The following is a 57,347-nucleotide window of genomic DNA, read 5'->3' on the forward strand; positions in this document are numbered from 1 at the left end:
TGCTTGTTCGTCATGGCACCTCCTATTGGGCCTCAGATTTGAGGCTCAGAGGTGTCTAGGAAACCCGGGGCGATTCAACAGGATTGAGATGATTAACGGCGTGGACAATCTGGCAGCTACCCACGCGGGCTTAGTCATCTAGGCGTCTGTGCGAGAGCAATCGCTAACTGTGTCCACAGTCCACCATGGTCCATCTTGCAACGTTAGATCGGGAGTGGTAAGATATTCTTACCAGCCGTATTGGCTCCAACGGAGGATCAAATGGATACCGTCTTGATTCAGGAAACACTAGTAGAGGTTCTACAGCTCATTCAGACGACAAGTGAGCTCAAGTGTCCGCCCCTCAACGGGGAGACTAAGCCTATTGAGGTGTTGCCAGAATTCGACAGCAAGATCTGGCCTGTCGCTGTGAGCATGCTGGGTGCGAAGTTGGGGATCACTATTGCCAATGATGTAAACATCTTTCGTCAAGAGAATTCGTGCATCGCCCTGAGTGTTGACGAAATTGTTGCCAAAGTTCTTGCGCTCACCGAAGCGCAAGGCCAAGCAGAATCTATGAAGGTAAATGCTAGATGACAGACGGCGTAGATACCAAGCGTATGGCAATCGCTTACCGCTTACGCGAATCCAGGAAGGCCGCAGGCCTCTCTCAAGGACAGGTAGCAAAGTTATTGCAGATGCACCGCCCGACAATTTCAGAAATTGAAGCTAGCCATCGTCGTGTTACTGCTGAAGAGCTCGTGAAGTTTGCGGAAACTTACGATGTGACCGTGTCCTGGCTCCTGGGTGAAACTTCCGAGCAATTAGAAATGAACGACCCACGATTGCAGCTAGCTGCGCGCGAATTGAGCAAACTGAAATCAGACGACCTCGATCGCTTACTGCGTTTATTAGCGTCGATGCGTAGTTCAGATGCAGGAGACAGAGGGGCAGAGAAATGAACGCGCTAATTTCAAGAATAACGTCTTTAGAACGAAAAGCCCTGGTAATGCAAGGTATGCAGGCCTCAATTACTGCTCGCGTAAGGACGGGGTTGGACCTTAAAAGCCCCGCCTGCGTGTATAGGATATGTGAACTGCATGACGTTGCTGTGCGCTTTAATGACATAAATATGGAGGGTATGTATGATCGGACTCCGAAGCCTCGCATCCATCTGTCAGCCCTCCGACCATTGGGCAGACGAGCTTTCACATGCGCTCATGAGTTGGGTCATCACATCTTTGGACACGGTTCGACAATTGAGGAATTGCGAGAGGACCAAGCTAACAATGCAGACCGCCCTCCAAACGAAATTTTGGCCGATTCGTTTGCATCTTTTCTTTTGATGCCAACGTTGGGGCTACGGCAGGCATTCGCTAAAAGAAATCTGAATCCGAATAGCGCAACAGCACTGGATATGTATGCAATTGCTTGCAATTTTGGTGTGGGTCAAGCGACTTTAGTAAATCATCTAGCTTACAGCCTCAATATGATAAGTTTGGTTCAGCGTGATCGGCTGGGACGAATCACACCCAAAATGATCCGAACTGAACTGCTGGGAGAGGTCGTTTCTACGCCAGTTACCATCGCAGATCAATACTGGACCTCGTCAACGCTGGATATGGAACAGGATGCACTCTTAGCTCTCCCTCCAGGGGTGGTCGTGGATGCTTCAATGCTTGTGCCAGAGCGCGATCTGGCCACGGGTCGACTTTTCCGCGCTGCAAAATGCGGCATAACTCGAGTGGTTATACCGGGGACGCAATGGGCAACTTATGTCCGTGTCGCCAGACGTCAATATGTTGGACTGGCCCGATTCCGTCACCTTGAGGAGACCTCTGATGAGTAAGCTTTCCCATTCAATTGGCCCACTTCTGATCGACGAGGCGGATGTTTCGCGTGCATGGGCCAGAGCAGTTATTCACGTGATGGATCATTCAGGCCTGGAAGTATCGCCCCTAATCTTGAGTGTTACAGGATTTGGTGATCAGTCCGTGATTCCAGAAACGCGCTCTATTCGCATTGCGCTCGATAAGCTTCTCTCCGCAAAGAAAATGCGTAGTGTCGAAGATGTAGCATTCACCATATTCCCTCAGCGCCTTTGGAAAATTGCTCAAGGTGATAGATCTTTGTTATTTCATTATTACAAGGATGTATTTCCACGCTACCAGGCGATGAACCCTCGCGGCAATCGTCGTGGCTTGTATTTTGAGCGGTTGATCAAATATGGTCGAGGTCCTTGCGAAGGGAATCAGTTAGAGTGGATTCTTTCTCAGTTTGAAGGGCGCGAAGGAGTTCGGCGATCGATGTTTCAGGCTAGTGTATTTGATCCGGAGCGTGATCACATTGCTGACGCACAACTTCAATTTCCATGTCTTCAACATGTTAGCTTTGAGCCTACTGTTCAAGGCTTGGTGATCAATGCCTTCTATGCGACGCAGCAGCTGTTTGTAAAGGCATATGGAAATTATCTTGGCATAGCCCAGCTAGGTGCTTTTATGGCCCACGAAATGCAAACAAAACTGTTAAGAATGAATGTTGTGGTCGGTGTCGCAAAGTTCGAGCGTATATCTAAGTCAGATCATGATCTGCAGCCATTGATTGCCTTGTGTCGCGAAGCTTTTTCTCCGCAGACCGATGTCTCTGAAGGTATTAGTGTTCCTGCAATGAATTCAGAGATTTCAGCGTGACAGTCCAGTCTATGAGCAATAGCGTTTTTTTAGAAAGTGATTTGGTGGCTGAAATATCTACAGAAGTGGATGCTGCACACCTCTTGCCGGTAAAGGTTACACCAGTCTTTGACACATACTGGCGATTCGCCGCGGAGCGTCAGAAAGTATTTTTTCAAAGACTAAATGGTAGGCCAGGGCCATGGACAAAGGATCCACTGATATCGATCCATAAATTTACAAATGCATATCGTGCCTCTGATAGAGTGAGTCAGTATCTGATACGACATGTGATTTATCGTGATGATTTGCCTCAATCGCCTGAAGAAGTTTTTTTTCGCACGCTGCTTTTTAAGCTCTTTAATAAAATTGAGACCTGGCAGTTGCTCGAGCATAGCTTTGGGGCGATAACCTTCAGAGATTACAAATTTGACAATTATGATAGGGTGCTGTCTCAGGCGATGGCAGCTGGTGGGCGAATATACTCTGCAGCCTACATCATGCCCCCGGGCGGCTCCGCTTTTGGGCATAAGGCTAAACATCAGAATCATTTGCGACTACTGGAGCGAATGATGGCTGATAGGTTAGCAGGGCAACTTGGGGCGCTTAAGCGAATGCAAGCAGCGTTCGAGTTGTTCAGAAGCTATCCAACTATTGGAGACTTTCTAGCATACCAGTTCGTAACGGATATAAACTATAGCGAAGTCACAGACTTCACAGAGATGGATTTCGTCGTACCTGGGCCGGGTGCTAAGGATGGATTGAAGAAGTGTTTTTCCTACACTGCTGGACTTAATGAGGCGGAACTAATTCGGCTTATGGTTGATAACCAAGAGCAGGAGTTCAACAGGCTTGGTATAAAGTTTGATAATCTGTGGGGGCGGCGCTTGCAGTTGATCGATTGCCAGAATCTTTTTTGTGAGGTAGATAAGTATTCTCGCGTTGCGCATCCGAATATAGTTGGAATATCTGGACGGACACGAATAAAGCAAAAATTTTCGCCTACCGGTCCCCTCGAGGTTCCTTGGTTTCCGCCCAAGTGGGGGTTAAATACAAAGATTGAAGCGGAATTTTCGGAAAAATTGTCTACCTTTAATTCCCGAGATGCGGTTTCTATTCAGGTTAATTTAGATCTAAATATAAGATAAATTTTTATATAAATGCTTAAACGCATTATGGGTAAATTTTGTCGTGGAGATGCTGCGGTGATTGATAAGCCTAATTTTTCTTATTTTCAAAATGTGGTTGTGCACGGGGTGGACCTTGTCGAAATGAGCAGCTTTTCGCGGTTAATCACAAAGCAGGCAAACAGTTGCCTAGATCGTTACTTTACTCTGGGAGAGTTAGCTGCGGTCGGCGAGGGGGTGGATAGAATTGACAAGCTGGCATCTCGTTTTGCCATAAAGGAGTCAATATTAAAGGCGCTAGGCACAGGGTGGGGCGATGGCGTTTCGTATACCGATGTCGAGGTAGTTTCCCAGCAACGCGGGGCACCATCAGTCATATTGCATCGCCAATTACTCATCATCGCGGAAGAGCAAGGTATTGGGCGATGGCTGGTGAGCGCAAGCCATGCAGGCTCGATCACGATCGCTAGCGTAATCGGTCTTAAGTTGTGAATTGTTATATCTAGAGGTGTTTAAATCCTCATAGGTTCATATTATGTTAAGTTACACTGATCAGATTAACGGGCGCGTGGAGGCTGTTTCAAATGATGAATAGCAGCGGTAAGTTGTATGTTTTTGAAGGGCCGGACTCAGTTGGTAAATCTACTTTATCAAGACTCTTTGCCAACCATCTCGGTGAAATAGGTGAGGACTGCGTCCTTTTGGCGTTTCCTGGCAATGATGACGGAACTATAGGGAGTTTGATCTATAAAATCCATCATTCTGCCCGGGATCTAGGAATTGCCGAGCCATCTAACGCGGCGCTGCAAATGCTTCACGTTGCTGCGCATATAGATTCTATTCAGAAGAAAATTATTCCTGCTCTTACTTCAGGAAAATCTGTTGTGCTTGACAGATTTTGGTGGTCTACCTCAGTTTATGGAAAGACTGCCGGTCTAGATGATACCTTGTTGAGCTTGATAATTGGTCCAGAAGAGTATACTTGGGCAGGGAATTTTCCGGCTGTGGTCTTTCTTTTGGAGCGAAGTAATCCATTTGAATTTCCAGTTTCAGATACGTGGCTGAGATGCGCTTCTCTGTATAGAAAATTGGCTGCGGTTCAGAAAAGTATACATAGGGTCATCCAGATAAGTAACGAAGGTTCAATAGAGGATGCTTTGGAATTCGCAGTGCGCAATCGCACCTCATGATATTTACTCCTGACAACGTTCGAGCCATGCTGACCATGCCTGTATTAGCGCCGGATTGGAACACTTCTCTGCAATAGCGCTAGCTTCATCCTTCCAAGATCTCCGACGAGCAGCGTCTGCTCCCGCGATATACATGTAGTTGGCCCATCCGCTGGGCAACTCAAGTGTCTCAATAAATCGTAGCAGCTGCTTAGGCTTCAGTTCAGCAAGCTGCATGCGATTCATACAATCCTCAAGGATCGGTAAAATTTTTACAAAATCTGTTCGGGAGAGGGCAAGTGAATCATTGTTTTTTGCCTCTGTAATAACATCAGTAAAAGTGCATTGATCGAAGTTTTTCTCGTAGAGATGAAGGCTATCGGACACTAAAACAAAGGAGCCCATTTGAATTCCCAGCCAACCTGAGATTACTTCTTGCAGAGAGGTAAACTGCACAAAGTTGTGAGGGGTGCCCAAGAAAATATCATTGCTTCTCATAACTTGGAGCCATTCAAGTTTTTGAGAGCGAATCTTTAACATGCTCATGACGTTGCACGGTATGTCAGCGTCTCTACTGATGCCGTTTGCTAGCGGTAAATCCGATTGACTGTCCCAAATTTGAAGTACTACTTGTCTCGACTCTGGATTTGACTCAAGAATACTGTATGCACGCTCGATCTGATCGAAACCAAAATGCGATCTCAGTCTATGCCCGTATGCACCATGATAGGTTTGTCCTGATCCAGCGTATTTTGGCAGCAAGGGATTCCAGAAGTTTAAGAAGCCTGAGTCATTCTTGCCAAGAAGTATCCAGACAACTTCTGCAATTGCAAATGCTGGATTTATTGCCGGGCGCCGAGAAAGTACCCAACGTTGCTTTGGATCTTGTAGATGCAAACTGCAATGAAGTAGCTCTCTCATTGGACCGAGCCGGCTACACTCAAGCTCCAATTTCTCGGAATTTAACTCGATAAACGCTTTGCGCCAAAGCTCGTCAGCGGTGTTTGCATCAAAAATATTAAACATATATTTCCAAGTGCCGAGAGTTCAAGAGCTTTATATTTTTATAAGTCAATCTTCGACTGAGCTTTTCGATGCTCGACTTTTTAAAGGTAAACATATTAGGTGGAGGTTTCTCCAGAGACTTCTAGCAGGTTACACTGCTTAATCGCCTTTTCTAATAATTTTGACATAACGTCTGACCATTTTTTTCCTATATTTGGTTTAGGAATTTCCTCCCCTTTGTCTGCAATCGCTTCAAGTGTTTCTGCGAGTTCAATGCATTGGGGCAAACGGTCGCCGCTTCCAGCCTTCAGATATATGGATAGACGCCTTGGTCCTTCGATTGCAACGACAGGTCCGCCATCGCCCGTGCTTTTCAGCGTTTCTAGCAAGTCATGAAGAGCGGTCATCCATTCATTGAAAACGTCGCGCTCGTTCAAACTGAATGCCTTGTTCTTTAAGAACGCAGACGCAAGAACGAAGTACTTCTCGGGAGTTTGATCAAGCCAGCGATCTATTGCCGGCATTGCGACATGAGTTGGCGATCGTGCTAATGCACGCGCACAGGCCGTAATGGTAGTTATGCGACCTGGCTGCCCATTAAAAGAGCTTCCAACCCGTTTTTGAAGTTCTAGTAGTTCTGCTACATTAATTGGCCACCATTTGACCATTTCTTGGGCTCGATAATACCCGATACAGTCAATATAAACCTTTCCTAGAGTTTCGCGTCTGGCAAATTGGACCAGGCAAAATGATGCAAAATCATTTCTGCTATCGCTTGTTTCTTTAAAATCAAGCGTGGGATCAATTAATATTGCGATTGCACGGGTAGTAGAGCCTTTTTTGAGAAGACTGCGAACGCGTTCGATTTGGTCCAAATTGCTTGAGTATTTGTGAAGGCGTGTGCCATGAATATATGGAACGCGTTCTTGGAGAAGTGATTGAGGAAGTTGCCACCAGTCTACCAGCTGTTTTAACCACTCCTTTCGTTTCTCTTCTGACATTTGGGTTAGGAGAGGGTAATCGTCAGGAAGCTTTTCTACAGATGAGAAATCCTCAAGATCAAGCTGAACTATTAGTGTCTTGTCATTGGCCTCTTTTTCTGCAGCAATTTTGACGCGTGCATAAACTTCATTGAAGTCTTTACCTTGAATGACTAATGGGGCTTCTTTTGGGGCATCGATCGTAGGCCATAACCTATATGTGTCAGGTACTGATACGGCTCCATTTATACCTCCACGAGGAACTGCCACCGGGACTACTTTTAATGCCGGAGACCAAGGGAGGCCGTCGAGCTCAAGAATTCGCATGGCATCTGAATGATGTAAGCCATCAAATGATGCACCTGAAATGATGAGGGATCGGTGCGGTGCGCTGTTGATGTCAAGTTCAATTATATCGCTGTAAGCTTTTCCGACATGCTTGTGCCCATGCAAGACTACATTAATACATTGTTCGGCTATGAATGTTCGAACTTGCTGTAGGTTGCTCAAGTCCGAAAATGGTTTTACCTCTTCGACCAGAGACGGTGCAAGCAAATGATGATGCAAGGTCATAATTCGAATTTGCTTGCCGTTAGTCGGCGCTGGAATATCTCCTAACATTCTACGCAATGCAGCTAACTGGTCTGGGGAGACTCTCGCCATGTCATAGCGTTCAATTCTTGAAAGCTCCTTTTGAAGTTCTTTTTGAAGTTCATTGTCATCTGGGGCTAGCAATGCGGGAATAGAGGGCCACAGAGCTTTCAATTCCTCGGAAATGGCATCTACGTGCGACCAATTGCATGAGTTCATAGCTATTACTGCCCATGATTTATCTGGTGCCAATAGGATATGCTTGGAATAGTTAAACTCTTCGTCGATTCCGTCTAACCAAGGAGTAATGCATCCTCTATCGCGCCATACTTCGATGAAGTTTGAGTATCGTTCATTGGAACTTGGCGCAACACTTCGTTGTATATCATGATTTCCAGGAATTGCTACTATATTGGATGGCCTAATTCCGAATGGTCTAAGTTGTTCACATATAAGGTCTAGCAAGATTTTGTCGCCGCCTTTTATTCCAGCACTCATTGCGTCACCAGAGAAAATTACGCCATCGAGATTTTGGCTTTTCTTTTTTAAATTCTCAGCTAATCTTTCTAGTGTCTTTGATATCGCCAATTCGCGTGTCTGGCGCTCTAGAGGAATGGAGGATTTTCTATCGTCTAGCTTGAATTCTGAGCCATCAGGTTTTAAATGAGCATCAGTAATGTGTAGAAAGCGTGGTATATTATTCATAATGTCCCTCTCTTGTCTTAAGGATTTTATATTTTCCCGGTGCTTAAAAATGCGCGTATAGGTCGGATGTGGTTTGTTGACTAGGTTTTATCAGCTTTTATCATTGAATTATCCAACAGCAACCATTGCCCCTGTGCTTGGAGGGTGTAGCCAGATATCCAAAACGAACTGAGTCCGTGAGTGCTGGCGGTGACCCATGGTTTGGGCGGACCACCTATGGCATACGCTCACTACAAAGTCGAATGATGGCTATAGTGCGTCCACCTTAGTAAGTCCAAGGTGAATCGCCCCGCCTTTCATGGAGGCTGGTTGGTTTAAGTCATGCCGCCATCGTGGCGGTCTGACTGGCGAGTTGCCGGTAATAGTTTGCCTCAGCTTCTGCAGGCGGGATGTACCCGATGGGTTCGAGCAGGCGATGGTGGTTGAACCAGGACACCCATTCGAGTGTCGCGAACTCCACCGCTTCCTTGGTCTTCCACGGTGCCCGGCGATGGATCAGCTCGGCCTTGTAGAGGCCGTTGATCGTCTCGGCCAAAGCGTTGTCATAGGAATCGCCTTTGCTGCCGACTGATGGCTCAATGCCGGCCTCACCCAGTCGTTCCGTGTACCGGATGCTGACGTATTGCGAGCCGCGATCGGAGTGACAAATCAAGCTGCCGTCGCGCTTGGGCTGACGGTTGTACAGCGCTTGCTCCAAAGCATCGAGCACGAAGTCCGTGCGCATCGAGCTGCTGACTCGCCAGCCCACGATGCGCCGGGCGAACACATCGATCACGAAGGCGACGTACAGCCAGCCTTGCCATGTCGACACGTAAGTGAAGTCCGATACCCACAGTTGGATCGGTCGCTGCGCGCGGAACTGCCGGTTGACACGATCCAGCGGGCACGGTGCTTTGGAATCGCTGATTGTGGTCTTCACCACCTTACCGCGCATCACGCCCCGAAGTCCCAAGCGCCGCATCAGCCGCTCGACTGTACAGCGCGCCACAGCAGTGCCCTCGCGCTTCAGTTGCCTCCAGACCTTGTCGGCCCCATAGACTTGCATGTTGGCCTGCCAGACGCGCTGAATCGCAGGCATGAGGGCATCGTCGCGTTGCGCCCTGGCGCAGCGCCTGTGCGGCTCGCGCAGCAGTGCCACGTGCCGCCGATAGCCCGACGGGGCGACCTGCAAGACCTTGCAGATCGGCTCGACCCCGAAGGTGTCACGATGCTTGTCGATGAAATCCCTCAAGACTTCAGTCGGCGGCCCGGCTCCGCCTGGGCGAAAAACGCGCTCGCCAGCTTCAAAATCTCGTTAGCTCGACGCAATTCCTTGACCTCGCGTTCTAGTTCCTTCATCCGCTGGGCCTCGCCGGTCGTCACGCCTTCTCTAACGCCGTTGTCGACCTCGTCGCGCTTGACCCATTCGTTCAGCGTCTGCGGCACACAGCCAATCTTCGGTGCAATTGATTCGATCGCTGCCCACAGCGACGGGTACTCCCCACGGTGCTCCTGCACCATCCTCACCGCGCGCTCACGCACCTCAGGTGAAAACTTGTTCGACTTCTTCATGGCTCAATCTTCTCAGAGTGTTGAGCCTCCACAAAATCCGGGGCGATTCAGTGTTGGCTCACACCGATCGGAGCGGATACATCGGCCACCTTATGGCCTCGCTCCGTGATCTGCTTGACCGCCTCCATCTTGAATTCTTCAGAGTCTGGCTGCTTTTTTGTCATGGCACCTCCTATTAAGCTTCAGTTTTGAGGCGCGAAGATTTCTAGTATCGCCGGGGGGCGTTTCAAGCCAAGGCCCGCGCAGCGTGGAAAGTTTATCTATGCTGCGAAGGTCGCGACTGTGCTCAACGGGATCGCTGAAATATGAGTGCTGAACTCTTGTTCTCGGTGGCTACGCGATATGGGCGGGCCGTTAAGGGGCGCTGTCCGCCAGATGGTTAAGTCTCAAGGGGGGCGGGAGCTGGCAGACAAATTCAAAGCTCGTTGTCCGGGCTGGCACATGCAGCTTCCCGGCGTCCGCCGCCTTTCAACGCATCGAGAATGAGCAGCGCCGTGGGTTGGTCATCGCCTGCGGTGTCCATCACCTGCTCAATGTGCAATGCCAGGAGTTCAGCGCTCGACCAATCCATTACCCAGCTGTTTGCCGTTTGCTGGCTTCGCAGTGAAGGCGGACCAAAGCCGGTGAATATCCCGGGATAACCCATACCGGGGAGAAACACTTCATAGGTGCCGGTGTCTGCGACAAACACGAGCAGATACGAGCGGTCGCCTTGCAGTTTCGCTCTGCTAATCCTCAACACTCTCGAAATCTGCATGCACCACCCTTCATCCCGAAAGAAGCGGTTGTACAGGTTTGCTGAGACTCTGGCAAGGTGCGACACGGCCCACTTTGAAGGGCATCAGCCGCTACCCCCTCACCCCAAAGCCGTATCCAACACCATCATCAACACAAACCCCACCATCAACCCCGTAGTCGCAAAAAACTCATGCCCCTTGCGGTGCGATTCCGGGATGATTTCGTGGCTGATGACGAAGAGCATGGCGCCGGCGGCGAAGCCCAGGCCCCAGGGGAGGAGCAGTGCGGAGCTGCCGATGATGGCGGCGCCGGCGACGGCGCCCAGGGGTTCGACCAGGCCGGAGGCGATGCCCAGCAGGACGGAGAAGCCTCGGCTGTAGCCGACGGCCAGCAGTGCGGCGGCGACGACAAAGCCTTCGGGGACATCCTGGATGGAGATGCCGATGGCGAGCGCGTTGGCGCGCATGCCTTCATTGCCGGCGTAGCCCACGCCAATGGCCAGGCCTTCTGGCAGGTTGTGCAGGATGATCGCAAATACAAACAGCCAGGTGCGGCGCAGCTGCTGGGCGCTGGCGCCTTCACGGCCTTTGATGAAGTGTTCATGGGGCAGCAGGCGGTCCATCACCAAGAGGGCCATGCCGCCCAGCAGGATGGAGGTGCCGACGACGCCCCCTGCAGCCCAGGCGCTGCCGCCAAAGATGTTCGAGGCGCGTGCGGCATCCAGTGCGGGGATGACCAGCGAGAACGCGCAGGCGGCCAGCATCACGCCGGCGCCAAAGCCAAACAAGGTGTCACGTGTGCGCTCCGACGGGCGCTGGGCCAGCAGCACGGGCAGGGTGCCCAAGGCGGTGGCCAGGGCGGCCATGCAGCCGCCCAGCAGCGCATTGCGCACGGAGGGCTCGTTTTTGAGGCCATCCCAGATGAGCGCGCCGAGCGCAAATACCCCCAGACCACAGATCAGCAGACCGATGCGGGTTCGCAGCTTGAGCGCCGGTTTGGGCGCAGGGCTGGCGGTGCTGCGCGATGCGTCATCGCGCGGGTCGGGCTGGTTGTCCATTTCCATCGGTTGGTTGCCTGGGGTCATGTGCGTGCTCGCGTGCTCGAAAAAGGGAGTGACTTACTTGCCCAGCGCTGCGGCGTACTTGCGGGCAACAACGCCCCAGTCCACCACATTGTAGAAAGCGGCAATGTATTCAGGGCGGCGGTTTTGGTACTTCAGGTAGTAAGCGTGCTCCCACACATCCAGGCCCAGGATGGGGGTGTTGCCCGAGCCAATGCCTTGCATCAGTGGCGAGTCCTGGTTGGCGCTGCTTTCCACCGCCAGCTTGCCTTCAGGGGTCACGGTCAGCCAGGCCCAGCCGCTGCCAAAACGGCTCAGTGCCGCCTTGGTGAAGGCATCCTTGAACGCGTCAAAACCACCCAGGTCGGCATCGATGGCCTTGGCCACATCGCCTTGGGGCAGGCCGCCGCCGCTGGGCGACATCACTTCCCAGAACAGGCTGTGGTTGGCATGGCCGCCGCCGTTGTTGCGCACGGGCAGGCGCAGCTTCTCGGGCAGCGATTCCACCTGGGCCACCAGCGCTTCGATGGACAGGTTGGCAAACTCCGTGCCTTCAACCGCAGCGTTGAGGTTGTTCACATACGTCTGGTGGTGCTTGCTGTAGTGGATCTCCATCGTCTGGGCGTCAATGTTGGGCTCCAGGGCATCGTAGGCATAGGCCAGCTTGGGCAGGGTATAGGACATATCGTGTGTCAGTTGTTGAGTGGAGAACAGTGGGTCAATGCCGGTGCGGCGGCTGTCAGTGCAGCAGCGTGCCCGGCGGCGGGTTGCCCGAAGGCATGGGAACGCTGTGGGCCTGCCGCTCCATCGCATCCTCGCGCTCGCGGGCGGCGCAGCGGTTGTGGTGCTCGGTCAGTGCGGCAAAGGTGTGGTGCAGGTGCTTGCAGGCGGCCGATCGCAGATCGGCGCTGGCATGGTCATCGCGCGTCAAGGCCAGCAGCTGGTGGTGGGCGCAGTTGATGCACTCGCCGGCCGATATCGGCTGGCTCAGGGTGGTGAAGCAGTCGGCCAGGTTCAGGTGCGCCACCACAAAGGCGGCCAGGCGGTCATCGGCGCAAACGCCTGCCGGTGCATCGTGGAACAACTGGTGCGCCACGCGCAGCGCATGCTCATGCCAGGCCAGCGCCTGCTCGGGGCGGTTGTCGCGGCTGGCTTCCACGCCGGTCTGGGTCAGGCGCTCCCATTCGCGCAGCAGCAGCGGACCCGATACGGAGGACGGAAAACGCGAGCTCATGGCAGCTCCTTGGCGGGCACGCTGGCCGCCGTCACTACCCAGGCGTGCGAGGCCTTGGCGGTTTCTGTGGGGACAAAAGCCTGGGGGTCTTCCAGCAGGCAGGTGCTGCCCAGGCGCTTGCACTGGTCGTGCTCGCGCCAGTAGCCGCCGTGGCTGATGCAGCCGGTCTGGCAGATCACCAGGTTGGTGGCATGCTGGCCCAGCTCTTGCAGATAGGCATCGGGTGGCGGCGGGGGCACGGCGGCCACTTCCATCGTCGCGGCCGGGTCCACACAGCGGCGCACGGCCGTGACGGCCGCGCGGTTGGCGATGGCCGACAGGTGCACCAGGCGGTCCTCGCGCTCCCAGATGAGGGCGCTGTCGCGCATGATGACCTGGGCCCGCAGCTGGGTGACCTGGGCGCGCAGCGCCTCGACTTCCGCGCGCAGTGCATCGACCTGGGCCGTGCAGCGCGCTTGCAGTGCAGCATAGTGGCGCAGCATCACACCGTGCTCCTGCACCAACGGATGGATGTCACTGTCTGGGTTTGGCACGGTTGGCTCGCCTCCACGGGATAAACGGAAAACACTTTGCTCGGCATCAAGGCAGCGTCAAATAAAAACATAATAAATGAGAATCGTTTCTATTCGCAAACTCATTTGTATATGGCCTGCCTGCAAGCAGTGGAATAGTGCTATCGGCTGCGCGAGCCTGACGGCCAGAAGGGGACATGGCGGCAAAGTTAAAATAGCTGTATAAAAATACAGATAAGCTATCACTCACCCACACCGTATCCGACCCCCCATGCTGGCCCCCCACCGCTACTACTACCTGCACAACTTCGAGCGCGCGCTGCAGTGGCTGGGGCAGCGCTATGGCGATGTGCTGGACGCGCAGGAGCAGCAGTTTCTGGCGGACTTTGCCCAGGCCCCCATGCCGTCGCAGGCGCTGATGGTGCGCATGCTGATGCGGCGCGGGCCCTGGTTCCGGGCGGACAAGCTGGTCTACGACGAAATCCCCGATGTGCATGCCGCCGCACAGCCCCTGCTGGCGCTGGGCTGGATCGATGCCGATGCCGACATGGCGCTGGCCGAGCTGTTTGCGCTGCACACCAAGCCCGAGCTTCTGCAGATCTTTGCCAACGCCGGCTTGGCGCGCTCGCTGCGCAAGGCGGAGATGCTGGCCCAACTAGTTCAGCAGTCTGATCCAGGTACCGAGCAAGAAGCCCAAGAGCAGCTGCAGCCCTACCGCAGCTGGCACCCCCAGGCCGAGCATGCCGCCTGGCGCGTGACGGTCGGCGAGCTGGCCGAGGGGCTGCGCCTGATGTTCTTTGGCAATCTGCACCAGGACTGGTCAGAGTTTGTGCTGGCCGACCTGGGCATCTTCAAATACGAGACGGTGGCCTTTGATGCGCAGTCGCGCGCCTTCCAGACCCGTGCCGATGTGCAGGGCTACCGCCAGCTGCAGCAGTGGCGCCAGGCGGTGGATGAGGACGAGGACGAGGACCGCCAGGCCTTGATGGACGCGCTGGCCGCCTGGCGCAGCGCCAACCCCTGGCTGCAGCAGCGCCATGCCAAGGTGCTGCTGCGCCTGGGCCAGGCCTGCGAGCGCAGCCAAAGCTGGGCGCTGGCCGAGCAGGCCTATGCCGCCAGCCGCTATCCGGGCGCACGCCACCGCCGCATGCGCGTGCTGGAGCGCATGGAGCGCTTTGACGAGGCCCTGGCCCTCGCCAGCGCCGCCGCGCAGCAGCCCGAGAGCGATGAAGAAAGCCAGCGCCTGGCCCGCATGCTGCCGCGCCTGCGCCGCCACCTGGGCCAGCGCAGCGCCAGCCGCCGCGCGCTCAAACCTGAGGTGTCGCAGCTGCGCGAGGATGTGGCGCTGGAGCGTGTGCTGCGCATGCCACGCATGGCACCCGATCTGGTGGCGATGGATGCGCTGAGCGATGCGGCCGCGTTGGAAGCGGCCCTGCGCGCTGGTGAAGCGATGAACACCGCCGAGGCCACCGAAGGCCTGCGCCTGATGCCGGTGGAATACGCCTTGCGCGACCACTGGCACCGCGAGGACGCGCCGGTGTTTTATGTCGAAAACGCGCTGGTCAACTCGCTGTTTGGCCTGCTGTGCTGGCCAGCGATTTTTGCGCCTTTGCCGGGGGCGTTTTTTCATCCGTTCCAGGCGGGGCCGGCTGATGTCTATGCGCCCGATTTTGTTGCGCGGCGTGCGGCGCTGTTTGAGGCTTGTCTGGCGACCTTGGACGACGGCAGCTACGCCGAGGTGATCCGCCAGCGCTTTGCCGACAAGGCGGGCCTGCAGTCGCCCTTTGTGTTTTGGGGCACGTTGACGGAGGCGCTGCTGGACCATGCGCTGGCCTGCATACCGGCGGCCCACCTCCAACTTCTGTTCCAGCGCCTGCTTGGCAACCTGCAGGCCAACCGCACGGGCTTTCCGGACCTGGTGCGCTTTTGGCCGCAGGAGCGGCGCTACCAGCTGGTGGAGGTCAAAGGCCCGGGCGACAAGCTGCAGGACAACCAGATCCGCTGGCTGGAATACTGCGCCGCCCATGGCATACCCGTGGGCGTCTGCCATGTGCAGTGGCGCGAGGCGGGCGCATGAGCTACACCGTGGCGGTGCGCGCCTTGTGCGAGTTCACCGCCCGCGCGGGCGATCTGGATTTGCGCTTTACGCCTGCGCCATCGGCGCTGGAGGGCATCGAAGGCCATGACCTAGTGCGCGCCCGCCGGGGCGCTGGCTATGAGGCGGAACTGCGCCTGGCAGGCAGCTTTGAAGACCTGCAGGTACGCGGCCGCGCCGATGGCTTTGACCCGGCCCTGGGGCAGCTGGAAGAAATCAAGACCTACCGGGGTCAGATCGACAGTGTGCGCGACAACCACCGCGCCTTGCACTGGGCGCAGGCCAAGGTCTACGGCCATTTGTTGTGCCTGGAGCGGGGCCTGCCCAGCTTGAAGGTAGCGCTGGTGTACTTCAACGTCGGCACGCAGCAAGAGACGGTGCTGGCCGAGCAATACAGCGCAGCCGAGCTGCAGGCTTTTTTTGAGCAGCAATGCCGCTTGTTTTTAGACTGGGCGCGCAGCGAGGCCGCGCACCGCAGTGCGCGCGATGCGGCGCTCACCGCGCTGCGCTTTCCGTTTGCGCAGTTCCGCACCGGGCAGCGGGCGCTGTCGGTGGCGGTGTACCGCACGGCCCAGGCGGGCTTGCAGGCGGGTGGCGGCAGCTGTTTGTTGGCGCAGGCGCCCACCGGCATTGGCAAGACCGTGGCCACGATCTTCCCCATGCTCAAGGCCAGTGCGCAAGAGGGGCTGGACAAGCTGTTTTTTCTGACCGCCAAGACCACCGGCCACCGCCTGGCCTTGCATGCGCTGGGCCTGTTGCAGACGGCGCTGCAGGGCCAGACGGGCGCGGTGCCGCTGCGCGTGGTGGATCTGCAGGCGCGCGACAAAAGCTGCGAGCACCCGGACAAGGCCTGCCATGGCGAATCCTGCCCGCTGGCCCAGGGCTTTTACGACCGCCTGCCTGCCGCGCGCGCGCAGGCCCTGGCGCAGGAGCCGATGCTGACGCCCGACAAGGTGCGCAGCCTGGCGCTGCAGCACCAGGTCTGCCCCTATTACCTGACCCAGGAGCTGGCGCGCTGGAGCGATGTGGTTGTGGGCGACTACCACTACTTTTACGACAGCGCCGCGATGCTGTATGCGCTGACCCAGGCGCACCAGTGGAAGGTGGGCGTGCTGGTGGACGAGGCCCACAACCTGCTCGAACGCGCGCGCCGCATGTACACGGCCGAGTTGCCGCAGCACACCTTGGCTGCGGCGCGCAAGGCGGCAACCGGCCCGGTCAAGAAATCGCTGGATGCCTTGAATCGCCAATGGAACGCGCTGAACAAGACCCAGCACGAGGGCGGGCAGGACTACCAGGTCTACGCCGAGCTGCCGCCCGGCCTGCTGGGCGCCGTGCAGCGCGCCGTGGCCGCCATTGCCCAGGCCCAGGGCGACAGCCCCATGCTGCCGGGCGACGCGGTGCTGGGCTTTTACCTGGAGGCACTGTCCTGGCTGAACCTGGCCGAGCAGCTGGGGCCACATGCGCTGTTTGATATCAGCCTATGGGGCAACGGGTTGGGCAGCGCAGCCTCCGGCCGCCGGGGGCCGATGTCCACGCTCTGTATCCGCAATGTCGTGCCCGCGCCGCACCTGGCCGCGCGCCATACCGCCGCCTGCGCCACGGTGCTGTTCTCCGGCACGCTGGGGCCGCAGGCCTTCTACCAGGATCTTCTGGGCCTGCCACCCGCCACCCGCTGGGTAGAGGTGCCGTCACCCTTCCAGGCCGCGCAGCTGCAGGTGCAGATTGCGGGGCATATCTCCACCCGCTACCAGGACCGGGCGCAGTCGCTGGTGCCGATTGCCGAAGTGGTGGCGGCGCAGTTTGCGCGCCAGCCGGGCAACTACCTCTGCTTTTTCAGCAGTTTTGATTATTTGCAGCGTGCTGCCGAATGCATGCAGCGCCTGCACCCGCAGCTGCCGCTTTTCTGCCAGACCTCGGCCATGGACGACGCCGGGCGCGCCGCCTTTTTGGCGCGCTTTGACGAGGCCGGGCAGGGCATTGGTCTGGCGGTGCTGGGCGGGGCGTTTTCAGAAGGGGTGGATTTGCCGGGCAACCGGCTGATTGGCGCCTTTATTGCCACCTTGGGCCTGCCCCAGGTCAACCCCATCAACACGCATATGCAGCAGGCCATGGCCCAGCGCTTTGGCACTGCCAAGGCCTATGACTACACCTACCTCTACCCGGGGCTGCGCAAGGTGGTGCAGGCGGCCGGGCGGGTGATTCGCAGTGAGGACGACCGGGGCGTGGTGGTGCTGATCGACGACCGCTTTCACCGCGCCCAGGTGCGCGCGCTGCTGCCTAGCTGGTGGGAGCCGCAACGGTGGTAGATTGGGGTTTCTCAGAGGAGAGCAGGGGTTTATGTACCAAATTTCCCATAGCTTGAGACGCTGTAAGAGAATAGCGGCCTCTATGCCGATCCAAGCCTTTTCTCTCTCGCCCCTGCGCCCTGTGGCCGGGGCTGCTGCGCTGCTGTGCGCCTTGTCCGCTGCTGCGCAGACCGCACCAGCAACCCCCTCCACCGCTGAAACCCCCGCTGCCGAAGCCACCTTGCCGACCGTGTCGGTGCGCTCGGCTGTCGGCACCGCTGACTTGCTGCAATTGCCGGCATCGGCCAATGTGGTGGAAGGGCGCGAACTGCAGGATCGGCAGATGCAGGTCAACCTGTCCGAAGCGCTGGGCAGCGTGCCGGGCCTGACCCTGAACAACCGCAACAACTACGCCCAGGACTTGCAGCTGAGCGTGCGCGGCTATGGCGCGCGCTCCACCTTTGGCGTGCGCGGCGTGCGCCTGTATGTCGATGGCATCCCCGCGACCATGCCCGATGGCCAGGGCCAGACCTCGAATGTCGACATCTCCAGCCTGGAGCGGGTGGAGGTGCTGCGTGGCCCGTATTCGGCGCTGTACGGCAATGCCTCGGGCGGTGTGCTGAGCTTTTACACCGAAGACCCGCAAGGCCCGTTGAAGCTGGACACTGGCGTGAGCGTGGGCAGCGACGGCCAGCAGCGCTACAGCCTGAAGGCCAGCGGCCAGACGGAGGGCGGCATGGGCTATGTGCTGAGCACCAGCCGCTTCATGACCGATGGCTACCGCGAGCACAGCGCGGCCGACCGCAACCTGCTCAATGCCAAGCTGGTGATTCCGCTGGCGCATGACGACAAGCTGACCCTGGTGGCCAACCACACGCGGGGCGATGCGCAGGACCCGCAGGGCCTGACCATGGCGCAGTGGCAGGCCGATCCGCGCCAGGCCAGCAGCGTGGCCGAGCAGTACAACACGCGCAAATCGCTGGAGCAGCAGCAGCTGGGCGCCACCTATGACCTGCGCATCAACGCCCAGCAGAGCCTGAGCCTGTCGGCCTACTACGGCCACCGCAGCATGCTGCAGTACCAGTCCATTCCCAAGGCGCCACAGCTGGCGCCCGGCCACGCCGGCGGCGTGATCGACATGGCGCGCGACTATGCCGGTGCCCGCCTGGTCTGGGTGGGTGAGTTCGACACTATCGTGCCGCTGCAACTGAGCGCAGGGCTGGATCTGCAGCAGATGACCGAAAACCGCCAGGGCTACGAGAACTTTGTCGGCGACACCTATGGGGTGCGCGGCCAGCTGCGCCGGGATGAGAAAAACAAGGTCAGCAGCACCGACCCCTTTGTGCAGGCGCGCTGGCAGCTGGCCCCGCGCTGGAGCCTGGACACCGGCCTGCGCTACAGCCGCGTGCGCTTCAGCTCGGACGACTACTACATCCGCCCCGGCAATGGCGACGACAGCGGCAGCAGCCGCCACAGGAAGCTGCTGCCTCTTGCCTCGCTCTCCTACCAGCTCAGCCCGCAGCAGACGGTTTACGCCAGCGTGGGGCGCGGCTTTGAGACGCCGAGCATCACCGAGATGTCCTACCGCAACAGCGGCTCGGGCCTGAACACCGATCTGCGGCCCACCAGCAGCACGCAGTGGGAGCTGGGCTACCGCCAGCAGCTGCGTGGCGATGCGCTGCGCGGGCTCTGGAGCGCGGCACTGTTCCAGTCGCACAGCAGTGACGAGATCGTGACCGACCAGAGCGCTGGCGGCCGCACCACCTACCGCAATGCCGGCAAGACCCGGCGCCAGGGCCTGGAGCTGTCGGCCCAGCTGGACCTCATGCGTGACTGGCAGCTGCGCGCCGCCTACACCTGGCTGGATGCACGCTTTCGCGAGGATTCGGGCAGCGGCATCGCCGGCCAGCGTCTGCCCGGCCTGGCACGCCACAACGCCTACCTGGGCGCTGACTGGCGCATTGCCCCTGCCTGGACCGTCGGCATGGGTGTGCAGGCCAGCTCCAATGTGCAGGCCAACGATGCCAACACCCAGGCCGCCCCGGGTTACGCCACCACGGCCCTCAGCCTGGGCTACCGCGCGCAGATCGCCCCGCGCTGGACCTTGGCCGCCTTTGCACGGGTCAACAATGTGTTCGACAAGAACTACATCGGCTCGGTGATCGTCAATGACGGCAACCAGCGCTATTTTGAAAGCGCGATGGGACGTAACTGGGCCAGTGGCGTTAACGTCACTTACCAGTTCTGAGTACTCACCCCGCCCCGCCGGCGCTCCCGGCTTGCTGGTGCATAGCGCGGGGGCATAGGGCCAGCCGGTAAAATCCCCGGTTTTGCGGGCTGGCCGCCAGCTATAGCGGCTGTCCCCAGCACCTGCCGCAAACCCCCATTTTTTAAAACCACCCGCCTGCGCTCTGCAGCTGCCCCGGCCCTGGCCCCGCAGCCCCCGCGCCTTGGCGGCTGTCTGTTGGTGCCTCCATGAACAACACCCCCCCTTCCTTTTTGAGCCGTATCGCGATCGCGATCGGCAGCTTCTTTGCGATCCTCGGCAATGGCCGCCTGGCGGCTGATGTGCAGCGCGTGCGCGGCGGTGAGCGCCTGGCGGCCGATGTGCCGCCCCAGGAAGTGCGTGTCGAAGTCCCGGTCGAGAAGATCGTTGAAGTGCGCATCGAAGTGCCTGTCGAGAAAATCGTCGAGAAGACGGTAGAAAAGCGGGTCGAAGTACCGGTGGAAAAGCTGGTCGAGAAGCTCGTGGAAAAGACCGTCCAGCTGCCCAGCGAGACCGCTGCTTTGCAGCTGCTGGGCCTGCTCCAGCGCGAGGCCCGCTTTGTCGACTTTATCCAGGAAGACGTGGCGCCCTACACCGATGCCGAGATTGGCGCGGCCGCCCGCGTGGTGCATGAAGGCTGCCGCAAGGTGCTGCGCGAGCATTTTGCGCTGGCCCCTGTGCGTGCCGAGGCCGAAGGCAGCCGCATCACCCTGCAGGCCGGCTTTGATGCCGCAGCCGTGCGCCTGACCGGCAATGTGGTGGGCCAGGCCCCGTTTACCGGCACCCTGGGCCATCGGGGCTGGCAGGTGACCGAGGTCAAGCTGCCCCAGCTCACCGACACGGCAGCAGCCAAGGTGCTGGCCCAGGCCGAGGTGGAGCTCTAAACCATGCAAGCACCTGCCCAATTCAGCATCGGTATCGACCTGGGGACCACGCACTGCGCGCTGTCCTATGTGGACAAAAGCGCCAGCGATGGCGAGCACCTGGTCCAGCATATGCTGGCCATTCCCCAGCTCACGGCGCCCGCCAGCATCGAGGCGCGGCCTTTGCTGCCCTCGTTTTTGTACCTGCCCCATGAGAGCGAGCTGAGCGCCGCCGACATGGCGCTGCCCTGGGGCGCGCAGCAGGATTTTGTCGTCGGCGAGTTTGCCCGTTCGCGCGGTGCGGCCACGCCGATCCGCCTGGTCTCCAGCGCCAAGAGCTGGCTCTGCCACCCCGGTGTGGACCGCCGCAGCCCGCTGCTGCCGGCCGACGCACCGGCCGAGGTGCACCGCGTCTCGCCGCTGACGGCCTCCATCCGCTACCTGTCGCACCTGCGCTGGGCCTGGGAGCAGGCCCACCCCGAGGCGCCGTTTGATGCGCAGGACATCACCGTCACCATCCCCGCATCCTTTGACCCGGCCGCACGCGAGCTGACGGCCGAGGCCTGCAAGGCAGCCGGCTTCCAAAAGCTGAGCCTGCTGGAAGAGCCGCAAGCGGCGCTCTACAGCTGGATCCAGGCCAGCGGTGGCGACTGGCGCAAGCAAGTGCAAAGCGGCGATGTGATCCTCGTCGTCGACGTGGGCGGTGGCACCACCGACCTGTCGCTGATTGCGGTGCTCGAGCGCGATGGCAACCTGGCCTTGCAGCGCGTGGCTGTGGGCGAGCACATCCTGCTGGGCGGCGACAATATGGACCTGGCCCTGGCCTATGCCGTGGCGCGCAAGCTGGCGCAAGAGGGCAAGCAGCTCGACGCCTGGCAAACCCGCGCACTGGCCCATGGCTGCCGCGCCGCCAAGGAGCAACTGCTGTCCGATGAGGCACTGCAATCCGTGCCCGTGGTGGTGCCCAGCCGGGGCAGCAAGCTGATCGGCGGCAGCATCCGCACCGAGGTGACCCGCAGCGAAGTGCTGGCCACCCTGGTCGAAGGCTTCTTCCCCCAAGTGGCCGTCAGCGACAAGCCCATCAGCCGCGCGCGTGGCGCGCTGACCCAGCTGGGCCTGCCCTATGCGCAGGATGCTGCCGTCACCCGCCACCTGGCCGCCTTCCTGTCGCGCCAGGCCGGCGTGACCGAGCAGATCGACGGCCTGCAGGGCACCCAGCCCGAAGGCGCGAGCTTTCTGCACCCCACCGCCATCCTGTTCAACGGCGGCGTGCTCAAGGCACCGCAGATCGAGCAGCGCATCACCCAGGTGCTGAACAGCTGGCTGGCCGCTGAAGGCGCCGCCCCCGCACGCCTGCTGGACGGTGCCAACCTGGACCTGGCGGTGGCCCGTGGCGCTGCCTACTACGGCCATGTGCGCGAAGGCCGGGGTGTGCGCATCCGGGGCGGCACCGCGCAGTCCTACTACGTCGGCGTCGAATCCAACATGCCTGCGATCCCCGGCATGGAGCCACCGATGTCTGCGCTGTGCCTGGCACCGTTTGGCATGGAAGAGGGCAGCGAGGCAGCCCTCGATACGCAGGAGTTTGGCCTCGTCGTGGGCGAGCCGGTGCGCATGCGCTTCTTTGGCTCCAGCGTGCGCCGCAGCGACACCGTTGGCACCATGCTCGATTTCTGGGGCCCCGAGGAGCTGCTGGAACTGCAGGAGATCGAGCTGAACCTGCCCGCCGAAGGCCGCGCCAAGGGCGAGGTCGTCCCCGTCACCCTGCTTGCCCGCGTGACCGATATCGGCACCCTGGAGCTCAATGCCGTGCCGGTGGGTGGCAATGAGCGCTGGAAGGTGGAGTTGGATGTGCGGGCGCCGGTGGCGGCTGAGCAGTAAGCAGCGCGCTTCTGTCCAACACAGCACCCAGAAAAAATGCCACCGCGAGGTGGCATTTTTACGTGAGGGCAGTGGCGTGCGGCGTGGTCACACCGTGCGACGGCGCATGCGGCGCATACCCATCAGCGCCATGCCCAGTGACAGTGCGCTGATGGCCCAGGTGCCCAGGCTTGGCACTTGCTTGAGCGTCCCCGTATCGGTGGGGGTGGCGGTTGAGACCAAGGTGTTGGTGATGGTTGCGCTGTTGGCACCGGCGGCAATGGCCGCAGGCTGGGTATAGCTGGGTTCGGCCCAACGGTAGCCCGCAGGGGCAGTGGGCAGCGCGCCTTCGGCCACCGTGCAGGCGCTGCCTTGCTGGATGGTGATGGGGGCAGCGCTGCCCTGGTTGGCCGCCACCACCAGGCTGCCGCTGAAGGACGTTGCCGGGCCGGTGCAGCTCACGGTAAACGGAATCTCACCGGCAAAGGGCGCCGCGCCTGCGGGTCCGGTGACTACCTTGTTCACGGTCAGCTGCGCAGCGGCGACAGAGCGCAGGTACCAGTTGCCATCGTCTGCGTCACGCACCAGTTCGTAGCGGATGCCGCCAGCGTCCAGGAAACCGTCTGGCAGCGCAAAGACACTGGCCGCCGAGGTGGCTGCGCCACCGGTCACGCGCACCACCAAAATGCCTTTGCCGGTGGTGAAGGCCGGCGCGCTGGCCGCATCGGGCAGCACCGAGAGCAGGGTGGGGCTGCCACCTGCCGCTGTCGCATTCACCTGCAGCACATCGCTGACCGAGGTGGATGCATCGTTGAGCACGGTGTTGAGCACCAGGCTGCCACCATTGGCGGTATAGACACCCGCCAAGGCCAGGGTGTTGTTGGGACTGGCATCGCTGCGTGCCAGCGACACGATGCCGCCAGCATTGTTCAGATTGCCCGTGGCTGCCAGGCTGGGCAGCAAGGAGGCATCGAGCAGCGCATCGCTTTGCAGGTTCAGCACCGTAAAGGACGAGGCGGCGGTGGCCTCCCACAAGGCGGCGCGGTTCAGGTTCAAGGTCAGCTGACCGCCGCTCGCCAACTGGCTGCTGCCCTTGTAGTGGCCTTCGTTGCCGGTGTAGGTGGCCGTGCTGGTGGCATCGGCGTTCCAGACCACCGGGGCCGTCGTGGCGGTGACTGCATCCAGGCTGGTACTTCCGCTGGCCGAGAGGTAGTTGAAAGAGCTGCCCTGCGCGTTGACGACAAGGCCCGAGCCTGCGCTAAAGCTGCCATTGCTGCGCAGTTGCAGGCCAATGCCTGCGGCACCCGATGCGGTGATGGTGTTGCCCGCCAGCGGCCACCCAGCAACGCCGCCGATGCGGATATCCACGGCTGCAGCACCCGCGCCTGCCACCGTCACGCTGGTGGCACCATTCAGGGTGACTTGGGAATTCGTCACCACGACGCCTGGCGTGAGGCCCGAGGCGGCTGCCGTGTTGACCGTGGTGGTACCTGTTACGGTGGTGGTGCCGCCCTGGCTCCACAGCGGTGCGTAGCTGTAGAGCGCGTAATAGTTGGATTGGAAATCCAGCGTGAGATCACCGCCCACCGTGACCGTGCCCGCGCCTACATACAGGCCCGAGCGGGTGCCGCCTTGGCTGGTGATGCTGAGGTTTTGTTGGTAGTTGGCCGTGCCTGCGTTGTTGCGCACTCCATCGCGGGTGTTGATTCTGGCCGAGGGCGTTCCGGTGTTGGAACTGACCGTGACATTGCCCTGGAAGATCGCCGCCCCGGTGGTGTTCGCTTCTATACCCGCCGCATTGTTGGCCCCGCTGGGTTTGTTGATCGTGACGTCCTTCAGAAAAGTGCCATTCCCAGCACCAGACAACAGGATGCCCCGGCTGTTGTCGCCGTTGGTGTCGGTGACGGTCAGCACGCCATTGACGGTGGTGTTGCCAGTGATTTGCACCAAACCGGTGGCCAGCCATCCATTGACGGTAACGGCCATGGGGTCTGCGGTGTAGACGCAGGTCAGACCATTGTCCGAAGCCTGCGTGGTGTAAGTCGATGCGCTGAGGTTGGCCGGGCAGGCCAGCGCTAGCTGAGGTGCTGCAAACAACCCTGCGAGCAAGCTGCCATGGAGGGCAGCCTTGCCCAAAGGCGTAACGGAGCGGGACAAGTTCAGATGCGAAGTCGCGGATTCGGAAGCGAGGTGCATGGCGTATTTGTAATAAATATACTGAATAAGTAATTTCTACAAGATAACCGCAACAATTTAATTACGCTAGAGCGTTGCTCCCCAAACGACTCTAAAAAATGTGAACTTTAATAAAGTCATTCAGTTTGTTGATGGAGTGTTTGATTTGTGCGTCGGCTGGGGCATGCCTGCGGTCTTGCTCGCCGGTGGCCGCCCTCAAAACACCCGCCCTTCCTCCAAATGCGTCCGCGTGCCATTGAGCACATAGTCCCCCACCACCCGGGTTTTGTGCAGCAGCGGGTTGTGGCTAAAGATCGTGCGCAGGTTGCGCCAATGCCGGTCCAGGTTCAGCTGGCGCGAGGTGGCGGAGGCGCCGCCTACTTCAAACAGGCGCTCGCCGGCATTCAGCGCCAGGCGGCTGACGACCAGCTGGGTCTGGGCGGTGGCCAGCGCGCCTTGCAGGACGACATCGTCCGCGCTTTGCGGCGCATGCACGATGGCATAGGCGCCCTGGTCCAGCTGGCGGGCGTTGGCGGTGATCAAGGCATCGATCGCATAGCTGGCGGCGGCCAGCTCGCCGACGACGGCCTGCACAAAGTGGTCGTCGCGTGAGCGCTCTGCCGGGCTGTGCATCGCAGGCCGGCCCAGCTGCAGCACATAGTGGCGCGCATCGGCCAGGATGTTGCGCACAATGCCGGCGGCAGTGGCTACCAGGATCAGCTGGCGCAGCGCAGAGGCATGGCGGCCGGCCAGGTGGTTGCGCGCGCCGGGGCTGATTTCGTCGTCATAGACCAGCACATTATCCAACTCTAGGCTGCCGCTGGCGGTCAGCCGCTGGCCCATGCCGTCCCAGTCGTCGAGTACCCGCACGCCATCGCGCTGCACGGGGATCACGGCATTGACGCCCTGGCCCTCGTCATTGGTGGCAAAGACGTTGAAGTAATCCGCATAGGCCGTGCCGGTGGCGTAGTACTTCTTGCCATTCAAGCGGTAGTGCAGCCCCTCGCGCAGCAGGGTGGAGGTGCTGATGCCGGCGCGTGCCGTGCCCAGCTCGGTAAAGGCGCCACCAAACAGCTTGCCCTGCAAGGCCCAGGCGCTTTGGCGCTGGGCCAGGGGCGAGGGCTTGGTCTCCAGCCGCAGCAGCTCGGTGGTGTTGAAGTGGGTGCGCAGCGCATGGGCCACGTTGGAATCCGCTGCGGCTAAGGTGCTGACCACCTCGACCACATCGGCGACCGATCCGCCCGGCCCGCCCTGTTCGCGGCCAATACGCAGCCCCCCCAGGCCCGATGCGCGCAGCAGGTCAAAGGCCGCCCAGGGCGGCTCGCGCAGCAGCTCGCGCTGCGCGGCGCCTCGGCCGATATCGGCAGCCAGCTGGGGCAGGCGGGCCAGCAGGTCATCGCGGCTGGGGTGGCGGGAGCGCAGGGGAGGAACCGAGGCATTCATGGCGGTGCACCTGTTGGGTTTAAGCGGCCGCTGACGCGGGGGCCTGCGTAGCTGCCACATAAGGCACACGGCCTTCGACCGGGTGGCCGGGGTCGGTAAAGCCCAGGGTCGAGGGGTGGCCGGCGGCGACCAGGCGGTTGACCAGGGCCTCGTCATCGGCGGTGAATTGGTAGTCCAGCGCGCGGATATAGCCATCCCATTGCTCCGGCGTGCGCGGGCCGGCGATGGCGGCGGTCACCAGGCGGTTGTTCAGCACCCAGGCCAGCGCAAAGTCCACCGGGCTGATGCCACGTTCGTCGGTGTGCTTTTTGATCTCGGCGGCAATGTCGATGGACTCGGGGCGCCACTCGGTCTCGAGCATGCGCTTGTCCAGCCGCGCGGCGCGCGAGCCGGGCTCGGCCGCTTCCACATTCGGGTACTTGGCGGTCAGCACGCCCCGGGCCAGCGGGCTGTACGAGACCACGCCCAGGCCGTAGGCGGCGGCAGCGGGCAGTTGCTCGGCCTCGGCCGTGCGGTTGACGATGTTGTAGAGCGGCTGGCTGGCGATGGGGCGGTCAATGCCTTCGGCGTCTGCCAGGTGCGCCACCTCGGCAATGCGCCAACCGCGAAAGTTGGACAGCCCAAAGTAGCGCAGCTTGCCCGCGCGCACCAGGTCGCCAATGGCGCGCACCGCCTCGCCCAGCGGCGCATCAAAATCGGCGCGGTGAAAGTAGAGCAGGTCGATGTAGTCGGTGCCCAGGCGGCGCAGGCTGTTGTCGACCGACTCGATGATCCATTTGCGTGAGGTGCCGCGCCGGTTCGGGCCCTCGCCCAGCGGGTTGCCGAACTTGGTGGCTAGCACCCAGTCATGGCGGTCATGGGCGAGCGCGCGGCCGACCACCTGCTCGGTCAGGCTTTTTTGGTAGACGTCGGCCGTGTCGATAAAGTTGATGCCCTGGGACTTGGCCTTGGCGATGATCGCGTGCGCGCTCTGCTCATCGGTGGGGCCGCCAAACATCATGGTGCCCAGGGCCAGGCGGGAGACTTTGAGGCCGCTGCGGCCGAGATAACGGTAGGTCATGGCAAAAGAGAAAACGAAGGGTTAGTGAAAGGAAATCACGGAGGTCTGCAGCTCAGAGGCCGGTGGCAGCTGCGGATGGTGGCAGGCCACCAGGTGGCCATTGCCGCTGTCGCTGAGCAGCGGTTCCTGCGCAGTGCACAGTGCCGTCGCGCGCGGGCAGCGCGGGTGAAAGCGGCAGCCGCTGGGCAGGTTCTGCGGGCTGGGCAGGTCGCCGCCCAAGGGGGCTGCCTGGCGGTGGCGGGTGGGGTCAGGCACGGCATCGAGCAGCGCCTGGGTATAGGGGTGGCGCGGGCTGCTCCACAAGCTGCGGCGGTCGGCACTCTCGACAATGCGGCCCAGGTACATCACCAGCACCCGGTCGGCAAAGTACTGCACGACCGACAGGTCATGCGAGATGAACAAATAGGACAGGCCGAACTCGCGTTTCATCTCAACGAGCAGGTTCAGGATCTGCGCCTGGATCGACAGATCCAGCGCCGAGACCGGCTCGTCGCAGACCACCAGATCGGGCTGCAGCATCAGCGCGCGGGCAATGCCCAGGCGCTGGCGCTGGCCGCCGGAGAACTCATGCGGGTAGCGGCCCAGCGCGCTGCGCGGCAGGCCCACACGGTCCAGCAGGCGTTCGACCTGGCGGCGGCGCTGGGCGCGGTCGCCCAGGCCATGCACCTGCAAAGGGGTCTCCAAGATCGTGCCGATGCTGTGGCGCGGGTTGAGCGAGGCAAACGGGTCCTGGAAGATCATCTGCATGCGCTTGCGCAGGCTGCGCAGCCGCGCGCCTTGCAAGGGCAGAATGTCTTCGCCGTCCAGCGCCACCTGGCCGGCGGTGGGCGTCTCCAGCCGCAGCAGGCTGCGGCCCAGCGTCGATTTTCCGCAGCCCGATTCGCCCACCAGGCCGACGGTCTCGCCCTTGGCAATGCTGAACGACACGCCATCGACGGCGCGCAGCACGCCCTTGGGCAGTTTGAAATGGGTCTGAAGATCGCTGACAGTCAGCAGGCTCATGGCAGTCCTAGGCAAGGTGGGCGCTGCGTGCAGACGCAGGCAGGGTGATGGGGCAGGCGCTCAGGCGCTGGGGGCCGGCTACTTGCAAGGGCGGCACAACGCTGTGGCAATAGGCCTGGGCGCGCGGGCAGCGCGGCGCAAAGGCGCAGCCGGCCTGGCCAATGGCCGAGGTGATGCTGCCGCGAATCTCGGTCAGCGGCCCATCGAGGTAGTGCGCGCCGGGCTGCAGCCGGGGCGATGCCGCCAGCAGGCCCTGGGTGTAGGGGTGCAGGGGCTCGTCAAACAGCGGGCCCGGGCGGGCCTGCTCCACCTCGCGGCCGGCATACATCACCACCACGCGGTCAGCCCATTGCGACACCACACCCAGGTCGTGCGTGATCAAGATGAGGCCCATCGACAGCTCCTTGCGCAGCCGGTCAAGCAGATCCAGCACCTGGGCCTGGATGGTCACATCCAGTGCGGTGGTCGGCTCGTCGGCGATCAGCAGGCGCGGGCGGCAGGCAATGGCCATCGCAATCATCACGCGCTGGCGCATGCCGCCCGAGAGCTGGTGCGGGAAATCATCGACCCGGCGCTGCGGATCGGGGATGCGCACGGTATCGAGCAGCTCGATGGCGCGCAGCCGCGCGGCCTTGGCGCTCAGGCCCTCGTGCTGGCGCAGCACCTCGGCAATCTGCCAGCCAATGGTGTAGACCGGGTTGAGCGAGGTCATCGGCTCCTGGAAGATCATGCCGATCTCGCGCCCGCGCAGCTGGCGCATCGCCGGCTCGCTCAGGTCCAGCAGGTTCTGGCCGTTGAACCAGACCTCGCCCTGCGCAATGCGGGCCGCGCGCGGCAGCAGGCGCATCAGCGCGAGGGCGGTGAGCGATTTGCCCGAGCCCGATTCGCCAACAATCGCCAAGGTCTCGCCCGCCTGCACGCTGAAGCTCAGCCCACGCACCGGATCGAGCTGCGGAAAACGGATGCTCAGCCCGCGCACATCCAACAAAGAGGTTTCGGACATTCAGCGCTCCTGCGACAGACGGGGGTTGAGGGCGTCGTTCAAGCCATCCCCAATCAGGTTGAAGGCCAGCACGGCAAACACAATGGCCAGGCCGGGAGCCGCAGTCAGGTACCAGGCGGTGCGCAGCAGGTCACGGCCCATGCCGATCATGCTGCCCCAGCTGACGACGTTCGGGTCGCCCATGCCCATGAAGGACAGCGCCGATTCGAGCAAGATGGCCGAGGCCACCATCACCGACGAGGTGACGATGATGGGCGGCAGCGCATTGGGCAGCATCTCGCGCAGGATGATGCGGCTGTGCGAGTAGCCCAGCGCGCGGGCGGCCAGCACAAACTCCTTGTGGCGCAGCGCGCGGAACTCGGCCCGCACCAGGCGTGCCACCGTCGGCCAGGTCACCAGGCCAATCGCCACGACGATGGTGCTGATCGCAGGCTGGGCAATCGCCACCAGCACCACCAGCAAGATAAAGCTGGGTATCGTCTGGAACAGCACCACCACGCGCTGCAGCAAGTCATCGACCCAGCCGCCAAAGTAGCCGCTGACGGCGCCAATGCCAATGCCCAGGCTCAGACCGATCAAGGTGGCCGACACGCCGACCAGCAGCGACACGCGCGCGCCATGGGCAATGCCGGCGGCCACATCGCGGCCCATCGAGTCGGTGCCGAGCAAATAGGCCCCATCCTGGCCGGGCCAGAGAAAGGGCTGGGCCACCATGTCCAGCGGATCGCCGGGAAAGAGCCAGGGCGCCGTGATCGCCAGCAGCAGCACGGCCAGCAAAAAGCCGCAGCCCAGCATGGCCGTGGGGTTGCGCAGAAACACGCGCAGCGCGCGGTAGCCCTGGCTGCCGCTGCCGGCGTTGGCGGCACTGGTGCTGGTGCGCACCGCATCGGGCGCATGCAGATTGGGCCAGGGCGCGGCATCGGGCTCGGCATTGCTGGTGGTACTGTGCGCCGCTTGCGCGGCCGCCAGCGGGTGGGCGGCGGCCGGGGGGATCTGCAGCGCCTGGGACGAAGAAGACAAAGACATCAGCGCACCTCGATTCGGGGATCCAGCCAGGCATGCAGCAGATCGACCAGCACATTGGCGGCGATCACGAGCAGGGAAGAGAGAAACAGCACACCCATCAGCACGCTGAAATCGCGGCTCAGCACGGCCTCAAAGGCCAGGCGCCCCAGGCCGGGCCAGCTGTAGACGGTCTCGACGACGACCGCGCCGCCGAGCATGCCGCCCAGGTGCATGCCGGCCATCGTGGTGACGGGCAGCAGCGCATTGCGCAGCACATGGCGTACGGTGATGCGCCAGGGCGAAAGGCCTTTGGCCGCCGCGGTGCGCACAAAGTCCTGCGACTGCACCTCCAGCATCGCCGCGCGGGTGAGGCGGGCATAGATCGCCACATAGAAGAGTGCGAGCGACGTGGCCGGCAGCACCATGTAGCGCAGCTGGTCGAGCACGGCGGCCAGGCCGCTCAGCTGCGAGCCAATGCTGGCCGAGCCGCCACTGGGCAGCCAGCCAAGCTTGACCGAGAACAGCACGATCAGCATCAGCCCGGTCCAAAAGCCCGGCACCGAATAGAACAGCAGCGACAGAACCGACAGCAGGCGGTCGGGCAGGCGGCCGGCAAAGTAGGCCATCGCCGTGCCCAGCGCAATGCCCAGGCTCAGTGCAATCGCCAGCGCCAGGCCCATCAGCAGCAAGGTGCTGGGCAGGCGCTGGCCGATCAGCTCCATCACCGGCATGTTGTAGCGGGGCGAGAAGCCCAGGCTGAAATGCGCCAGGTTGCCCAGGTAGGCCTGCAGCTGCTCCAGCACGCTCAGATCCAGCCCAAAGCGCGTGCGCAGCGCCGCCAGGGTTTCGGCCGTGGCCGCCCCCGATTCGCCGGCCATCACATCGGCTGCATCACCGGGCGTGAGCTGCAGCAGCAAAAAGTTCAAAATCGCGACGCCCAGTACCGTCGGCACTGCATATTTGGCATTGAACCAGAGCGATCGCAATAAACGTGGGGTGGTATTCATGCGCATTATTCATCGGGAGGTGACCTGTGCATGATAGGAGCGTTCCTGTGTTATCGCCGGTATTTGCAGCATGCCATTTCATATATCAAAAGGCGCAAATTAAATAACAAATATCGGTATCTGATTTTTATCGGTTGGTGGCTGCTCGCCAAAGTTTTTCGTGGTGATTTGAACCGGAGACAGCATATTTTGTTTGGCTTGCTGCATATGGCCGCAAGCTATAAGCGCGGGTGGACGCTGCGCAGGTCGCTGGCACCGCGCTTGCGGCTCTGTTTGCATATCGGCGCTGATGGCTGATTTTTAAATATGCAAATGCAAAATCGGCGCAAGAGCGGGATCGCGATTCATGGGATTATTCAAGCCAATGCGGATGCTGAATGGCTGGTTTATCTATCAGCCGGTTCGCCATCCTTTGTATTGACAACCTTGGCCGCTCCATGAACTCTGCAATACCGCTGGAAAAACTCGCTGATCGAGAGACATTCGCCTCACCGCTGGCATTTCCGGACAGCCCCCTGTCGCAGGCTTTTGCGCAGCCGATTCTGCTGGGCCTGTTTTTGCCGATCCAGGCGGGAGGCTGGAGTGCCTCGACCTTGCCGCGCAGCACCGACTGGCGCTTTGACTACAACAAGGACCTGGTGCTGAAGGCCGAGAGCCTTGGGTTCGATCTGGTGTTTGCGCTGTCGCAGTGGCTGCCCAAGGGCGGCTATGGCGGCGTGTTCAATGGCGACGCGCTGGACTCCTTCGCCACCACGGCGGCGCTGACCTCGGTCACGAGCCGCATCATGCTGATCTCGACCATCCATGTGCTCTACGGCCCGCTGCACCCGCTGCACCTGGCCAAGTGGGGCTCCACCCTGGACCATATCTCGGGCGGGCGCTGGGGCATCAATATCGTCACCGGCCACCGCGAGGTGGAGCACCAGATGTTTGGCTGGGACCAGATCGAGCATGACCGTCGCTATGACCTGGCCTCCGAGTTCATCGAGGTGGTGCAGCGCCTGTGGTCTTACGACGATAACTACTCGTTTGAAGGCATCTCGCCCTGGAAGCTGGGGGGCGGTTTTGTCAGCCCCAAGCCGCGCTTTGGCCGGCCCGCGCTGGTCAATGCCACCGGCTCGGACGCCGGCATTGCCTTCGCAGCCAGGCATTCGGACCTGGTCTTTATCACGAGCCCCGGCGCATCCGACTTTGCCCGCGCCATCGAGGTGCTGCCCGCCCATGCCGCCCGCGTCAAGCAAGAGGCGCGCAATGCCGGCCGCACGGTGCGCACCTTGCTCAACCCGATGGTCATCAGCCGCGACACCGAGGCCGAGACCTGGGCCTACCACGATGCCATCGTCTCCCACCAGGACCAGCGCACGCCCGAGGGCTTTAGCAGCTTGAAGAGCGACGCCCATGCCTGGCGCGGCCGCACGGCCCTCGATGCCCCCAAGCGCCGCGCCATTGGCGGCAATATCGAAGTGATCGGCACGCCCGAGCAGGTGGTGGAGCAGTTTGTGCAGCTCAAGCGTGCGGGCATCGATGGGCTGCAGCTGAGCTTTTTTGACTTCAAGCCCGACCTGGAATTTTTTGGCGACCGCATCTTGCCGCTGATGAAGCAGGCGGGGCTGCGCTTCTAGCCGCAGCACCTGCGCTGCGCTGTGCGCCGCACTTATCCACAGACTTTCTCCGTCCCTCCCGTTTTTCCTTTGCGCTTTTTTGCGTGCTACCCGCGCCTTGTCTGCGCCTTTTCTCCTGGACCATTGCCCATGCGAACTCTCTACAAAAACCTGGCCTGGGGCCTGCTGGCTGCCAGCAGCTTTGGGGCTGCCTACGCCCAGGCACCAGCCACGCCCGTCAAGGGCGGCACGGTCACGTCTGTCGTCGCGCAAGAGCCGACCTCGCTGGTGTCCTTTCTCGACACCAAGACCGACAACCGCGATGTCAGCGCCAAGATCACCGAAGGCCTGCTGCGCTATGACGCCAAGTTCCAGCCCCAGCCGCTGCTGGCAACGTCCTGGACGGTCAGCCCCGATGGCCTGCAGTACCGCTTCAAGCTGCGCGAGGGGGTGAAGTTCCATGATGGGCGCGACTTCAGCTCGGCCGATGTGCGCTACTCGTTCCTGACCCAGAAGAAGCAGGGCCCGCGCGGCCGCATCACCTTGCAGAACCTGGAGCGGGTTGATACGCCTGACGCGCATACCGCAGTGCTGGTGCTGTCCAAGCCCGCGCCGTTTTTGCTCAAGTCGCTGTCATCGGCCGAGCTGCCCATCGTGCCGGCGCACCGCTATGGCGATGGCGATCCGCTGGGCAGCCCGAACTCCAATGCGCCGGTGGGCACGGGCCCCTTCATCTTTGAGCAGTGGGTGCGCGGCAGCCATGTGATCCTCAAGCGCAACCCCCACTACTGGCGCCCCGGTGTGCCCCATGTGGACCGGGTGGTGATCCGCTTTGTGCGCGATCCGGCTGCGATCTCGGCCGCCATCGAAACGGGCGAGGCCGATGTGGCGCAGAACCTGGCCCTGGCCGACCTGGGCCGCTTGCTGCAAAAGCCCACGCTCAAGCTTGACGCCAGCTATGACGCGTTCCTGAACAATGCCTCCTTCCTGGAGTTCAACGTCGAGAACCCGGTGCTGTCCAAGCCCGAGGTGCGCCATGCAATTGCCCATGCGGTGGACCGCAATTTCATCGTCAACAACGTCTACTACAAGCAGGCCGAGCTGGTGAACTCGCCCATCCCCAAGGTGCTGGGCGCCTACTACGACGACAGCCAGTTCAAATACGGCTTTGATGTGGCCCGCGCCAACCAGCTGCTCGACAGCGCCGGCTACCCGCGCCAGGCCAATGGCCAGCGCTTTGCGCTCAAGCTCACCTACATCCCCGGCGCGCAGTTCAAGCAGACGGCCGAGTACCTGCGCTCGGCGCTCAACCGCGTGGGCATCAAGGTGGACATTCTGGATGGTGACCTGCCCACCTTCCTCAAGCGCGCCTACACCGCTCGCGAGTTTGACCTGAACCTCAACGGTCTGGGCCGCTTGTTTGATCCCTCGGTGGGCGTGCAGCGCATCTACTGGTCCGACGGCATCAAGAACCCGCTGATCTGGATCAATGCCTCGCACTACAACAACCCGCAGGTCGACAACCTGTTCCGCCAGGCTGCTGTCGAGGTCGACGAGGCCAAGCGTGCCGCGCAGTTCCGCGAGATCCAGCAGATCGTCGGCCGTGATCTGCCGGTCTACCCGATCGCCACCGTGCCCTCTGCGCTGCGGGTACACAGCACGCGGGTGCATGGGCTCAACAACAGCATTGACCTGACGTCTGGAGACTTTTCTGACCTGTGGCTGGAGGCTAGCAAATGACGACGACCATCGACTTTCCCAACGAAACCACGCTGAGCGAGAGCGCAGTAGCGGCGCCCGGCGTTGCTGCCAGCCTGGCCTTTGCCAGTGCCCGCGAGCAGTTGCAAGCGCTGGCCGATGGCCGCGTCAGCGCGGTGGAGCTGCTGGAGCAGGCGCTGGCCCGCATCGAACGCCATGATGGTGAGCTGAACGCGATCCCGGTGCGGGCGATAGAGCAAGCCCGGCGCGATGCCCAGGCGGCAGATGCCGCCTTGCAGCGGGGCGAGCGCAAGCCACTCTTGGGCCTACCGATCACCGTGAAGGAGAACTTTGATGTGGCCGGCCTGCCCACCACCGTGGGCAACCCGGACTACCGCAGCAATATCGCCCGGCAGGATGCGCCGGCGGTGGCGGCCTTGCGCGCGGCGGGCGCGGTGCTCATCGGCAAAAGCAATGTGCCGCTGGCGCTGAGCGATCTGCAAAGCTACAACGCGGTGTACGGCAGCAGCAGCAACCCCTGGGATCTGCAGCGTACGCCCGGTGGCTCATCGGGCGGCAGCGCAGCGGCCGTGGCGGCGGGCTTTGTGGCGCTGGAGCTGGGCACCGACATTGGTGGCTCGGTACGCATCCCCGCGCACTTCAACGGCGTGTTTGGCCACAAGACCAGCTATGGGCTGATCTCGATGCGCGGCACCGGCGCGCCGCAAGGGCGCTTTAGCGCGCGGGATCTGTCGGTGGCCGGGCCGCTGGCGCGCACTGCGCTGGATCTGGAGCTGGCGCTGGAGCAGCTGCTCAACCTCGATCCGCTGCAGGCCAAGGGCTGGCGGGTGAGCCTGCCTGCAGCCCGCCACCAGCGGCTTCAGGATTTTCGGGTGCTGGTGCTGGATGCCTGGCCGGGCCAGGAGGCGAGCCTGTCCGAGCAACTGGTGATTGCGCGGGTCGTCAGCGCCTTGCAGGCCCAGGGGGTGCAGACCACGCAGTGGCGCGATTTGCCGCCTGCGCAGCGCCCTGATTTGAGCGAGCAGCACCGCACCTACCGCAGCCTGCTGGGCTCATCCGTCGCCAATGCGGCGCCGCTGTCCGAAGCGCAGCAGCAGCGCCTGGCCGAGCTGGAGCCGGACGACCGCAGCGCCGAGGCCGCCTTGCTGCGTGCGCCCAGCCTGCCCCATGCCACCTGGCTGCAGGACAACGAGCACCGCCATGCGCTGAGCCACCAGTGGGAGCAGCTGTTCAAGGACTATGACGTGGTGCTGACCCCCGTGGCGCCCACCCCTGCCTTTGCGCACCAGCAGCAGGGCCACAAGGAGGCGCGCCGCTTTCCCGTGGCCTATGCCGATGGGGTGCGCGAGATCGGATTTCGCGAGCTGTTTTACTGGGCCGGCTTGCCGGTGCTGCCGGGCCTGCCTGCGACCAGCTTCCCCGTCGGGCTGGATGACGAGGGCCTGCCGATCAGCGCCCAGGTGGTCGGCCCCTATCTGGAAGACCGCACCACGATCGCCTTTGCCCATGCCTGGGAGCAGGCCCAGGGCGGCTATGTGGTGCCGCCCCGCTATGCGCAGGGGGATGCATGAGCGCCGTGCTGCAAGTGCTGCAGCAGCCACGGGAAGCGGCCAGCCCGGGCCCGGCCTTGGACGAGGCCAGCTTGCTGGCCCGCGCCCAGGCGCTGATCGGCGAGCTGGCGGCTTTGGCGGAGGCGCATGACGCCAGCGGCGCTGCACCGGCGCCGCAGTTTGCGCTGCTGCACCAGGCCGACTTGCTGCGGCTGACCATTGCCCGCGAGGCCGGTGGCCATGGCGCCGGCCTGGCCAGCGCCCGTGCGGTGGTGGGCGCCATTGCCCAGGGCGACCCGGCGGTGGCCTTGATTTTGGCCATGCACTACAGCAACCATGCGGCGATTGCCCGCTCGCAACGCGCAGCGCAGGGCGAGTGGCCTGCAGCGCTGGCGGACGAGCTGATTGCAGCCAGCCTGCAAGGCCCCGCCCTGCTCAACGCCGCCCAGGTGGAGCCGGAACTGGGCTCGCCCTCGCACGGCGGCCTGCCGGCGGCGCAGGCCAGGCGCGTGGCCGGAGGCTGGCAGCTGAGCGGCCACAAGGTCTATGTGACGGGAGGGCCGCTGCTGGCCTGGATCAGCGTGCTGGCGGTGACCGATGAGGCCGAGCCGCGCCTGGGCAGCTTTGTGCTGCCCCGAGGCACGGCCGGCGCGCGCCTGGTCGATACCTGGAACCCCCTGGGCATGCGCGCCACCGCGAGCCAGGACCTGGTGTTCGATGGCGCCTGGGTGCCCGAGCACCATGCGGTGGGCCTGCGCCCGGCCAGCCTGGGCCTGCAGCGCGAGGCCCATGGCATTGCCTGGTACTTCAGCCTGGTGGCCACGGTCTATGACGGCGCGGCGCGCTCGGCGCGTGATTGGCTGGGTGCGTTTTTGAACCAGCGCCGCCCCAGTGCGCTGGGTGGTGCCAGCCTGGCATCACTCGCCACCGTGCAGGAAAAGTTTGGCGAGATCGAGCTGCTGCTGCAAACCAGCGACTGGCTGCTGGACAGCCATGCCCGCGCCTACGACAGCGGCGCCGCACCCGATGGCCTGGTCGCCGTGGCCAAGCATGTGGCGGTGGACAACGCGCTGCGCGTGGCACAACTGGCGCTGGAGCTGGCCGGCAACCACGGCCTGGCGCGGCGTAATCCGCTGGAGCGCCATCTGCGCAATGTGCTGTGCAGCCAGATCCATTCGCCCTCCAACAGCCTGATCCGCAGCAACAGCGGCCGTGCGGCCCTGCAAAAGCGCCAGGCCGCTGCCTGAGCGCCATCCTTGTTTCCTCTCCTTGGTACCTCGCATGTCTATTGATTCCGATTTCTCGCTCGCCACGCGCCGCCACTTTATGCTGGCCGCTGCTGCCACCGGCATCGGCACGGCAGTCCCCAGCCTGGCCTGGGCCCAGGACAAGCCGCAAAAAGGCGGCACCCTGAACCTGCTGCTGTTTCCCGAACCACCGACCCTGACGACGATTGCGCACACCGCCGGCTCGTCAGTGACGATCTCGGGCAAGGTCACCGAGGGGCTGCTGACCTATGACTTCAACCTCAACCCGCAGCCGCAGCTGGCCGTTGCCTGGTCGATCAGCCCCGATGGCCTGGTCTACCGCTTCCAGCTGCGCCAGGGCGTCAAATGGCATGACGGCAAGCCTTTCACCTCGGCCGATGTGGTGCACTCGATTGCGCTGCTCAAGGAGTTCCACCCCCGGGGCCGCGCCACCTTTGCCGGCGTGGCCGAGGTGCAGGCGCCCGATGCGCACACCGTGGTGCTCAAGCTCAGCCGCCCCATCCCCTACCTGATCACGGCGCTGGCGGCCTCGGAGTCGCCCATCGTGCCCAAGCACCTGTATTCCAGCGGCCGGGCCGACACCAACCCGGCCAACAATGCGCCGGTGGGCACGGGCCCCTTTGTGTTCAAGGAATGGGTGCGCGGCAGCCATGTGATCTACGAGCGCAACCCCCATTACTGGGATGGCGACAAGCCCTATATCGACCGGCTGGTGGTGCGCTTTATCCCCGATGCCGCTGCGCGCACAGCGGCCATCGAAAGCGGACAGGTGCAGATTGCGCCCAGCTCGCCAGTGCCCTTTGCCGAGGTGGAGCGCCTGCGCGCCAAGCCGGGCCTGCAGTTCGAGACCCGGGGCTATGAGTACATCAACAGCGTTTACCGGCTGGAGTTCAACCTGGAGAGTGAGCTGCTCAAGGACCTGCGCGTGCGCCAGGCCATTGCCCATGCGCTGCAGCGCGAGAACCTGCTCAAGGTGGCCTGGTACGGCCAGGGCAAGCTGACCACCGGGCCGGTGCACCCGGCGCTGAAGAAGTTCTATGTGCCCGATCTGCCGGTGCTGCCCTATGACACCAAGCGTGCCGAGAAGCTGCTGGACGACGCGGGCCTGACGCGCGGCAAGGCCGGCGGCCAGTGGCGTGCACGGTTGAACCTGACCCCCATTCCCAACGAGGGCGGCCAGCGCACGGGCGATTTCCTCAAGCAGGCGCTGGGGCGCATCGGCATCGATGTGCAGATCAACAGCCAGGACTTTGCCACCTATATCAAGCGCATCTACACCGACCGCGCCTTTGACCTGCATGTGAGCGCGATGAGCAACACCTTTGACCCGACCGTGGGCATTCAGCGGCTGTACTGGTCCAAGAGCTTTCAGCGCGGGCTGCCGTTCTCGAACGGTTCGCACTATGCCAGCCCCGAGGTGGACCGCCTGCTGGAGTCTGCCGCCGTCGAGATGAACGAGGCCCAACGCATCCGCGAGGTGGCCGAGTTCCAGAAGCACATCGCCACCGACCTGCCCGACATCACCCTGGTCGCCCCCGACATCTACACCATTGCCGACAAGCGCGTGCGCAACCACACCGTGGGCTCCGATGGCGTGGCCGGCAACCTGGCCGGCGTCTGGCTGGCCGCATCCTGATCCCGTTCCCCCAAGGAGAAACCGATGACAAGCCCTTCCGACACATCGAGCGTGCAGGCCGCGCAGGCCGCAAAACCGAGCTCACTCTGGTACACCCGCTGCCCTGTTCCATCCCCGCTGGGCATTGCCGCGCAGCAAGGCTGGCTGCAGCAGGCCTTTGCGGCGCTGGGTATTGGGGTCGAGTCCATCTTTGACTCCAAGGACCGCAGTGTGCGCGAGAGCCATTTTGACCACCGCCTGCCCTGGTCCTTTCGCCAGGGCGGCAATATTCCGCCGATCTGGGCTCGGGCCAAGGGCCGCGATACGCGCCTGGTCGCCATCACCTGGACAGACGAGTTCCAGGCGCTGGTGACCCTGCCGGGCCGGGGCATCGACAAGCCCGAGGACCTGGCGGGCAAGCGCTTTGGCGTGCCCCAGCGCGTTAATGACTTGATCGACTTTCACCGCGCGACTGCCCTCAAGGGCCTGGTCTCGGGCCTGTCCTTGGTGGGCCTGCAGCACAGCGATGTGCAGCTGGTCGATCTGGTGATCGAGGAGTCGGTGATCCAGCAGCACGGCACGCCCAGCCTGTTTGGCCTGCGCCGCCGCCACCCGTATTTCCGCGAGGCGGAGGCCTTGGTACGCGGCGAGGTCGATGCGATCTTTGTCAAAGGCGCCGAGGGCCTCTTGGTGGCCAACCTGATTGGCGCGCAGCTGGTCAGCGAGTTTGGCCGCCACCCCGACCCGCGCGTGCGCATCAACAATGGCACGCCGCGCACCCTGACGGTGGATGCCGCCCTGGCCGAGCAGCGCCCGGACCTGGTGCTGGCGCTGCTGCGCGTGGTGCAGCGCGCCGGCCGCTGGGCCCAGGCCCATCCCGACGAGACCCTGCGCTTTGTGGCCCGCGAGATCGCCACCAGCGAAGAGGCCATCCTGGCCTCCAATGGCGCAGACCTGCACCATCACCTGGGCATCAGCCTGGAGCCCGAGCTGGTCGATGCGATCGGCTACTTCAAGGACTTTTTGCTGGAGTGGGGCTTTTTGCCGGCCGATTTCTCGGTGGCCGACTGGGTGGATGCCCGGCCGCTGAACCGTTTGCTGGCCGAGGATGCGCCCGTGCAAAGCGCGGCGCAGCCCGAGGCACTGCGGGCATGAGTGCGCACCCGCATCCCCGCGTGCTGGTCTGCGGTGCGAGCGGCCGCCTGGGCCAGCTGCTGGTGCCACGCCTGCTGGCCCGGCAGGCACGGCCAAGGGTGTTCGTGCGCCAGGCCGCAACCGCCCATGCGCTCTGGGGCGATACGGTCGAGATAGCGCAGGGCAGTTTTGAGGATGCGGCCGCCCTGGGCCAGGCCCTCGTTGGCATTGAGCGCCTCTTCCTGCTCTCTCCGATCAGCCCTACGCTGGCCGAGCAGCAACTGCGCGTGGTGGCGGCCGCGCGCGCTGCCGGTGTGCAGCACATCGTCAAACTCTCCGGCTCGGACTGGACCATAGCCCCGCCTGGCCATTCGCTGTCCGGCGATGCCCATGGCCGCATCGAGCAGGGTCTGCAGGCCAGTGGCATCCCCCACACCGTGCTGCGCCCCAATGCCTGGATGCAGGTGGGCCTGTCGCGCATCGCCGCTGACCTGCACAGCGGCGATGTGATCCGCTCTCAGCACATCGGCGCAGGCGTCTCCTACATCGATGCCCGCGACATTGCTGATGTTGCTGTTGAAGCGCTGCTAAACCCTGAAGTTGCCCAGCAACGCCTGGGCGCACCGGGCCCCTGGGTATTGACCGGCAGCCAGGCACTGCGCCCGCAAAAACTGGCCGAGATCGCATCGCGCCTGCTGGGCCGGCCGATCAACGCCGCCGCGCCTGTGGCTGCCGCCGCCGCCGACCCATTTATCGCGCAGGTGCATGGTGAGTTTTTTGCACTGATGCGCGCGGGGCATGCGGCTGCGGTGACTGCGACGGTGGGGCAGGTGCTGGGGCGGGAGGCGCGGACGGTGGAGGGTTTTTTGGGGGAGGAGCTGGGGGCTTTGGCTGTGGCGGTTTGAGGCCACAGTGGGCGGGCAGTGGGCCGGGTCGTCCGAGGTTAGGCCGGCGGATTACGGCCATTGGGTCACTGATCTTTTGTACTCACCAAAGAGTGAGACCAATACTTTTAGGTTTGTCTAAAGGAGGCAACAGCTAGTTTGCCTTATGCATTGAGAGCTCATACAGTATCTGCCGATCTAGACATGCTGGTTGCATGTCTTCTAAATCTAGTTAGGCAGCACCAATGATCTCGGGAACCGTACAGCTTGGCGAATTGCCTCGTTTAATCAAAGCAGCATTCGTGCTTTTCGCATTCCATATTGCGGTGTATTCGGCGTACGTCGCATGGTCAGCTATTGGAGGCGCCACGGTTCATCCCTTGTGGGTTCTGCACATCCTCGCAGCCTTGTATTTTTTAAGCGAAATTAGACGACCCAACAGACGCCCGACAATATTGATTGGCTACTGTTTTGTGATGTCATTTCTCATTTTCCGTACCGACTACAGGGACGCCATCGCTATGGAAAGGCTTGCGGAAGCCATACCGCAGTCGCTCCTCTGCGTGCTTCCGCTCCTCTTCGCCGGAGTGTGTGTAATTTTGGGAAGGCGCTTTTACGCTGAGGGAGCGAGTGCTGCCTGACCTGTTGGCTCCGCAGCGACGGCTTTGAGCGTTAGCGTTCCCAAAGTCATCGCTGTGGCCAAACCAATTGCACTCGCGTTTTCACGCCATTAATTCGCCTGGCGTTTGGCGTCGCGCGGCGCTTCGCACGAATGGTTGTGATGGGTGTAGATGGGCCCGCGTCAACCCCTTCCAAAGCAGTCATTCGGCCTACATAGGTTTCCGATGACGGCTGAGAGGCGTAGAACCTAGCTTCAACGCAGACTGGTGGAAATGACTGCTTGAAGTAACTGCCGTTGACAGCGAGTTCCGCACATTCAACGGAATGAATCCAAAAGACGGTGAGCGGCGTATAGCGCACATGCCCATTTTTTCCAAACTATCCACCCCCATGAGCCGCCGCCTAAGCCTTCTCGGCATCGGTTCCGCCATCGCAGCGCTGCTGTCTGGCTGTTCTGGTGCCCAGGTGTTGGACCGCCTGGTAGCACATGACACCTACCACGGCCCCACCGGCGTGCCCTACGGGCCCGATCGGCGTCATCTGCTGGATGTGTACCAGCCAGCTACAGGCACGGCGCCCGGCCATGCACCGGTGGTGCTGTTTTTTTACGGCGGCAACTGGACCAGTGGCGAGCGGGCGGAGTACCGCTTCGTTGGCGAAGCGCTGGCAGCCAACGGCATCATCGCGGTGGTGGCCGACTACCGGCTGAGCCCCCAGGTGCAGTTCGAGGGCTTTCTGGCAGATTGCGCCTTGGCGCTGCAGTGGACCTTGGCGCATGCCGCCAGCCTGGGGGGCGACCCCGAGCGGGTGATGGTGATGGGCCATTCGGCCGGGGCTTATAACGCAGCGATGCTGGCGCTGGACCCGCGTTGGCTGGCGCCTTTGGGCCTGACACCCGATCGGCTTGCGGGCTGGATTGGGCTGGCTGGGCCCTATGACTTTTTGCCGATTGTGGACCCCCAGGTGCAGGTTGCTTTTGGCTGGCCGCACACCCCGGCCGATTCCCAGCCCATCTTCTATGCCGACGCCAAGGCACCCCGCACCCTGCTGCTGGCGGCACGCAACGACAAGGTGGTGGACACGCAGCGCAACACCGTCGGCCTGGCAAACCGGTTGCGGGCTGCGGGTACCGACGTGGACATGCGGATCTTTGACCACCTCAGCCACGTGACGACCGTCGCCGCCCTGGCCCGGCCGCTGGACTGGCTAGCCCCGGTACTGCCGACGGTGCTGGACTTTGTGCGCGGGGATCCGAGACCTGTGAGAAGGTGATCAGAGCCGTGACCGGATGCGTCGCGGTGACAAGCTTGCTTTGCTGATGGTCCCTGGGATGCTCCTTCGTGGCGAGAGTCGCATGGTGGCTGGCTGCTGGCGCTAATATGGCGCTTTCGGCCAGAACCGGCCTCCAGCCACCATCGCGCAACGGTGCCAGCCAGCGCTGCTGTCTACCGCTTCCATGCATCACCTCTACACACACCCGTACCAGGGCAGGTTTGGCAATGGCCTGGCCAAGTTGCTCAATTCGCGTCGCTTTGCCACGTATCGGCGAGCGCTGATGTCTCGTCTGCCCTTCATGACCTTGGACAGCGATGTGGTCGATGTGGTCTACATGACATGGCTGGTGGACGAAGCCCTGGCTGGCCCGTTTGCCCCACCGGGCGTGCGCCTCTGGTCTTACCAAGGCCGCACGCCTCTTACGGTGCTGACCTATCGGCATGGCCATTTTGGTCCTCGGTGGATGGGGCCCTTGAGGCGCTTGATGCCTTCGCCATTGCAGAGCAACTGGCGCCTGTACCTGGCAGAGCCGCTGTCTGATGCGCCGCCCGTTCCCACCGTTGCCTTTGTCTACAACGTGATGGACAGCCTCGCCCATGTGGCCGGGACGCGCTTGTTCAGTGATGCCTTGCCATCCCATTGGCCAGCAAGCTTTGATTTCCGCGTGAACCCTGATGAGGCCATTGTCGACATCGCGCCCGGCGATGGCAGCGCGCCAAGATTGGCGGCGAGGGCGGCGAGGGCGGTGAGGGCAGGGGAGGCCGTTTTGTCGCCGCCCTGGTCCGGGATGTTCCATGGCTGGTCAGATGCGGTCGTGCGCCTGGCCTCCCAGGACGCTGCGGTGGTGGAGGTGCCAACAGCGGAGGGCGCCCCTGGCAGATCGGCATTGGCGACGATTGACTTGCCGGTGGATGTTGCGTCGGTGCAGCCCTTGGTGCTGGACACGCAAACCCTGGACTGCCCTTTGTTGCAGAGGCTGGATGCGGACCCGGAGGCGCTCTGCTTTCTGCTGCCCAGCGTGCGCTTCTCTGCCTTGTCCGAGCGGCTTTTACGCGCTTCTACCTGAGGCAGACGCGCTGCGACAGTGTGGTTCGCCCATCAAAACTGAGCGCTTGACGTCAACCGATCAACTAGTAGAATGGCTCATCTTTGAAAGCGCTAGCTGCCCACCCGATGACTGTTGAACTCTCCCCCCGCGCCACTGAATTGGCAGAACATGCCCGGCAATTGCTGGCCGCTGGCGGCTACAACGGCTTCAGCTATGCGGATCTCTCTGAAAAGGTCGGGATAGGAAAGGCCAGCATCCACCACCATTTCCCCAGCAAGGCGGACTTGGTATTGACGGTGGTCCAACGGCATCGTCAGCAATCTGTGGAGGGCTTGGCAGCGATGCAGCAGCATTTGGGCGATGACCCGCAAGCCCAATTGAACGCCTATGTGGATTACTGGGCGCGCTGCATACGCGACGGTTCATCGACGATGTGCATCTGCGCGATGCTGGCCGCAGAAGCGCCGATGATCCCGCCAGACATAGCGGCGGAAGTGCGCGGCTATTTCCAGGATCTGACGCAGTGGCTGGCTGCGGTGATCTCGCAAGGCCAGGCCAAAGCGCAGTTCAAGCCAGAAGCGAATGCGCCGGTAGAAGCGCTTGCCTTGATGTCCACCGTGCATGGCGCGATGCTGACGGCCCGCGCCTTGGGTGATCCCGATGCTTTCCAGACGATCGTGCGCGCGGCGATACATCGGCTGGCAGCTTGAAGAATGGCCCGGTCACCCAGGGTGTCGGGCCCTCTATTTTTTGTCCATCAAACCAATCAACTAGTCGGTTGTTTTTAGAAAGACCACCCCATGCCACATCCCATCTCGACGCTTGGCGCCTTCCATACCGCCATCAGTGTGCTGCCGCTCGCTGCGGGCTTGTACAGCTTTGTCCGCTACCGCGCCATTGAGCCGGCCAAGCGCTCGGGCCAGCTGTACCTGGTCGGTATGCTGTTGTCGGTGCTGACGGCGTTCGGCCTGTCCAGTACCGGAGGATTCAATGCCGGCCATGCCTTGGGCATTCTGGCGCTGTTGGTGATGGGCGGGTCACTGCTCATCCGGCAGCTGCCGCTTCTCCCACGCCTGGCTCCCTACCTGTCGCAGTTCGGCTTTTCGTTCAGCTTCTTTCTGCTGTTGGTGCCGGCCATCGGTGAGACCTTGACGCGGCTACCGGTCAGCCATCCCCTGGCCTCAGGCCCTGAATCGCCTTTGGTGCGCGGCACGGTGCTCGCTTGGCTGGCGATTTTTGTGGTCGGGGCCGCATTGCAAATGTGGTGGATGCGGTCGCAACGCAAGCGCTGAATAGGCAGCGCATTTTTTGTCTTGCTTGTCTTGCTTGACTTGCGATATGCAGGCCCTCGTTGGCATCGATCGGCTGTTTCGGCTCTCTCCCACCAGCCTGGCGCGCTGCGTGTGGCTGAGATCGCATCGCGTCTGCTGGGCCGGCCGATCACCGCTGGCGCGTCTGTGCCTGCAGCGGCGCCCGACCCCTCTATCGCCCACGTGCATGGCGGGTTTGCGCTGATGCGCGCGGGGCATGCGGCTGCGGTGACGGCCACGGCGCGCCAGGTGCTGGAGCGCGATCCCCGGACGATGGAGCGCTTTTTGGCGGAGGCGCTGAGCGCATTGGCGGTGGCCGCTTGAGGGGGATGATGCGGGATGGGCGGGCGGCTGCGTTCCGTCTGGCTTGCCAATGGCTGGCTATAGATTGATAACGGTTCTTGCTGTCGGTGCCGGGTCGAACTCCTGCTGCATGGTTCCTGGTGCACATCACAAGGATAAAGCACCCGATGGTGCGCGGGCCCTCGCGGAAACGTTTTCAGCGCAGTCCCCAGGGACTGTGCACATGGTGAAAATTTAAGCGGAGAGGGTGGGCCGAACAGACGCTCAGCGCTTCTACGGCCAGCCAGGAGCGGCTCTTTGTCACTGCGGCAGAAACTGGCCAAACTTCGTTATCTAGGCAGGGACATGCAACTCGGTCAGAATGCCGAACTAGGCATTGCACGGGGACACTATCCTCACCCTTCAAAGGAGCGCTCCATGGCCGAGACATCCAAGGTAAAAGGACCTGCCTCTTACTTTCCCTCCATCGAAAAGACCTACGCCAAGCCAATAACGCATTGGATGGAGATTCTTCAGAATGCGGGGCCGTTGAAGCACATGGAGCTGGTCAATTTCCTCAAGACCCAGCACCAGATCGGTCATGGGCACGCGAATGCCCTGGTTGCAGCGTTCCTCATGAAGAAGTAGCACGCCAAGAAACGTGTACCAGGCTGCATCTGGGCCACAAACGGACACTTCCACCACACATGCATCGCGCCACTACTTATGCCGCACTCGCTGCCGAGTTGGAATCATGGGGTGCGCTTTCGCGCGTGGATCTGCTCGCGGCGATCAATCAACCAGTGACTGAACGTGCGGTTCACGCCAGTGGGCAAGATTTGTTGTTGGAGATAAGCGTTTCTTGGGCTACTGAGAAGCGGAAAGCATTCAAGGTGCTTGCTAGAGCCTATGGACCCAGCCATATGCGGATGGAGCAGCTCCAAGAGGCGTTAATTGTGCCGATAGCGGCATGAGGCCAAGCGTTGCGGGCACGGCTGTATCCGGCCAGTTGCTGCCGTTCAATCATTTGTTTACTTCCACAGTAACGACCTCCAACTAGGAAGACGTCATGGTTATGTCGCAGTAAGCCAGGACTGGTCGGATGATGTGATGAAATTCTGCGCACAGCCCACGCCAGAAACCCTCAATCCAGTGATCAAACGCAAGCGTTTTCCGCTGGAGACCATGCTCATCTGCGTGCGTTGGTATTTGGCCTAACCACTCAGCTTGCATTCAAGATATGAATGATTCTTTTGATTTTCGTGTCTCAACAAATAAAGACGTCACTGCTGAAGAGTATGCGCAACTCGCTCGCTCTGTTGGTTGGGGAAGCGAAGAGGACAGCAAATTGTTCGTTGTCTCCAATGCTGCATACCCCTTGGTTGTTCATGCTCGTGGAGCTTCAGGACTGCTCATCGGATATTTGTCTGCTTTCAGCGACGGAGCTTTTAGCACCATGCTCGGTGAATTGATCGTACACAACCAGTTTCAGGGTCATGGAGTTGGGCGGGCGATGCTTGAGGTAGTCGAAAAGCAATGGCCGGGCGTGCCAATTTATATCAAAGCCCTGGGTGAGGCGAAGCACTTTTTTAAAGCTTGTGGCTACAAAGTTCCGCTGGCTGAAATGACTATTCTTTTCAAGCGTCCTTAAATCAATGCCATTTCCACAATCCAATTTCGGGCTAAGTCGAATTCCAGCTACGGAATAGGCTGAGCGGCAGCATCGGGTCGTTCAGAGACCGTCAGAAGCAACCCATAGGGCTACGGGGATTGAGCCCCCACGCCATCAGCCTTCACAGCACCGATCTCCGCCTCTCCCTGTGCTGCTACCGTGGCGGCACATCCCGATCCGCGCCCATCCCCTGAGCCGGGGTTCTGCAGAGGCCCCCCAGGTCTTTGCAGGAATTGTTACGATTCGCCTACCCGGCAGGCCTTTGCCGGGTGTTGCCGTCTCGCTTGGCCGTTTATGAATTCTTCGTCTCCCTCCTATGTCATTGGTATCGATCTGGGCACCAGCCACACGGTGGTGGCCTATGCACCACTGACGGGGGAGGGGGACGAGATTGCGCTGCTGGCCATTCCCCAGCGCAGCAGTGCGGGAGAGATACAGGCCCAAACGCTATTGCCCTCGGTGCGTTACCAGGCGGCAGCGGGCGAGCTGGGTGATGCTTGGCAGCAGCCCTGGCCGCCGCAAGGCGCGAGCGATGCAGCGCCGGCGGTGGTGGGCCGCTGGGCCCGGGATTTGGGCACGGCGGTGCCCAGCCGCCTGGTGGCCAGTGCCAAAAGCTGGCTGTCGCACCCAGGGGTGGACCGCAGCGCGGCCATCCTGCCCTGGGGCGCGGGTGACGAGGTCGCCAAGATATCGCCGCTGGCGGCATCGGCCTCGTACCTGGCCCATGTCAAGGCGGCCTGGGAAGAGGCGCATCCAGAGGCGCCGCTGGGCGCGCAGATGGTGGTGCTGACGGTGCCGGCCTCGTTTGACGAGGGCGCGCGCGCATTGACCTTGGAGGCCGCCCAGCTGGCGGGCCTGCCCCAGGTGCATTTGCTCGAAGAGCCCAAGGCCGCTTTCCACGACTGGCTGGTGCTGCAGGGCGAGCAGCTGGCAGCGCGGCTGGCAGACAGCCGGCTGGTGCTGGTGGTCGATGTGGGTGGTGGCACGACCGATCTGACCTTGATCCAGGTCGAGCCCGCTGCTGATGGCGGCCTGCCCAGCCTGACGCGTACGGCCGTAGGCGAGCATCTGATGCTGGGCGGCGACAACATGGACCTGGCCCTGGCGCATCAGCTCGAACCCCAGTTTGCGCCCGAGGGCCAACGGCTGCCCGCTGCCCGTTTTGCGCAGCTGGTGCAGCGCTGCCGCATCGCCAAAGAGCAGTTGCTGGCAGCCGGTGCACCCGAGCAGGTCGCAGTGACCCTGCTGGGTAGCGGCAGCCGCCTGCTGGCCCAAAGCAAGACCGCCCACCTGAGCCGCACCCAGGTGCAGCAATGGGTGGTCGAAGGATTTTTACCGCTGGCCGAGCGCAGCGCGGTGCCCGGCAAACGCCAGGGTGCCTTGCGCGGCTTTGGCCTGCCCTACCCGGCCGATGCGGCCATTTCGCGGCACCTCGCGCAGTTCTTGGCGCAGCATGCGGGCAGCGGCGCGGCGCAGGCGCTGCCCGATACCGTGCTGCTCAATGGCGGCGTGTTCCATGCGCATGCGGTGGTGGAGCGGCTGACGCAGCAGCTGTCGGCCTGGCGCGGCCAGCCGCTGCGCGTGCTGGACAACCCGCACCCCGACTGGGCCGTGGCCCGGGGCGCGGCCGCCTACGGCCTGACCCGTTTTGCGCCTGAGCCTGAGCCCGCCGCAGCGCTACCCGCAGCGGCTGATGCAGCAGCGCCACCTGCGGCCAGCCTGCGCAGCCGTTTGCCGCAGATTGGCGGCGGCTCGGCCCGCAGCTACTGGCTGCTGCTGCCCGGCGCCCAAGGCGCAGCGCCCCAGGGCCTGTGCCTGCTGCCACGCGGCACGCAGGAAGGGGTGCGAATCGTTCTATCGGGCCGGCGCTTTGCGCTCAAGCTTGGGCAGGCGGTGCGCTTTGACCTGCTGGCCAATAGCCTGCCCAGCCTGCCGGCCCAGGCCGGGCAACTGGCACCGCTGCAGGGGGAGGGTTGGGTAGAGCTACCGCCGCTCGCCACCGTGCTGCCCGCGCCCGAAGGCCAGCACAAGGCCCAGATCGAGGTGCAGCTGCAAGCCAGCATGACCGAAGTCGGCACCTTGGAGGTGCGCTGCCTGGCCGTCGATGATCCCCGCCAATCCTGGCTGCTGCCGCTCAGCCTGCGCGGCGCCGTGCAGGCAACGGATGACAGCGCAGCCACGGAGGACAGTGCCGACGATGCGCGGGCCAGTGCGCGCCGGGAGCAGGCGATTGCGCAGATCGACCGTATTTTTGGCAACCAGGCGCAGGCGGTGGATGCCAAGGAAGTGCGCCAGCTGCGCCAGGTGCTCGAGCGGCTCTTGGGCCCGCGCACGAGCTGGGATCTGGCACTGCTGCGGGCCATGTTTGATGCGCTGCTGGCGCGTGCCAAGCGCCGCCGCCGCACACCCGAGCATGAGCGCGCCTGGCTGAACCTGGCCGGCTGGTGCCTGCGCCCGGGCCTGGGCGCGCAGCTAGACGCCTGGCGGGTGGAGCAGGTCTGGGCGCTGTACCCGCAAGGCCTGGGCCATGGCAAGGAGCCTGGCAACTGGACCGAATGGTGGGTGTTCTGGCGCCGCGTGGCTGCCGGCTTGAACGAAGCGCAGCAGATGGAGCTGCTCGAAGATGTGGCCGGCCACATGCAAAAGGCCGTGCAGCAAACCGCCCGCAAGCGCGGCGATGGCAGTGGCGGCAAGAGTAGCCATGGCAGCTATGACGACATGCTGCGCCTGTTTGCCGCGATGGAGGCTGTCCCCTGGCAGTACCGCCAGGAGATGGGCCAGTGGATGCTGCAGCGCTTGAAGCGCGAGGGCGAAACCGTGCAGACCTGGTGGGCCATCGGCCGCCTGGCCGCCCGCCAGCCAATGGCGGCCAATGCCCATCTTGTTATGCCACCCAACGCTGCCCAGGAGTTTGTGCAGGCCACGCTGGCGCAGGACTGGCGCCGTAACGAGACCGCCATGTTTGCCGCGCTGCAGATGGCGCGCATGACCGGCGACCGCGCCCGCGACCTGCCCGATGCGCTGCGCAGCGAGGTACTGGACAAGATGCGCAGCAGCGGCGCGCCCGCGCGCTGGATCGCGATGGTCAGCCAGGTGGTGGAGATGGATGCCGAAGACCAGCAGCGCAGCCTGGGCGACAGCCTGCCGCCGGGGCTGGTGCTGCTGTAAACAGCTGCGACGCCCCGTATTTGGGCGCTGGCCTCTGCTGCAATCGCGATGCGTGGGCGCGCCTGGCGCGGCATTCTGCCCTCCAGCCAGTGCAACAATGGCGGCTGTGCCGCGCGGGACTGCCGGCGCTGGGCCTTTTTCCAGGAGATATTGCAATGATGTTTGACACGACCCGCTCTTCAGCTTTCTTGCCGCGCCGTACGGCGCTGGCCGTAGTGCTGGCGGGCGGCGTGCTACCCCAGGCCTGGGCACAAGCCAGCACCGCCAACTGGCCCAGCAAGCCCATCACCTTTGTGGTGCCCCAGGCACCCGGTGGTGCCAATGATGTGATCGCCCGTGCGGTGGCGCAGGGCCTGGGCCAGTCGCTGGGGCAGCCGGTGATTGTGGAGAACCGGGCAGGGGCCAATGGCAATGTGGGCACCAGCCAGGTGGCGCGCAGCGCGGCCGATGGCTACACCTTTTTGGTCACGGCGCAGAGCGCCTATACGATCAATCCGGCGCTTTACAGCTCGGTGCCGTTTGACCCGATCAAGGATTTCACGCCGGTGATGCAGCTGGCAGTCGCCCCGTATTTGCTGGTGGTTAACCCGAACTTTCCGGCCAAGAACCTCGATGAGCTGGTGGCCTATGCCAAGCAGCACCCCGGCAAGGTGGAGTACGCATCGGCCGGAAATGGCACCTTGAACCATTTGCTGGGCGAGATGCTGAAAAAGCAAAAGGGTGTGGACCTGCTGCATGTGCCCTACAAGGGCGCCTCGGCCGCTGCCACCGATGTGGTGGCCGGCCAGCTGCCGATGACCTTTGGCAGCTTTCCCGGCGTGATGCCCTTTGTCCCTAGCGGCAAGCTGCGGGTGCTGGGCGTGGCCTCGGACAAGCCGACCCAGTTGGCGCCAGAGATCGTGCCGCTGGGCAAGGGCCTGGCTGTTACCAGCTGGTATGGCCTGTTTGCGCCGGCCGGCACGCCCGAGACCGTCGTCGTGCGGCTGCATGCCGCCATCACCAAGGTGCTGGCCACACCGGTGATGGCCGAGCGCCTGAAGACCTTGGGCGCCGAATCGGTGGTGTCGACGCCGCAAAGCTTCAAGGCCAGCCTGCCGGCCGAGCTGGCCTACTGGAAGCAGGTGGTGCAGGACTCGGGAGCGCACATTGACTGAGCCCCAAGACACGGCGCTGCTGGCCGCCTGCAGGCAATTGCCGGTCGTCGGCCTGCTGCCTGCGGGCCCGCGCAATGCCATCACCGATGTGGCGGGGCTGCGCCTGGGGCATTGCACGCTGGCTGATGGCGATCTGCAGACGGGGGTCACGGTGCTGATCCCGCCGCTGGACAACCCCTTTATGCACAAGCTGCCTGCGGGCCTGGCCGTTATCAATGGCTTTGGCAAAAGCGCCGGCCTGGTGCAACTGGCCGAGCTGGGCCAGATTGAAACGCCGATTGCGCTGACCAACACCTTTGGTGTCTCGGCCGTCGTGCAGGCGCAGATTGCGCGATGCATTGCCGACAACCCCGAATGCGGCCGCAGCCTGCCCACCGTGAACGCGCTGGTGCTGGAATGCAATGATGGTTACCTGAGCGATATCCAGCGCATGGCCATTGGCCCGGCGCACTACCAGGCGGCGCTGGACAGCGCCTCGACCGACGTGGTGCAGGGCGCCGTGGGCGCGGGCCGGGGCATGTCGAGCTTCCAGCTCAAGGGCGGCATCGGCAGCGCATCGCGCCTGGTAGCACTGGGCGACGAGCGCTATACCGTCGGCGCGCTGGTGCTGGCCAATATGGGCAAGCTGGCCGATCTGCGCTGGGGCGGCCAGGCGCCGGGCGCGGCGCTGGAGCGGCGCCTGCAGGCCAAGCTGGCGGCGGGCGTACCAGCTGCCAGCGCAGCGGGCGATGGGGTGGACAAGGGCAGCATCATCATGCTGCTGGCCACTGATGCGCCGCTGGACAGCCGCCAGCTCAGCCGCGTGGCGCGGCGTGCCGCTGCTGGCCTGGCCAATACGGGATCGTGCTACGGCCATGGCAGCGGCGATATTGCGCTGGCGTTCTCGACCGCCTACAGCCTGCCGGCCGATGCGGCCGTGCCGATGCCGGCGCTGGCGATGCTGCATGAGGCGCAGCTGGACCCGCTGTTCCGCGCGGCGGCGGATGCGGTGGAGCAATCGATTTTGAATGCGCTGTGGCATGCCCAGAGCGTGCAAGGGCGCGACGGCCACCAGCGCTGGGGGCTGCAAGAACTGTGCAAGGACTGAGGCGATGAAAGTACTGATTTCTGTCGATATCGAAGGCGTGGCCGGTGTTTACCACCCCGAGCAGGTGCGTGCGGGCAACCCCGAGTATGAGCGCGCGCGCCGCCTGATGGCCCAGGAGGCCAATGCCGCCGTCGAAGGCGCTTTTGCCGCTGGTGCGCTCGAGGTCTATGTCAATGACTCGCATGGCGGCTTTCGCAATATGCCGCCCGATCTGCTCGATGCGCGCGCCCAGGTCATCCAGGGCAAGCCGCGCTACCTGAGCATGGTAGCCGGCGTGGAGCTGGGGGTGGATGCGGTCTGCATGGTCGGCTACCACTCACGCGCGCAGGGCCGGGGCATTCTGGCCCACACCATCAACAGCTTTGCCTTTGCCAGCATCCATATCAATGGGCAGGAGGCCAGCGAGGCCAGCCTCTACGGCGCCTTGGCAGGCGCCTATGGCGCGCCGGTGGTGATGCTGGCCGGCGACGATGTGCTGCGCGAGGAGAACCAGGCGATCTTCCCGCAGGCGGTGTTTGTGCAGACCAAGCGTGCCACCGGCCAGGGCAGCGGCATCAGCCTCTCGCCCGAGCAGGCGCAAAAAGCCATCCGCGTCGGGGTCGAGCAGGGTCTGGCCGGGCGCGGGCGCTGCCAGCCGCTGCACACCGCCAGCCCGGTGCAGGTGCAGATTGCCGCCACCTCGCCCGGCATGGCCGATCTGTTCTGCCAGTGGCCGACGCTGGAGCGGGTCGATGGCCGCACCGTGCGTTTCAGCGCGCCGGACATTGAATCGGCGGTGCGCATGACCAATTGCCTCTCGGCCATGTCCAGCATGCTGCGCTGAGCGGCGCTGGGGCAGGGCCCCGGCTGGCATGGCATGAAACCTGCTGGGTAGAGCGCTCAACATCGGTGGTGCGCGTTTATGAAGTCTTCCCTGCATTTTCTGGTCGCTGCCCGCCAGCATGAGATGGCCGCGCTGGAGCAGCTGGGCAAGGCCTGCTCGCTGGTGGTGGCGATGTCGGGCCTGGTGCATGCGCTGCAAAAGGAGCGCGGGCTGTCGAACATGGTGCTGGCCAGTGGCGGCGCGCAGGGCACCGAGCTATTGGCGCCCCAGCGGCTGCTGGCCGATGCACAGATCGCCAATGTGCGCGATGAGCTCGATCGCCTGGGCCCGCACCCTTCGGGTGGCAGCGGCGCGCGGCTGTGCAATGCGATTGCCTATACCTTGCAAGGCGTGGCGGCCCTGCCTGCGCTGCGCGCCCAGGTGCAGGCCGGGCGGCTCACGCCCCCCGCTTGTACCGACGCCTTTGCGCGCCTGATTGCCGGCTGTCTGTCCGTCGTGTTTGAGGCAGCCGACAGCGCCAATGAGCCCGAGATATCGCGCATGCTGGTGGCCCTGTTCCACCTGATGCAGGGCAAGGAGCTGGCCGGGCAGGAGCGCGCCTGCGGCACCAGCGCCTTTGCCTCAGGCCAGCTGCAGCCCAGTGCCCGGGCGCAGTGGCTGCATTTGATCGAATCGCAGGAGCGCTGTTTTGAGGTGTTTGCCAGCCTGGCCACGACGCGCGTGCTGGTGCTGTGGCAGGCCCATATGGCGGGCGATACCGATATGGCGGCGGTGGAGCGCATGCGCCGCGTGGCCCATACCGCGAGCGGGGCCAGCCTGAGCCGCAGTTGGAGCGCCGATTGGTTTGCGGCCTGCAGCCACCGGCTCGATGCCTTGCATGGGGTGGAGACCTTGGTCGCGCAGGAGCTGCAGGTGCTGTGCCTGCACAAGCTGCAGGCGCAGGAGCAAGCGCTGGCAGCCTTGCAGGCGCTGCCACCGGGTGCTGAACCTGCCCAAGAGGGCGCAGAGGGCAGCGAAGGCGGTATGGCCTTTTTTGAGGCCTCGGCGCCGCCCGATACCTGGTCGCTCGATGCCGTGGGCGCGCCGGCGCTGGGGCGCGATATCCTGTCGCTGGTGCAGCAGCAATCGCAGCGACTGCAGACCATGCAAACCCAGATTGATGAAGCCAGGACGGCCCTGCATGAGCGCAAGACCCTGGAGCGCGCCAAGGGCCTGCTGATGGCCCAGCACCAGCTCTGCGAGAGCGATGCCTACCAGCTGCTGCGCCAGACGGCGATGAACCAGAACAAGCGCATGCTGGAGGTGGCCGAGGCCGTGCTGGCAATGGCGGCCTTGGTGCCCCAAGCGCCTGCAGCCCCTGCAGCCCCTGCTGCAACTGAGCGCTAGCAGCTTTCCCCCCGCGCACCAAAGCATGGCAGCCGCTGGCCCGCAGGCTGCTGCAATGCACCATTGCAGGGACGCGGGCCGCTGTGCAGTGCCCGCCCAGGTCGGCTCTCTAGAGGGACGCGCTGCAATTTTTGAATTGGCATGGAATATGCATTGATCTTTCCAACCAGGCCAAAGGCGGCCTGTTTCCGGTAATCGCGAGTTATTTCGGGACAACGGCGTCCCTTTCCTGATGGTGCAAGCCCTCAGCGAAAGGACGCCGTTTTTTGTTTTTGGAATCTGCAACGCCTTCGATGGAGTTTGACAAGAATGACGATACGCCCCAACCCTGACACCGCCCTGGCGGCAGAGGCTTCGCCCGCTTCTTCGCCGCTGGCCGGCCGCCGCCAGTTCTTGCGCCATGGCGCCCAGGCAGCGGCCGCCACCTTTGTCTACAGCGCGCTGGGCCACCAGGGCGTCTGGGCCGCAGGCTCGGATGCGCCCGAGAAAAAAGAGGTCAATATCGGCTTTATCCCGCTGACCGACTGCGCCAGCGTCGTGATGGCCTCGGTGCTGGGCCTGGACCAGAAGTACGGCGTCAAGATCACGCCGACCAAGGAAGCAAGCTGGGCTGGCGTGCGCGACAAGCTGGTCAATGGCGATCTGGACTTTGCCCATGTGCTCTACGGCCTGGTCTACGGCGTGCAGCTGGGCGTGGGCAGCCCGCAAAAGGACATGGCGGTGCTGATGACGCTCAACCGCAATGGCCAGGCGATCACCCTGTCCAAAAAGCTGGCCGACAAGGGCGCCGTCGATGCGGCGTCGCTCGCCAAGCTGATGGGCGCGGAAAAGCGCGAATACACCTTTGCGCAGACCTTTCCGACCGGCACCCATGCGATGTGGCTGTACTACTGGCTGGCGAGCGCGGGCATCCATCCGCTCAAGGATGCGAAAGTGATCACCGTGCCGCCGCCGCAGATGGTGGCCAATATGCGCGTGGGCAATATGGATGGCTTTTGCGTGGGCGAGCCCTGGGGCCACCGCGCGATCATGGATGGCATCGGCATCACGGCCGTCACCACCCAGGACATCTGGCGTGACCACCCGGAAAAGGTGCTGGGCTGCACGCAGGACTTTGTCAGCCGCCACCCCAATACCGCACGCGCGGTGACCATGGCCATCCTGGAGGCGGGCCGCTGGATCGATGCCAGCCTGCAGAATAAGCAGAAGATGGCCGAGACCATTGCCGGCAAGGCCTATGTGAACACCAGCGTCGATGCCATCAACCAGCGCATTCTGGGCCGCTACCAAAACGGCCTGGGCAAGACCTGGGACGACCCCAACCACATGAAGTTCTTCGCCGATGGCGAGGCCAGCTACCCCTATCTGTCCGATGGCATGTGGTTCCTCACCCAGCACAAGCGCTGGGGTTTGCTCAAGAGCCACCCTGACTACCTGGCCGTTGCCAAGAAGATCAACCAGACCGCCCTGTACAAGGAAGCGGCTGCGCAGCTGAAGATCGCCGTGCCCAAGTCGGACATGCGCAGCAGCCAGCTGATCGACGGCAAGGTCTGGGATGGCTCGGACCCCGCCAAGTACGCCGACAGCTTTGCCATCAAGGCCTGACAAGGAGAGCCCCATGCCCGCTGCATTGCGAGAGAGTGTTTCGCCCCTGCCCACGCCGGCCCCAGCCGAGCGCAAGGTGTTGTCCATCCATGAGCACATGGCGCGGAGTTTGCCGGTGGTAGCGGGCAGCCAGCCTGCTGCTGCCACGCCTGCCGTGCCTGCCGCCGCCAAGCGCGATATGGCTGCCCTTTGGCAGCAGCGCTTTGGCGCGCTGGTGCAAAGCCTGCTGCCGCCCGTGCTGGGCTTTGGCCTGCTGCTGGTGCTGTGGTCCATCATCGCCCAGGGCAACCCCGGCATTCCGGGCCCGCAGGAGACCTGGACCCAGGCGCAGGAGATTTTTCGCGATCCCTTCTACCGCAACGGCCCCAATGACCAGGGCGTGGGCTGGAACGTGCTGGCCTCGTTGCAGCGGGTGAGCATCGGCTTTGGCCTGGCGGCACTGGTCGGCATTCCGCTGGGCTTTGTCATTGGCCGCTTTGACTTTCTCTCGCGCATGTTCAACCCGGTGATCAGCCTGCTGCGCCCGGTCTCGCCCCTGGCCTGGCTGCCCATTGGCCTGCTGGTGTTCAAGGGCGCGAACCCGGCGGCAATCTGGACCATCTTCATCTGCTCGATCTGGCCGATGGTGATCAACACGGCCGTAGGCGTGCAGCGCGTGCCGCAGGACTATATGAATGTGGCGCGGGTGCTGAACCTCAGTGAATGGAAGATTGCCACGACCATCCTCTTCCCCGCCGTGCTGCCCTATATGCTGACGG

Annotated in this window: 50 protein-coding genes and 1 other annotated feature (1 of these 51 running past the window's edge); of the genes, 35 read left to right on the forward strand and 15 right to left on the reverse strand. The window is 62.4% G+C overall.

What is annotated here, in order from left to right; genetic code table 11:
- Positions 1-261 precede the first annotated feature (261 nt).
- From WH367_RS03000 to WH367_RS03030, 7 genes are all read left to right on the forward strand, one after another.
- The gene (locus tag WH367_RS03000) at positions 262-576 is read left to right on the forward strand and encodes a hypothetical protein (RefSeq protein WP_339534139.1); all 315 of its coding nucleotides are present in this window, start codon (positions 262-264) and stop codon (positions 574-576) included.
- Between the two features lie 23 nt (positions 577-599).
- Positions 600-941, forward strand: a complete 342-nt coding sequence (locus WH367_RS03005; RefSeq protein WP_339534141.1) for a helix-turn-helix domain-containing protein — start codon at positions 600-602, stop codon at positions 939-941.
- 56 nt (positions 942-997) lie between these two features.
- Positions 998-1,828 carry an ImmA/IrrE family metallo-endopeptidase gene (locus WH367_RS03010; protein WP_339534586.1) on the forward strand — a complete coding sequence of 277 codons (831 nt, stop codon included), beginning with the start codon at positions 998-1,000 and terminating at the stop codon, positions 1,826-1,828.
- Positions 1,821-2,669: a thymidylate synthase gene (locus WH367_RS03015; RefSeq protein ID WP_339534143.1), complete on the forward strand. Its 849-nt coding sequence runs from the start codon at positions 1,821-1,823 to the stop codon at positions 2,667-2,669. Before WH367_RS03010 ends, WH367_RS03015 begins: the two co-directional genes overlap by 8 nt.
- An 11-nt stretch (positions 2,670-2,680) precedes the next feature.
- Positions 2,681-3,796, forward strand: coding sequence for a nucleotide kinase domain-containing protein (locus WH367_RS03020; RefSeq protein WP_339534145.1), 1,116 nt, complete (start codon positions 2,681-2,683; stop codon positions 3,794-3,796).
- A 12-nt stretch (positions 3,797-3,808) separates the two neighbouring features.
- Positions 3,809-4,267, forward strand: a complete 459-nt coding sequence (gene acpS, locus WH367_RS03025; protein ID WP_339534147.1) for a holo-ACP synthase — start codon at positions 3,809-3,811, stop codon at positions 4,265-4,267.
- 92 nt (positions 4,268-4,359) lie between these two features.
- Positions 4,360-4,965, forward strand: a complete 606-nt coding sequence (locus WH367_RS03030; RefSeq protein WP_339534149.1) for a dTMP kinase — start codon at positions 4,360-4,362, stop codon at positions 4,963-4,965.
- 3 nt (positions 4,966-4,968) lie between these two features.
- On the opposite strand, the gene WH367_RS03035 is transcribed toward WH367_RS03030, so the two are convergent.
- From WH367_RS03035 to WH367_RS03070, 8 genes are all read right to left on the reverse strand, one after another.
- Positions 4,969-5,970 (reverse strand): thymidylate synthase, encoded by a 1,002-nt coding sequence (locus WH367_RS03035; protein ID WP_339534150.1) that lies wholly within the window; start codon positions 5,968-5,970, stop codon positions 4,969-4,971.
- 95 nt (positions 5,971-6,065) lie between these two features.
- Positions 6,066-8,225, reverse strand: a complete 2,160-nt coding sequence (locus tag WH367_RS03040) for a metallophosphoesterase (RefSeq protein WP_339534151.1) — start codon at positions 8,223-8,225, stop codon at positions 6,066-6,068.
- A gap of 319 nt (positions 8,226-8,544) precedes the next feature.
- A protein-coding gene (locus WH367_RS03045; RefSeq protein ID WP_445228060.1) for an IS3 family transposase occupies positions 8,545-9,776 on the reverse strand; the annotation gives its coding sequence in 2 pieces (ribosomal slippage) (positions 8,545-9,485 and positions 9,485-9,776; 1,233 coding nt in all).
- Positions 9,382-9,498, reverse strand: a sequence feature (AL1L pseudoknot). It overlaps the preceding gene by 117 nt.
- 415 nt (positions 9,777-10,191) lie before the next feature.
- Positions 10,192-10,533 (reverse strand): hypothetical protein, encoded by a 342-nt coding sequence (locus WH367_RS03050; protein ID WP_339534154.1) that lies wholly within the window; start codon positions 10,531-10,533, stop codon positions 10,192-10,194.
- 99 nt (positions 10,534-10,632) lie between these two features.
- Positions 10,633-11,571, reverse strand: a complete 939-nt coding sequence (locus WH367_RS03055; protein ID WP_445228068.1) for a ZIP family metal transporter — start codon at positions 11,569-11,571, stop codon at positions 10,633-10,635.
- Between the two features lie 60 nt (positions 11,572-11,631).
- Positions 11,632-12,258: a superoxide dismutase gene (locus WH367_RS03060; protein WP_339534155.1), complete on the reverse strand. Its 627-nt coding sequence runs from the start codon at positions 12,256-12,258 to the stop codon at positions 11,632-11,634.
- 55 nt (positions 12,259-12,313) lie between these two features.
- Positions 12,314-12,808, reverse strand: a complete 495-nt coding sequence (locus WH367_RS03065) for a hypothetical protein (RefSeq protein WP_339534157.1) — start codon at positions 12,806-12,808, stop codon at positions 12,314-12,316.
- Complete coding sequence (locus tag WH367_RS03070; RefSeq protein ID WP_445228069.1) at positions 12,805-13,290, reverse strand: DUF2325 domain-containing protein; 486 nt, start codon at positions 13,288-13,290, stop codon at positions 12,805-12,807. Before WH367_RS03070 ends, WH367_RS03065 begins: the two co-directional genes overlap by 4 nt.
- A 301-nt stretch (positions 13,291-13,591) precedes the next feature.
- Here WH367_RS03070 and WH367_RS03075 point away from each other — a divergent pair, with 301 nt between their 5' ends.
- The 5 genes from WH367_RS03075 (at position 13,592) to WH367_RS03095 (ending at position 22,713) form a co-directional block, all read left to right on the forward strand.
- The gene (locus WH367_RS03075; RefSeq protein WP_339534159.1) at positions 13,592-15,397 is read left to right on the forward strand and encodes a VRR-NUC domain-containing protein; all 1,806 of its coding nucleotides are present in this window, start codon (positions 13,592-13,594) and stop codon (positions 15,395-15,397) included.
- Positions 15,394-17,724, forward strand: coding sequence for an ATP-dependent DNA helicase (locus tag WH367_RS03080; RefSeq protein WP_339534161.1), 2,331 nt, complete (start codon positions 15,394-15,396; stop codon positions 17,722-17,724). Before WH367_RS03075 ends, WH367_RS03080 begins: the two co-directional genes overlap by 4 nt.
- Positions 17,725-17,806: 82 nt before the next feature.
- Positions 17,807-19,951 carry a TonB-dependent receptor family protein gene (locus WH367_RS03085; RefSeq protein ID WP_339534162.1) on the forward strand — a complete coding sequence of 715 codons (2,145 nt, stop codon included), beginning with the start codon at positions 17,807-17,809 and terminating at the stop codon, positions 19,949-19,951.
- A gap of 227 nt (positions 19,952-20,178) precedes the next feature.
- Entirely contained in the window at positions 20,179-20,853 is a 675-nt protein-coding gene (locus WH367_RS03090) for a DUF2760 domain-containing protein (protein WP_339534164.1), read from the forward strand.
- A gap of 3 nt (positions 20,854-20,856) precedes the next feature.
- Entirely contained in the window at positions 20,857-22,713 is a 1,857-nt protein-coding gene (locus tag WH367_RS03095) for an Hsp70 family protein (RefSeq protein ID WP_339534166.1), read from the forward strand.
- 87 nt (positions 22,714-22,800) lie between these two features.
- Here the strand turns inward: WH367_RS03095 and WH367_RS03100 are convergent, their stop codons facing one another.
- From WH367_RS03100 to WH367_RS03130, 7 genes are all read right to left on the reverse strand, one after another.
- On the reverse strand, positions 22,801-24,849 hold the full coding sequence (locus WH367_RS03100) for an IPTL-CTERM sorting domain-containing protein (protein ID WP_339534167.1): 2,049 nt from the start codon (positions 24,847-24,849) through the stop codon (positions 22,801-22,803).
- A 234-nt stretch (positions 24,850-25,083) separates the two neighbouring features.
- Positions 25,084-26,310, reverse strand: coding sequence for an acyl-CoA dehydrogenase family protein (locus WH367_RS03105; RefSeq protein WP_339534169.1), 1,227 nt, complete (start codon positions 26,308-26,310; stop codon positions 25,084-25,086).
- 19 nt (positions 26,311-26,329) lie between these two features.
- Positions 26,330-27,370 (reverse strand): aldo/keto reductase, encoded by a 1,041-nt coding sequence (locus tag WH367_RS03110; protein ID WP_339534170.1) that lies wholly within the window; start codon positions 27,368-27,370, stop codon positions 26,330-26,332.
- Between the two features lie 21 nt (positions 27,371-27,391).
- Entirely contained in the window at positions 27,392-28,372 is a 981-nt protein-coding gene (locus WH367_RS03115; protein ID WP_339534172.1) for an ABC transporter ATP-binding protein, read from the reverse strand.
- Between the two features lie 7 nt (positions 28,373-28,379).
- Positions 28,380-29,375 carry an ABC transporter ATP-binding protein gene (locus WH367_RS03120; RefSeq protein ID WP_339534173.1) on the reverse strand — a complete coding sequence of 332 codons (996 nt, stop codon included), beginning with the start codon at positions 29,373-29,375 and terminating at the stop codon, positions 28,380-28,382.
- Positions 29,376-30,401 carry an ABC transporter permease gene (locus tag WH367_RS03125; protein ID WP_339534175.1) on the reverse strand — a complete coding sequence of 342 codons (1,026 nt, stop codon included), beginning with the start codon at positions 30,399-30,401 and terminating at the stop codon, positions 29,376-29,378.
- A complete protein-coding gene (locus WH367_RS03130; protein WP_116924882.1) occupies positions 30,401-31,387 on the reverse strand; it encodes an ABC transporter permease in 987 nt (328 codons plus the stop codon). The genes WH367_RS03125 and WH367_RS03130 overlap by 1 nt, the downstream gene beginning before the upstream one ends.
- Before the next feature lie 30 nt (positions 31,388-31,417).
- Between WH367_RS03130 and WH367_RS03135 the strand changes: the two genes are divergently transcribed.
- From WH367_RS03135 to ntrB, 23 genes are all read left to right on the forward strand, one after another.
- Complete coding sequence (locus tag WH367_RS03135; protein ID WP_339534176.1) at positions 31,418-31,684, forward strand: hypothetical protein; 267 nt, start codon at positions 31,418-31,420, stop codon at positions 31,682-31,684.
- A 140-nt stretch (positions 31,685-31,824) separates the two neighbouring features.
- Positions 31,825-33,009 carry an LLM class flavin-dependent oxidoreductase gene (locus WH367_RS03140; protein ID WP_339534178.1) on the forward strand — a complete coding sequence of 395 codons (1,185 nt, stop codon included), beginning with the start codon at positions 31,825-31,827 and terminating at the stop codon, positions 33,007-33,009.
- A 129-nt stretch (positions 33,010-33,138) separates the two neighbouring features.
- Positions 33,139-34,728 carry an ABC transporter substrate-binding protein gene (locus WH367_RS03145; protein ID WP_339534179.1) on the forward strand — a complete coding sequence of 530 codons (1,590 nt, stop codon included), beginning with the start codon at positions 33,139-33,141 and terminating at the stop codon, positions 34,726-34,728.
- Positions 34,725-36,278 carry an amidase gene (locus tag WH367_RS03150; protein ID WP_339534180.1) on the forward strand — a complete coding sequence of 518 codons (1,554 nt, stop codon included), beginning with the start codon at positions 34,725-34,727 and terminating at the stop codon, positions 36,276-36,278. The genes WH367_RS03145 and WH367_RS03150 overlap by 4 nt, the downstream gene beginning before the upstream one ends.
- Positions 36,275-37,504 carry an acyl-CoA dehydrogenase family protein gene (locus WH367_RS03155; protein WP_339534182.1) on the forward strand — a complete coding sequence of 410 codons (1,230 nt, stop codon included), beginning with the start codon at positions 36,275-36,277 and terminating at the stop codon, positions 37,502-37,504. Before WH367_RS03150 ends, WH367_RS03155 begins: the two co-directional genes overlap by 4 nt.
- Positions 37,505-37,538: 34 nt before the next feature.
- Positions 37,539-39,161, forward strand: coding sequence for an ABC transporter substrate-binding protein (locus tag WH367_RS03160; RefSeq protein ID WP_339534184.1), 1,623 nt, complete (start codon positions 37,539-37,541; stop codon positions 39,159-39,161).
- Between the two features lie 24 nt (positions 39,162-39,185).
- A complete protein-coding gene (locus WH367_RS03165) occupies positions 39,186-40,295 on the forward strand; it encodes an ABC transporter substrate-binding protein (RefSeq protein WP_339534185.1) in 1,110 nt (369 codons plus the stop codon).
- The gene (locus WH367_RS03170; protein ID WP_339534186.1) at positions 40,292-41,179 is read left to right on the forward strand and encodes an NAD(P)H-binding protein; all 888 of its coding nucleotides are present in this window, start codon (positions 40,292-40,294) and stop codon (positions 41,177-41,179) included. Before WH367_RS03165 ends, WH367_RS03170 begins: the two co-directional genes overlap by 4 nt.
- 990 nt (positions 41,180-42,169) lie before the next feature.
- Positions 42,170-43,051 carry an alpha/beta hydrolase gene (locus WH367_RS03175; protein ID WP_339534187.1) on the forward strand — a complete coding sequence of 294 codons (882 nt, stop codon included), beginning with the start codon at positions 42,170-42,172 and terminating at the stop codon, positions 43,049-43,051.
- Positions 43,052-43,334: 283 nt separating this feature from the next.
- Entirely contained in the window at positions 43,335-44,120 is a 786-nt protein-coding gene (locus WH367_RS03180; RefSeq protein ID WP_339534188.1) for a hypothetical protein, read from the forward strand.
- Positions 44,121-44,227: 107 nt separating this feature from the next.
- Entirely contained in the window at positions 44,228-44,812 is a 585-nt protein-coding gene (locus tag WH367_RS03185; protein WP_339534189.1) for a TetR/AcrR family transcriptional regulator, read from the forward strand.
- Between the two features lie 90 nt (positions 44,813-44,902).
- Complete coding sequence (locus WH367_RS03190; RefSeq protein ID WP_339534190.1) at positions 44,903-45,394, forward strand: hypothetical protein; 492 nt, start codon at positions 44,903-44,905, stop codon at positions 45,392-45,394.
- A gap of 111 nt (positions 45,395-45,505) precedes the next feature.
- On the forward strand, positions 45,506-45,736 hold the full coding sequence (locus tag WH367_RS03195; RefSeq protein ID WP_339534192.1) for a hypothetical protein: 231 nt from the start codon (positions 45,506-45,508) through the stop codon (positions 45,734-45,736).
- A gap of 396 nt (positions 45,737-46,132) precedes the next feature.
- A complete protein-coding gene (locus WH367_RS03200; RefSeq protein ID WP_021028012.1) occupies positions 46,133-46,342 on the forward strand; it encodes a DUF4287 domain-containing protein in 210 nt (69 codons plus the stop codon).
- Between the two features lie 59 nt (positions 46,343-46,401).
- Entirely contained in the window at positions 46,402-46,668 is a 267-nt protein-coding gene (locus WH367_RS03205) for a hypothetical protein (RefSeq protein WP_339534194.1), read from the forward strand.
- A gap of 266 nt (positions 46,669-46,934) precedes the next feature.
- Entirely contained in the window at positions 46,935-47,345 is a 411-nt protein-coding gene (locus WH367_RS03210) for a GNAT family N-acetyltransferase (RefSeq protein WP_339534196.1), read from the forward strand.
- A gap of 315 nt (positions 47,346-47,660) precedes the next feature.
- The gene (locus WH367_RS03215; RefSeq protein WP_339534197.1) at positions 47,661-50,534 is read left to right on the forward strand and encodes an Hsp70 family protein; all 2,874 of its coding nucleotides are present in this window, start codon (positions 47,661-47,663) and stop codon (positions 50,532-50,534) included.
- Between the two features lie 155 nt (positions 50,535-50,689).
- Positions 50,690-51,688 (forward strand): Bug family tripartite tricarboxylate transporter substrate binding protein, encoded by a 999-nt coding sequence (locus WH367_RS03220; protein WP_339534198.1) that lies wholly within the window; start codon positions 50,690-50,692, stop codon positions 51,686-51,688.
- A complete protein-coding gene (locus WH367_RS03225; RefSeq protein WP_339534200.1) occupies positions 51,681-52,775 on the forward strand; it encodes a P1 family peptidase in 1,095 nt (364 codons plus the stop codon). Before WH367_RS03220 ends, WH367_RS03225 begins: the two co-directional genes overlap by 8 nt.
- Before the next feature lie 4 nt (positions 52,776-52,779).
- Entirely contained in the window at positions 52,780-53,598 is an 819-nt protein-coding gene (locus tag WH367_RS03230; RefSeq protein WP_339534202.1) for a M55 family metallopeptidase, read from the forward strand.
- A gap of 78 nt (positions 53,599-53,676) precedes the next feature.
- The gene (locus WH367_RS03235) at positions 53,677-54,984 is read left to right on the forward strand and encodes a nitrate- and nitrite sensing domain-containing protein (protein ID WP_339534203.1); all 1,308 of its coding nucleotides are present in this window, start codon (positions 53,677-53,679) and stop codon (positions 54,982-54,984) included.
- 309 nt (positions 54,985-55,293) lie between these two features.
- Positions 55,294-56,589 (forward strand): CmpA/NrtA family ABC transporter substrate-binding protein, encoded by a 1,296-nt coding sequence (locus WH367_RS03240; protein ID WP_339534204.1) that lies wholly within the window; start codon positions 55,294-55,296, stop codon positions 56,587-56,589.
- 97 nt (positions 56,590-56,686) lie between these two features.
- A protein-coding gene (gene ntrB, locus WH367_RS03245; RefSeq protein WP_339534588.1) for a nitrate ABC transporter permease crosses the window boundary here: on the forward strand, positions 56,687-57,347 show its 5' portion. 221 nt of this gene lie beyond the right edge of the window; only the first 661 of its 882 coding nucleotides appear in the window; the start codon lies at positions 56,687-56,689; its stop codon lies off the right edge, out of view.

It is taken from the genome of Comamonas sp. MYb21 (assembly GCF_037479395.1).
Classification (GTDB): domain Bacteria; phylum Pseudomonadota; class Gammaproteobacteria; order Burkholderiales; family Burkholderiaceae_C; genus Comamonas.

What these genes read in the sequence shown, in the direction of transcription:
- WH367_RS03210 (WP_339534196.1), top strand. Translation starts at nt 46,935, where the DNA reads ATGAATGATTCTTTTGATTTTCGTGTCTCAACAAATAAAGACGTCACT.
- WH367_RS03200 (WP_021028012.1), top strand. Translation starts at nt 46,133, where the DNA reads ATGGCCGAGACATCCAAGGTAAAAGGACCTGCCTCTTACTTTCCCTCC.
- WH367_RS03115 (WP_339534172.1), bottom strand. Translation starts at nt 28,372, where the DNA reads ATGAGCCTGCTGACTGTCAGCGATCTTCAGACCCATTTCAAACTGCCC.
- WH367_RS03095 (WP_339534166.1), top strand. Translation starts at nt 20,857, where the DNA reads ATGCAAGCACCTGCCCAATTCAGCATCGGTATCGACCTGGGGACCACG.
- WH367_RS03145 (WP_339534179.1), top strand. Translation starts at nt 33,139, where the DNA reads ATGCGAACTCTCTACAAAAACCTGGCCTGGGGCCTGCTGGCTGCCAGC.
- WH367_RS03135 (WP_339534176.1), top strand. Translation starts at nt 31,418, where the DNA reads ATGATAGGAGCGTTCCTGTGTTATCGCCGGTATTTGCAGCATGCCATT.
- WH367_RS03080 (WP_339534161.1), top strand. Translation starts at nt 15,394, where the DNA reads ATGAGCTACACCGTGGCGGTGCGCGCCTTGTGCGAGTTCACCGCCCGC.
- WH367_RS03030 (WP_339534149.1), top strand. Translation starts at nt 4,360, where the DNA reads ATGATGAATAGCAGCGGTAAGTTGTATGTTTTTGAAGGGCCGGACTCA.
- WH367_RS03215 (WP_339534197.1), top strand. Translation starts at nt 47,661, where the DNA reads ATGAATTCTTCGTCTCCCTCCTATGTCATTGGTATCGATCTGGGCACC.
- WH367_RS03180 (WP_339534188.1), top strand. Translation starts at nt 43,335, where the DNA reads ATGTCTCGTCTGCCCTTCATGACCTTGGACAGCGATGTGGTCGATGTG.
- WH367_RS03055 (WP_445228068.1), bottom strand. Translation starts at nt 11,571, where the DNA reads ATGGACAACCAGCCCGACCCGCGCGATGACGCATCGCGCAGCACCGCC.
- WH367_RS03020 (WP_339534145.1), top strand. Translation starts at nt 2,681, where the DNA reads ATGAGCAATAGCGTTTTTTTAGAAAGTGATTTGGTGGCTGAAATATCT.
- WH367_RS03110 (WP_339534170.1), bottom strand. Translation starts at nt 27,370, where the DNA reads ATGACCTACCGTTATCTCGGCCGCAGCGGCCTCAAAGTCTCCCGCCTG.
- WH367_RS03000 (WP_339534139.1), top strand. Translation starts at nt 262, where the DNA reads ATGGATACCGTCTTGATTCAGGAAACACTAGTAGAGGTTCTACAGCTC.
- WH367_RS03170 (WP_339534186.1), top strand. Translation starts at nt 40,292, where the DNA reads ATGAGTGCGCACCCGCATCCCCGCGTGCTGGTCTGCGGTGCGAGCGGC.
- WH367_RS03175 (WP_339534187.1), top strand. Translation starts at nt 42,170, where the DNA reads ATGAGCCGCCGCCTAAGCCTTCTCGGCATCGGTTCCGCCATCGCAGCG.
- acpS (WP_339534147.1), top strand. Translation starts at nt 3,809, where the DNA reads ATGCTTAAACGCATTATGGGTAAATTTTGTCGTGGAGATGCTGCGGTG.
- WH367_RS03015 (WP_339534143.1), top strand. Translation starts at nt 1,821, where the DNA reads ATGAGTAAGCTTTCCCATTCAATTGGCCCACTTCTGATCGACGAGGCG.
- WH367_RS03065 (WP_339534157.1), bottom strand. Translation starts at nt 12,808, where the DNA reads ATGAGCTCGCGTTTTCCGTCCTCCGTATCGGGTCCGCTGCTGCTGCGC.
- WH367_RS03190 (WP_339534190.1), top strand. Translation starts at nt 44,903, where the DNA reads ATGCCACATCCCATCTCGACGCTTGGCGCCTTCCATACCGCCATCAGT.
- WH367_RS03165 (WP_339534185.1), top strand. Translation starts at nt 39,186, where the DNA reads ATGACAAGCCCTTCCGACACATCGAGCGTGCAGGCCGCGCAGGCCGCA.
- WH367_RS03130 (WP_116924882.1), bottom strand. Translation starts at nt 31,387, where the DNA reads ATGAATACCACCCCACGTTTATTGCGATCGCTCTGGTTCAATGCCAAA.
- WH367_RS03230 (WP_339534202.1), top strand. Translation starts at nt 52,780, where the DNA reads ATGAAAGTACTGATTTCTGTCGATATCGAAGGCGTGGCCGGTGTTTAC.
- WH367_RS03205 (WP_339534194.1), top strand. Translation starts at nt 46,402, where the DNA reads ATGCATCGCGCCACTACTTATGCCGCACTCGCTGCCGAGTTGGAATCA.
- WH367_RS03075 (WP_339534159.1), top strand. Translation starts at nt 13,592, where the DNA reads ATGCTGGCCCCCCACCGCTACTACTACCTGCACAACTTCGAGCGCGCG.
- WH367_RS03120 (WP_339534173.1), bottom strand. Translation starts at nt 29,375, where the DNA reads ATGTCCGAAACCTCTTTGTTGGATGTGCGCGGGCTGAGCATCCGTTTT.
- WH367_RS03050 (WP_339534154.1), bottom strand. Translation starts at nt 10,533, where the DNA reads ATGCAGATTTCGAGAGTGTTGAGGATTAGCAGAGCGAAACTGCAAGGC.
- WH367_RS03060 (WP_339534155.1), bottom strand. Translation starts at nt 12,258, where the DNA reads ATGTCCTATACCCTGCCCAAGCTGGCCTATGCCTACGATGCCCTGGAG.
- WH367_RS03140 (WP_339534178.1), top strand. Translation starts at nt 31,825, where the DNA reads ATGAACTCTGCAATACCGCTGGAAAAACTCGCTGATCGAGAGACATTC.
- WH367_RS03220 (WP_339534198.1), top strand. Translation starts at nt 50,690, where the DNA reads ATGATGTTTGACACGACCCGCTCTTCAGCTTTCTTGCCGCGCCGTACG.
- WH367_RS03005 (WP_339534141.1), top strand. Translation starts at nt 600, where the DNA reads ATGGCAATCGCTTACCGCTTACGCGAATCCAGGAAGGCCGCAGGCCTC.
- WH367_RS03105 (WP_339534169.1), bottom strand. Translation starts at nt 26,310, where the DNA reads ATGAATGCCTCGGTTCCTCCCCTGCGCTCCCGCCACCCCAGCCGCGAT.
- WH367_RS03240 (WP_339534204.1), top strand. Translation starts at nt 55,294, where the DNA reads ATGACGATACGCCCCAACCCTGACACCGCCCTGGCGGCAGAGGCTTCG.
- WH367_RS03035 (WP_339534150.1), bottom strand. Translation starts at nt 5,970, where the DNA reads ATGTTTAATATTTTTGATGCAAACACCGCTGACGAGCTTTGGCGCAAA.
- WH367_RS03125 (WP_339534175.1), bottom strand. Translation starts at nt 30,401, where the DNA reads ATGTCTTTGTCTTCTTCGTCCCAGGCGCTGCAGATCCCCCCGGCCGCC.
- WH367_RS03090 (WP_339534164.1), top strand. Translation starts at nt 20,179, where the DNA reads ATGAACAACACCCCCCCTTCCTTTTTGAGCCGTATCGCGATCGCGATC.
- WH367_RS03150 (WP_339534180.1), top strand. Translation starts at nt 34,725, where the DNA reads ATGACGACGACCATCGACTTTCCCAACGAAACCACGCTGAGCGAGAGC.
- WH367_RS03185 (WP_339534189.1), top strand. Translation starts at nt 44,228, where the DNA reads ATGACTGTTGAACTCTCCCCCCGCGCCACTGAATTGGCAGAACATGCC.
- WH367_RS03235 (WP_339534203.1), top strand. Translation starts at nt 53,677, where the DNA reads ATGAAGTCTTCCCTGCATTTTCTGGTCGCTGCCCGCCAGCATGAGATG.
- WH367_RS03010 (WP_339534586.1), top strand. Translation starts at nt 998, where the DNA reads ATGCAGGCCTCAATTACTGCTCGCGTAAGGACGGGGTTGGACCTTAAA.
- WH367_RS03070 (WP_445228069.1), bottom strand. Translation starts at nt 13,290, where the DNA reads ATGCTGCGCCACTATGCTGCACTGCAAGCGCGCTGCACGGCCCAGGTC.
- WH367_RS03160 (WP_339534184.1), top strand. Translation starts at nt 37,539, where the DNA reads ATGTCTATTGATTCCGATTTCTCGCTCGCCACGCGCCGCCACTTTATG.
- WH367_RS03155 (WP_339534182.1), top strand. Translation starts at nt 36,275, where the DNA reads ATGAGCGCCGTGCTGCAAGTGCTGCAGCAGCCACGGGAAGCGGCCAGC.
- WH367_RS03085 (WP_339534162.1), top strand. Translation starts at nt 17,807, where the DNA reads ATGCCGATCCAAGCCTTTTCTCTCTCGCCCCTGCGCCCTGTGGCCGGG.
- WH367_RS03040 (WP_339534151.1), bottom strand. Translation starts at nt 8,225, where the DNA reads ATGAATAATATACCACGCTTTCTACACATTACTGATGCTCATTTAAAA.